This is a genomic window from Mycobacterium sp. 852002-40037_SCH5390672 (genome assembly GCF_001665875.1).
Taxonomy (GTDB): domain Bacteria; phylum Actinomycetota; class Actinomycetes; order Mycobacteriales; family Mycobacteriaceae; genus Mycobacterium.
The window spans coordinates 1-57,671 of sequence record NZ_LZTA01000069.1; the positions used below are offsets into that span (position 1 = coordinate 1).

50 protein-coding genes, 2 pseudogenes and 1 riboswitch (1 of these 53 running past the window's edge) are annotated in these 57,671 nt (G+C 66.5%); of the genes and pseudogenes, 33 read left to right on the forward strand and 19 right to left on the reverse strand.

The window, feature by feature from the left end:
* The 10 genes from A5782_RS10720 to A5782_RS10765 form a co-directional block, all read left to right on the forward strand.
* Positions 1 to 1,017: S8 family serine peptidase (locus tag A5782_RS10720; protein ID WP_156623880.1), on the forward strand; the 1,017-nt coding region annotated here is incomplete at its 5' end.
* Between the two features lie 19 nt (positions 1,018 to 1,036).
* On the forward strand, positions 1,037 to 2,236 hold the full coding sequence (gene eccE, locus A5782_RS10725; protein ID WP_067099207.1) for a type VII secretion protein EccE: 1,200 nt from the start codon (positions 1,037 to 1,039) through the stop codon (positions 2,234 to 2,236).
* Positions 2,233 to 4,065, forward strand: a complete 1,833-nt coding sequence (gene eccA5 / locus A5782_RS10730) for a type VII secretion system ESX-5 AAA family ATPase EccA5 (RefSeq protein ID WP_067099210.1) — start codon at positions 2,233 to 2,235, stop codon at positions 4,063 to 4,065. The genes eccE and eccA5 overlap by 4 nt, the downstream gene beginning before the upstream one ends.
* 1,329 nt (positions 4,066 to 5,394) lie before the next feature.
* Positions 5,395 to 6,657: a PPE family protein gene (locus A5782_RS10735; protein ID WP_067099676.1), complete on the forward strand. Its 1,263-nt coding sequence runs from the start codon at positions 5,395 to 5,397 to the stop codon at positions 6,655 to 6,657.
* A gap of 74 nt (positions 6,658 to 6,731) precedes the next feature.
* Positions 6,732 to 8,135, forward strand: a complete 1,404-nt coding sequence (locus A5782_RS10740; protein ID WP_067099212.1) for a PPE family protein — start codon at positions 6,732 to 6,734, stop codon at positions 8,133 to 8,135.
* A gap of 85 nt (positions 8,136 to 8,220) precedes the next feature.
* Entirely contained in the window at positions 8,221 to 8,547 is a 327-nt protein-coding gene (locus A5782_RS10745; RefSeq protein ID WP_082942891.1) for a DUF732 domain-containing protein, read from the forward strand.
* Positions 8,548 to 8,668: 121 nt separating this feature from the next.
* The gene (locus A5782_RS10750; RefSeq protein ID WP_067099217.1) at positions 8,669 to 8,992 is read left to right on the forward strand and encodes a DUF732 domain-containing protein; all 324 of its coding nucleotides are present in this window, start codon (positions 8,669 to 8,671) and stop codon (positions 8,990 to 8,992) included.
* A 238-nt stretch (positions 8,993 to 9,230) separates the two neighbouring features.
* Positions 9,231 to 9,947 carry an MgtC/SapB family protein gene (locus tag A5782_RS10755; RefSeq protein ID WP_067099220.1) on the forward strand — a complete coding sequence of 239 codons (717 nt, stop codon included), beginning with the start codon at positions 9,231 to 9,233 and terminating at the stop codon, positions 9,945 to 9,947.
* A 59-nt stretch (positions 9,948 to 10,006) separates the two neighbouring features.
* Positions 10,007 to 10,954 (forward strand): sterol desaturase family protein, encoded by a 948-nt coding sequence (locus A5782_RS10760; RefSeq protein ID WP_067099222.1) that lies wholly within the window; start codon positions 10,007 to 10,009, stop codon positions 10,952 to 10,954.
* Between the two features lie 94 nt (positions 10,955 to 11,048).
* On the forward strand, positions 11,049 to 11,726 hold the full coding sequence (locus A5782_RS10765; RefSeq protein WP_067099225.1) for a hypothetical protein: 678 nt from the start codon (positions 11,049 to 11,051) through the stop codon (positions 11,724 to 11,726).
* 6 nt (positions 11,727 to 11,732) lie between these two features.
* Here A5782_RS10765 and A5782_RS10770 read toward each other — a convergent pair whose 3' ends face one another.
* Positions 11,733 to 12,188 carry a nitroreductase/quinone reductase family protein gene (locus tag A5782_RS10770; RefSeq protein WP_067099227.1) on the reverse strand — a complete coding sequence of 152 codons (456 nt, stop codon included), beginning with the start codon at positions 12,186 to 12,188 and terminating at the stop codon, positions 11,733 to 11,735.
* 122 nt (positions 12,189 to 12,310) lie between these two features.
* Here A5782_RS10770 and A5782_RS10775 point away from each other — a divergent pair, with 122 nt between their 5' ends.
* The 3 genes and pseudogenes from A5782_RS10775 (at position 12,311) to A5782_RS10785 (ending at position 15,170) form a co-directional block, all read left to right on the forward strand.
* Complete coding sequence (locus A5782_RS10775) at positions 12,311 to 12,994, forward strand: TetR/AcrR family transcriptional regulator (RefSeq protein WP_197694191.1); 684 nt, start codon at positions 12,311 to 12,313, stop codon at positions 12,992 to 12,994.
* A 132-nt stretch (positions 12,995 to 13,126) separates the two neighbouring features.
* Positions 13,127 to 13,627: pseudogene (locus A5782_RS10780) on the forward strand (VOC family protein).
* 49 nt (positions 13,628 to 13,676) lie between these two features.
* Positions 13,677 to 15,170, forward strand: a complete 1,494-nt coding sequence (locus A5782_RS10785) for an FAD-binding protein (RefSeq protein ID WP_067099232.1) — start codon at positions 13,677 to 13,679, stop codon at positions 15,168 to 15,170.
* Between the two features lie 114 nt (positions 15,171 to 15,284).
* Here the strand turns inward: A5782_RS10785 and A5782_RS10790 are convergent, their stop codons facing one another.
* On the reverse strand, positions 15,285 to 17,204 hold the full coding sequence (locus A5782_RS10790) for an ABC transporter ATP-binding protein/permease (RefSeq protein ID WP_067099234.1): 1,920 nt from the start codon (positions 17,202 to 17,204) through the stop codon (positions 15,285 to 15,287).
* Positions 17,205 to 17,297: 93 nt separating this feature from the next.
* Here A5782_RS10790 and A5782_RS10795 point away from each other — a divergent pair, with 93 nt between their 5' ends.
* The 12 genes from A5782_RS10795 (at position 17,298) to gcvP (ending at position 31,092) form a co-directional block, all read left to right on the forward strand.
* Positions 17,298 to 18,941, forward strand: coding sequence for an acetolactate synthase (locus A5782_RS10795; RefSeq protein WP_067099237.1), 1,644 nt, complete (start codon positions 17,298 to 17,300; stop codon positions 18,939 to 18,941).
* A gap of 146 nt (positions 18,942 to 19,087) precedes the next feature.
* Positions 19,088 to 21,418, forward strand: a complete 2,331-nt coding sequence (gene secA2 / locus A5782_RS10800; protein WP_067099239.1) for an accessory Sec system translocase SecA2 — start codon at positions 19,088 to 19,090, stop codon at positions 21,416 to 21,418.
* Between the two features lie 59 nt (positions 21,419 to 21,477).
* Positions 21,478 to 22,107: a CDP-alcohol phosphatidyltransferase family protein gene (locus tag A5782_RS10805; RefSeq protein ID WP_067099242.1), complete on the forward strand. Its 630-nt coding sequence runs from the start codon at positions 21,478 to 21,480 to the stop codon at positions 22,105 to 22,107.
* Positions 22,100 to 23,026 (forward strand): DUF881 domain-containing protein, encoded by a 927-nt coding sequence (locus tag A5782_RS10810; RefSeq protein ID WP_067099244.1) that lies wholly within the window; start codon positions 22,100 to 22,102, stop codon positions 23,024 to 23,026. The genes A5782_RS10805 and A5782_RS10810 overlap by 8 nt, the downstream gene beginning before the upstream one ends.
* Before the next feature lie 55 nt (positions 23,027 to 23,081).
* Entirely contained in the window at positions 23,082 to 23,414 is a 333-nt protein-coding gene (locus tag A5782_RS10815; RefSeq protein ID WP_007170008.1) for a small basic family protein, read from the forward strand.
* Positions 23,415 to 23,611: 197 nt separating this feature from the next.
* Positions 23,612 to 24,376, forward strand: coding sequence for a DUF881 domain-containing protein (locus tag A5782_RS10820; RefSeq protein WP_067099678.1), 765 nt, complete (start codon positions 23,612 to 23,614; stop codon positions 24,374 to 24,376).
* Positions 24,377 to 24,404: 28 nt separating this feature from the next.
* Positions 24,405 to 24,803: a glycine cleavage system protein GcvH gene (gcvH, locus tag A5782_RS10825; RefSeq protein WP_067099247.1), complete on the forward strand. Its 399-nt coding sequence runs from the start codon at positions 24,405 to 24,407 to the stop codon at positions 24,801 to 24,803.
* Positions 24,804 to 25,109: 306 nt separating this feature from the next.
* Positions 25,110 to 25,583, forward strand: a complete 474-nt coding sequence (gene garA / locus A5782_RS10830; RefSeq protein WP_369815618.1) for a glycogen accumulation regulator GarA — start codon at positions 25,110 to 25,112, stop codon at positions 25,581 to 25,583.
* Positions 25,583 to 26,338, forward strand: a complete 756-nt coding sequence (locus tag A5782_RS10835; protein ID WP_067099251.1) for a MerR family transcriptional regulator — start codon at positions 25,583 to 25,585, stop codon at positions 26,336 to 26,338. Before garA ends, A5782_RS10835 begins: the two co-directional genes overlap by 1 nt.
* A 112-nt stretch (positions 26,339 to 26,450) precedes the next feature.
* The gene (locus A5782_RS10840; protein ID WP_067099253.1) at positions 26,451 to 26,945 is read left to right on the forward strand and encodes a bifunctional nuclease family protein; all 495 of its coding nucleotides are present in this window, start codon (positions 26,451 to 26,453) and stop codon (positions 26,943 to 26,945) included.
* 356 nt (positions 26,946 to 27,301) lie between these two features.
* Complete coding sequence (locus tag A5782_RS10845; RefSeq protein ID WP_007771372.1) at positions 27,302 to 27,931, forward strand: MerR family transcriptional regulator; 630 nt, start codon at positions 27,302 to 27,304, stop codon at positions 27,929 to 27,931.
* Between the two features lie 62 nt (positions 27,932 to 27,993).
* Positions 27,994 to 28,090: riboswitch (glycine riboswitch) on the forward strand.
* Positions 28,091 to 28,266: 176 nt separating this feature from the next.
* Positions 28,267 to 31,092 (forward strand): aminomethyl-transferring glycine dehydrogenase, encoded by a 2,826-nt coding sequence (gene gcvP, locus A5782_RS10850; RefSeq protein ID WP_067099255.1) that lies wholly within the window; start codon positions 28,267 to 28,269, stop codon positions 31,090 to 31,092.
* 19 nt (positions 31,093 to 31,111) lie between these two features.
* On the opposite strand, the gene A5782_RS10855 is transcribed toward gcvP, so the two are convergent.
* From A5782_RS10855 to A5782_RS10885, 7 genes are all read right to left on the reverse strand, one after another.
* Entirely contained in the window at positions 31,112 to 31,756 is a 645-nt protein-coding gene (locus A5782_RS10855; protein WP_067099258.1) for a TetR/AcrR family transcriptional regulator, read from the reverse strand.
* 111 nt (positions 31,757 to 31,867) lie between these two features.
* Entirely contained in the window at positions 31,868 to 32,836 is a 969-nt protein-coding gene (locus tag A5782_RS10860) for an oxygenase MpaB family protein (RefSeq protein WP_067099261.1), read from the reverse strand.
* 28 nt (positions 32,837 to 32,864) lie between these two features.
* The gene (locus A5782_RS10865) at positions 32,865 to 33,755 is read right to left on the reverse strand and encodes an oxygenase MpaB family protein (RefSeq protein WP_067099264.1); all 891 of its coding nucleotides are present in this window, start codon (positions 33,753 to 33,755) and stop codon (positions 32,865 to 32,867) included.
* A gap of 365 nt (positions 33,756 to 34,120) precedes the next feature.
* Positions 34,121 to 36,259, reverse strand: coding sequence for a substrate-binding domain-containing protein (locus tag A5782_RS10870; RefSeq protein WP_067099266.1), 2,139 nt, complete (start codon positions 36,257 to 36,259; stop codon positions 34,121 to 34,123).
* Positions 36,260 to 36,359: 100 nt separating this feature from the next.
* On the reverse strand, positions 36,360 to 38,564 hold the full coding sequence (locus tag A5782_RS10875; RefSeq protein WP_067099268.1) for a malate synthase G: 2,205 nt from the start codon (positions 38,562 to 38,564) through the stop codon (positions 36,360 to 36,362).
* A 283-nt stretch (positions 38,565 to 38,847) separates the two neighbouring features.
* Complete coding sequence (locus A5782_RS10880; protein ID WP_067099270.1) at positions 38,848 to 39,888, reverse strand: hemolysin family protein; 1,041 nt, start codon at positions 39,886 to 39,888, stop codon at positions 38,848 to 38,850.
* Positions 39,885 to 41,255: a hemolysin family protein gene (locus A5782_RS10885; RefSeq protein ID WP_067099272.1), complete on the reverse strand. Its 1,371-nt coding sequence runs from the start codon at positions 41,253 to 41,255 to the stop codon at positions 39,885 to 39,887. Before A5782_RS10885 ends, A5782_RS10880 begins: the two co-directional genes overlap by 4 nt.
* Before the next feature lie 314 nt (positions 41,256 to 41,569).
* Between A5782_RS10885 and A5782_RS10890 the strand changes: the two genes are divergently transcribed.
* Complete coding sequence (locus tag A5782_RS10890; RefSeq protein ID WP_067099274.1) at positions 41,570 to 42,187, forward strand: GNAT family N-acetyltransferase; 618 nt, start codon at positions 41,570 to 41,572, stop codon at positions 42,185 to 42,187.
* An 82-nt stretch (positions 42,188 to 42,269) separates the two neighbouring features.
* Here the strand turns inward: A5782_RS10890 and A5782_RS26105 are convergent.
* From A5782_RS26105 to A5782_RS10910, 5 genes and pseudogenes are all read right to left on the reverse strand, one after another.
* Positions 42,270 to 42,414 (reverse strand): annotated as a pseudogene (locus tag A5782_RS26105) (acyl carrier protein); the annotation flags it as partial.
* Positions 42,415 to 42,424: 10 nt separating this feature from the next.
* Positions 42,425 to 43,861, reverse strand: coding sequence for a GuaB1 family IMP dehydrogenase-related protein (locus A5782_RS10895; RefSeq protein ID WP_067099277.1), 1,437 nt, complete (start codon positions 43,859 to 43,861; stop codon positions 42,425 to 42,427).
* A 52-nt stretch (positions 43,862 to 43,913) separates the two neighbouring features.
* Positions 43,914 to 45,371, reverse strand: a complete 1,458-nt coding sequence (gene gndA, locus A5782_RS10900; protein WP_067099280.1) for an NADP-dependent phosphogluconate dehydrogenase — start codon at positions 45,369 to 45,371, stop codon at positions 43,914 to 43,916.
* Positions 45,372 to 45,472: 101 nt separating this feature from the next.
* The gene (locus A5782_RS10905) at positions 45,473 to 46,423 is read right to left on the reverse strand and encodes a M56 family metallopeptidase (RefSeq protein ID WP_067099282.1); all 951 of its coding nucleotides are present in this window, start codon (positions 46,421 to 46,423) and stop codon (positions 45,473 to 45,475) included.
* A gap of 14 nt (positions 46,424 to 46,437) precedes the next feature.
* Entirely contained in the window at positions 46,438 to 46,857 is a 420-nt protein-coding gene (locus A5782_RS10910; protein WP_067099284.1) for a BlaI/MecI/CopY family transcriptional regulator, read from the reverse strand.
* Positions 46,858 to 47,178: 321 nt separating this feature from the next.
* Here A5782_RS10910 and A5782_RS10915 point away from each other — a divergent pair, with 321 nt between their 5' ends.
* Positions 47,179 to 47,607 (forward strand): PaaI family thioesterase, encoded by a 429-nt coding sequence (locus tag A5782_RS10915; protein WP_369815616.1) that lies wholly within the window; start codon positions 47,179 to 47,181, stop codon positions 47,605 to 47,607.
* A gap of 93 nt (positions 47,608 to 47,700) precedes the next feature.
* On the opposite strand, the gene A5782_RS10920 is transcribed toward A5782_RS10915, so the two are convergent.
* From A5782_RS10920 to A5782_RS10930, 3 genes are all read right to left on the reverse strand, one after another.
* Positions 47,701 to 49,086, reverse strand: a complete 1,386-nt coding sequence (locus tag A5782_RS10920; protein WP_067099287.1) for an NAD(P)/FAD-dependent oxidoreductase — start codon at positions 49,084 to 49,086, stop codon at positions 47,701 to 47,703.
* Between the two features lie 186 nt (positions 49,087 to 49,272).
* The gene (locus A5782_RS10925; RefSeq protein ID WP_197694199.1) at positions 49,273 to 50,196 is read right to left on the reverse strand and encodes an LLM class F420-dependent oxidoreductase; all 924 of its coding nucleotides are present in this window, start codon (positions 50,194 to 50,196) and stop codon (positions 49,273 to 49,275) included.
* Between the two features lie 47 nt (positions 50,197 to 50,243).
* Complete coding sequence (locus A5782_RS10930) at positions 50,244 to 50,921, reverse strand: SDR family oxidoreductase (protein ID WP_067099293.1); 678 nt, start codon at positions 50,919 to 50,921, stop codon at positions 50,244 to 50,246.
* Between the two features lie 247 nt (positions 50,922 to 51,168).
* On the opposite strand from A5782_RS10930, the gene modA reads away from it, so the two are divergent.
* The 6 genes from modA (at position 51,169) to A5782_RS10960 (ending at position 56,593) form a co-directional block, all read left to right on the forward strand.
* Complete coding sequence (gene modA, locus A5782_RS10935) at positions 51,169 to 51,945, forward strand: molybdate ABC transporter substrate-binding protein (RefSeq protein ID WP_067099295.1); 777 nt, start codon at positions 51,169 to 51,171, stop codon at positions 51,943 to 51,945.
* A gap of 9 nt (positions 51,946 to 51,954) precedes the next feature.
* Positions 51,955 to 52,749: an ABC transporter permease gene (locus A5782_RS10940; RefSeq protein WP_067099297.1), complete on the forward strand. Its 795-nt coding sequence runs from the start codon at positions 51,955 to 51,957 to the stop codon at positions 52,747 to 52,749.
* 8 nt (positions 52,750 to 52,757) lie between these two features.
* A complete protein-coding gene (locus A5782_RS10945; RefSeq protein WP_067099299.1) occupies positions 52,758 to 53,864 on the forward strand; it encodes a sulfate/molybdate ABC transporter ATP-binding protein in 1,107 nt (368 codons plus the stop codon).
* A 122-nt stretch (positions 53,865 to 53,986) separates the two neighbouring features.
* Positions 53,987 to 55,072 carry an alanine and proline-rich secreted protein Apa gene (locus A5782_RS10950; RefSeq protein WP_067099301.1) on the forward strand — a complete coding sequence of 362 codons (1,086 nt, stop codon included), beginning with the start codon at positions 53,987 to 53,989 and terminating at the stop codon, positions 55,070 to 55,072.
* A 145-nt stretch (positions 55,073 to 55,217) separates the two neighbouring features.
* A complete protein-coding gene (locus tag A5782_RS10955) occupies positions 55,218 to 55,517 on the forward strand; it encodes a GlsB/YeaQ/YmgE family stress response membrane protein (protein ID WP_067099303.1) in 300 nt (99 codons plus the stop codon).
* 47 nt (positions 55,518 to 55,564) lie between these two features.
* On the forward strand, positions 55,565 to 56,593 hold the full coding sequence (locus tag A5782_RS10960; RefSeq protein WP_067099305.1) for a zinc-binding alcohol dehydrogenase family protein: 1,029 nt from the start codon (positions 55,565 to 55,567) through the stop codon (positions 56,591 to 56,593).
* 6 nt (positions 56,594 to 56,599) lie between these two features.
* Here the strand turns inward: A5782_RS10960 and A5782_RS10965 are convergent, their stop codons facing one another.
* Complete coding sequence (locus A5782_RS10965; RefSeq protein WP_067099307.1) at positions 56,600 to 57,361, reverse strand: CPBP family intramembrane glutamic endopeptidase; 762 nt, start codon at positions 57,359 to 57,361, stop codon at positions 56,600 to 56,602.
* A gap of 176 nt (positions 57,362 to 57,537) precedes the next feature.
* Positions 57,538 to 57,671: the 3' end of a phosphoketolase gene (locus A5782_RS10970; protein WP_067099309.1), read on the reverse strand. 2,272 nt of this gene lie beyond the right edge of the window; 134 of the gene's 2,406 nt are visible here — the last part of the coding sequence; its start codon lies beyond the right edge, outside the window; its stop codon occupies positions 57,538 to 57,540.

The following is a 57,671-nucleotide window of genomic DNA, read 5'->3' on the forward strand; positions in this document are numbered from 1 at the left end:
TATGCGATCGTCGGGCAGCGTCAGATGTGTATAAGAGACAGGTTCAGCGGGGTGGCCCCGGATGTCGACATCATCGCGATCCGGCAGTCGAGCCAGGCCTTCGGCCTCAAGGACGCCTACACCGGTGACGAGGATCCGCAGACCTCGGCGAAGATCGACAACGTTCAGACGATGGCGCGGGCGATCGTGCACGCAGCCAACATGGGCGCTCAGGTCATCAACATCTCCGACGTGACCTGCATGAGCGCACGCAACATCATCGACCAACGCTCGCTGGGCGCGGCGGTGCGCTACGCGGCGGTCGACAAGAACGCCGTCATCGTGGCCGCCGCCGGCGACACCAGCAAAAAGGACTGCAAGCAGAACCCGCCGCATGATCCGTTGCAGCCCAACGATCCTCGCAACTGGAACGCGGTCACCACGGTCGTGACGCCGTCCTGGTTCAGCGACTACGTCCTGACGGTGGGCGCGGTCGACACGGACGGCCGCCCGCTGAGCCAGGGCAACCAGGGCCAGGCGTCGACGAGCGTGGCCGGGCCGTGGGTCGGGATCGCCGCACCCGGAACGGACGTCATCGGACTGTCGCCCCGGGACGACGGTCTGATCAATGCGATCGACGGGCCGGATAACACGCTGCTGGTTCCCGCCGGCACCAGCTTCTCAGCGGCGATCGTCTCCGGGGTCGCTGCGCTGGTTCGGGCCAAGTTCCCGCAGCTCTCGGCCTATCAGGTCATCAACCGGCTGACCCGTACCGCCCGCGCGCCCGCACGCGGCGTGGATAACCAGGTCGGGCACGGTGTCGTCGACCCGGTCGCGGCGCTGACCTGGGATGTACCCGACGGTCCGGTGAAACCACCGCAGCAACTTTCGGCACCGCTGAACGTTCCGAAACCCGTCCCGCACCGGGATATGGTGCCAGTGTGGGTGGCGGCCGGCGGCTTGCTGGGCGCGCTACTCATCGGCGGTGGAGTGTTCGGTACGGCGATGCTGATGAAGCGATCGCGGAAACAGCAATAGGGGCGGAGCAGCAACACTCATGAAGGCTCAGCGCAGATTTGGGTTGTCTTTATCGTGGCCGCGGTTGACCACGGTGTTTTTGGTCGACGTGGTGATCATGGTGGTGGCCAGTCACTGCCCCGAGTCCTGGCAGGGCACGTATCGCATCGGGTTCTGGGTGGGTGTCGCTCTGGCCGTGCTGGTGACGCTGCTGTCGCTGGTCACCTACCACGGCCTCACGGTGACGTCGGGGTTGGCGACGTGGCTGTGGGATTGGTCCGCCGACCCGGGCTCCGCGCTGGCCGCCGGTTGCACCCCGGCCCTTGATTACCAGCGCAAATACGGGCGCGACACGGTCGGCGTGCGGCAGTACGAAGGCCAGCTGGTCGCGGTGATCGCCATCAACGGCGGGGACGACGAATCGGCCTCACGCCTTCGTCACCGGAACTCGCCCCCCACCTTGCTGGTGTCAGCGGTTGCTTCCGGCCTGCGCCAATTCGACATTCACCTCGACGACATCGACATCGTGTCGGTGAAAGTCCGCCGCGGCGGAAACGCCGCCGAGTTGTCCAAACTGGACGACTGGGGCCCCGAAGAGTGGGAGGTGGCCAACGATCAGCCCACCTCGTACATTCGCCGCACCTGGCTGGTATTGCGGATGAACCCGCAGCGCAACGTCGCCGCAGTGGCCGCCCGTGATTCGCTGGCGTCGACCTTGGTGGCAGCCACCGAGCGGCTCGCCCAGGATCTCGACGGGCTGACCTGTGCGGCCCGGCCGTTGACGGCCGAGGAGCTCGCCGAAGTCGACCGTGCGGTGCTGGCCGATCTGGAACCGACTTGGAGCCGTCCCGGATGGCGCCGCCTCAAGCACTTCAACGGATTTGTCACCAGCCTGTGGTTGTCGCCGTCCGACATCACCACCGACAAGCTGGATGAGCTGTGGGAGGACGAGACCTTCGCCACCGTGGTGACCATTCGGCTCACCTCGCGCGGCGGGCGGCCGCAGGTATCGGCTTGGGTGCGATACCACACCGAGAAGCGGTTGCGCAGAAACGTCTCCTCAGGCCTCAACCGTCTCACGGGCCGTCAGTTGGCCGCGGTACGAGCCAGCCTGCCGGCCCCGACGGCGCGCCCCCTGCTGGTCGTGCCGAGCCGTGCACTGCGCGCCGACGATGATGACCTTGCGCTATCGGTCGACCAGTTGCGAGGGAGCTCGGCGGGCGTACCTGTAGCGCAATGACGAGGCCGCAATCAACCGCTGAAAGCGCCCGTAACGCAATGGTTGCCGGCCTGTTGGCCTCCGGCGTCTCGGTCAATGGGCTTCAGCCCAGCCACAATCCGCAGGTTGCATCGCAGATGTTCACCACCGCGACCAACCTGGATCCGGGCATGTGCGACGCCTGGCTGGCGCGAATTCTGGCGGGGGAGCACAGCATTGACGTGCTTTCCGGTGCGTGGTCCTCGATCCGGACGTTCGGTTGGGAGACTCGCCGCCTCGGGGTCACCGAGTTGCAGTTCCGGCCGGAGGTTTCCGATGGGTTGTTCCTGCGGCTGGCGGTGACCAGCGTGGAGACATTGGCGTGCGCCTACGCCGCCGTTCTGGCCGAAGCGAAACGCTACGAGGAAGCCTCGAAACTGATCGACGGCGTCGAGCCCCGCCAGCCCGTCGACGAGGAACTGGTCAGCTATGTGCGTGGCGTGCTGTACTTCCGCACCGCCCGGTGGCCGGATGTGCTCAACGAGTTCGCCGAGGGGAAGACCTGGCGGCAGCCCGAGCTGAAGGCTGCGGGTGCAGCGATGGCCACCACGGCGCTGGCTTCACTGGGTGTGTTCGAGGAGGCCTTGCGCCGGGGCCAGGAGGCCATCGAAGGCGACCGGGTGCCGGGCGCGGCCAACATCGCCCTGTACACCCAGGGCATGTGCTTGCGGCACCTGGGCCGCGAGGACGAGGCCGTCGAGCTGTTGCGACGGGTGTACTCGCGGGATCCGAAGTTCACGCCGGCTCGGGAAGCGCTGGACAACCCCACCTATCGCCTGGTCTTGACCGACCCGGAAACGATCGAGGCCCGGACCGACCCGTGGGACCCGGCCAGCGCGCCGACGCGGGCCGAGACCGAGGCCGCTCGCCACGCCGAAGAGGCGGCGAAGTACCTGGCCGAAGGTGATGCCGAGCTCAACGCCATGCTGGGCATGGAACGCGCCAAGCGTGAAATCAAGCTGATCAAGTCGACGACCAAGGTGAACCTGGCGCGCGCCAAGATGGGCCTTCCGGTGCCCGTCACGTCGCGCCACACGTTGTTGCTCGGGCCTCCCGGCACCGGAAAGACCTCCGTGGCAAGGGCTTTCAGCAAACAGCTGTGCGGGTTGACCGTGCTGCGCAAGCCCGTGGTGGTGGAAACGAGCCGCACCAAGCTGCTGGGCCGATACATGGCCGATGCGGAGAAGAACACCGAGGAGATGCTCGAGGGCGCCTTGGGTGGCGCGGTCTTCTTCGATGAGATGCACACGCTGCACGAGAAGGGCTACCAGCAGGGTGACCCGTACGGCAACGCGATCATCAACACGTTGCTGTTGTACATGGAGAATCATCGGGACGAGTTGGTGGTTTTCGGCGCCGGCTACGCGAAGGCCATGGACAAGATGCTCGAAGTGAATCAGGGTCTGCGACGGCGTTTTTCGACCGTCATCGAGTTCTTCAGCTACACCCCGGACGAGCTGGTCGCACTGACCCGGTTGATGGGCCAGGAAAACGAAGACGTCATCACCGATGAGTCGGCGCAGGCGTTGCTGCCGTCGTACACGAAGTTCTACCTCGATGAAACTTATTCTGAGGACGGCGATCTCATCCGCGGTATCGATACGCTCGGCAACGCCGGCTTCGTGCGCAACGTGGTGGAAAAGGCCCGCGATCACCGCAGTTTCCGGCTGGACGACGAGGACCTGGATGCCGTGCTGTCCAGCGATGTGACCGAGTTCAGCGAACGTCAGCTGCTGCGGTTCAAGGAATTGACCGAGGAGGATCTCGCCGAGGGCCTCAGTGCGGCGGTTGCCGAGAAGAAGCCGGATTAGCCGGGTCCGCCCCTCCCGGTAGGCCGCCTACTGCGCTGGACCGTCGCCGATCCAGATGGCGCCCGCGGCAGCGCCCTGTGTGGCGTGGCTGAGTAGCCACCGCGACTCAGGCCGAACGGGCCGGCGTGCAGGCCAACGCGGGGCGCCCGGGTGTACCGCGGCGGGTTGGGTACGACGCCCATGGTCATGGAAGACACCGGCCCGGTCGGAATGCCGGGCACGCCGCTGGGAACCATGCCAGGCGCCCACGAGGATGAGTCCGCAGCTCCGCTGGATGAATTCCGGCCCCGACTGATAGCCCGCCCCTTGCCGGCGGTTAACACATGGGAGCAGTCAACTTAACGGCGGGCGAATGAATTCATGCACTCGTGATTGCCCAAAGTTTGCTGTCCCAGCAACGCCTTCAGCGCACTTTGTCGGTGGCTCACAGTGTCTCAAAAGCGCTTGTGAGCTCCACCAACCATGCCTCACAGGAAATTGCCAGTAGCTAATCAGTGCGACGGCAGAGTAGCCACGTCTACTCGTGTAGGTGAACGTGAGGAGAACGATGTGACGATCGACTACCGGTTCGGCGGTCTAAACGCCCGCGGTTCCGTGACCTGGGCCCGAGCGGTGGCCCTGGTCGCCGGGCGCTAGCTTCAGAGTCGTCTCCGAGCAGGTCAACCCCGACAGTGCAGTCGGGTCGGTTCGAATTAGTTGCATTTCGCAGCAATGACGCGAATGCCGTAGTGAAACCGTAGCAATCAGCGATATCGCGCGATTGCGCGAATGGTGTTCCGGCGGAACATAGGCACGGTATCGGTTTTTCACATTGGTGTAGGAGGCCGCCACGATTTGCAATCAGGATGCGATGAAGACAGTTTCTTGGTAATTGCAAGGTGGCGATAACGCCGGCCTCTGGATCTGATCCGCCCTATTGACGGATTCGCGGCGATAGTTATTTTGCAGCGGTCTTTGACGCTGCACACATGCGTTCCGCCACGTGATTTGCGCCACTGATGCCGCAGGTCCTCCCCATCGCCCTCACAGTGGTCGAGGCGCTGCGACATATATGTTTTACATAGATTTACCTGACAGGAACGCATTGTGAAATATGTCGTGGACACCATCGGCAATGCAAAAGCAGCGTGGCTTAACTAGTCGTTCGTCCGCCCTCAGGGCGCCGATTCTCAGCTAGGAAGAGTATGGCTTTGTTGTCTGCAACACATGGGATCTGCACATGTATTCGGGAACAGATTTGATGAATTCCCTTAGAGCTGCGACTTTGTCGATGCCGGGGCCGCAAAGCCGTGCTTACCATGGCCGCTACTCCACGGAATGGAGGTATTGATGCTGGATTTCGGGGCGCTTCCGCCGGAGGTCAACTCGGGGCGGATGTACGTCGGTGCGGGGTCGGGGCCACTGCTGGCCGCAGCGGCGGCGTGGGACGAGTTGGCCGCGGAGCTGCAGAGCACTGGTGTGTCGTACAACTCGACAATTGAGACGCTCGCAACTGGCCCGTGGACGGGCCCCTCGTCCATAGCTATGGCTGCCGCGGCTGCCCCGTACGTGGCGTGGATCCACGCCACCGGCGCGCAGGCCGAGCAGGCGGGCGTCCAGGCCAAGCTCGCCGCCGGCGCCTACGAGGCGGCATTCGCGGCGACGGTGCCGCCCCCGGTGATTGCCGCCAACCGCTCTCTGCTCGCGACCTTGATCGCTACCAACATCCTGGGCCAGAACACCCCGGCGATCGCCGCCACCGAAGCCCACTACATGGAGATGTGGGCGCAGGACGCCGCCGCGATGTATGGGTACGCGGCGTCATCGGCGACCGCCTCGCAGCTGACGTCGTTCACCGCGCCCCCGAAGACCACCAACGACTCCGCCGGTCCCACGCAAGCGGCCGCCGTCACTCAGAGCAGTGCGCAATCCGGCTCGAACACGGCCTCCCAGCTGTCCCAGCTGAGCACCACGATGCAGCCGGCGGCCCAGGCCGTGACGAACGCGAGTTCAACGCCGGCGGCGTCCGGTTCGTCACTTACCCTGCCGAGTGCCGTCACGAACTGGAACGAGTTCTGGTCGGTCGTCACCGGGCCGTACTCCCCGCAGTCGTGGACCAGCATCCCCGCTGGTCCGTTCCTGTCGTTCGGCCAGGCGTACGCCTGGGGCCAGAACGGACAGAGCGCCGCCGCCTATCTCGCCGGGCCGAAAGCTATCTCGGGGGCGTTGGCGCCGCTGACCAGTGGCGCCAGCGCCGTCAAGCCCATGCTCAGTTCCGCGGTCGGCGCGGGACAGGTGTCGGGTTCGATGGGCAAAGCGGCTCTGGTCGGCAGCATGTCGGTGCCGCAGGGTTGGACCGAAGCCGCTCCTGCGATCCGGACGGTCGCCCAGGTGTTCCCGACCAACATGGCCGCGGCGCCGGCGGCAATGGTCGGTGAGGAGGGCGTGTTCAGCCAGATGGGCCTGTCCAGCCTGGCCGGGCGCGCCGTCGCGGCCGCCGCGACCCGGCCGGCCGGGTCCGTCGCCTCGGCGGTGGGTTCACTGGGCGGCGCGGTGGCCGAAGCTGACCCGGCCGCGGCCACCATCATCGTGATCCCGTGCATCGAGGAATGACCGCGATGACCAAAACGTATGGCAGCCAATCGCTTTCCGCCTATGCACCCGCCACCAGGTAAGGGGTACGAGAAATGTTTTACGGAGCCTTCCCACCCGAGTTCAACTCGGGCCGGATGTACAGCGGTCCGGGCGCGGAGTCGTTGGTGGCCGCGGCGACCGCGTGGCAGGACCTGGCCACCGAATTGCAGTCCACCGCAACGTCGTATTCGTCGGTGCTCTCGAGCCTGACCGCCGGGCCCTGGGTGGGTCCGTCGTCAGTTGCCATGACATCCGCGGCCGCCCCCTACGTCGCCTGGATGCAGCAAACCGCCGCCCAGGCCGCGCAAACCGCGACCCAGGCCACCGAGGCGGCAACCGCCTACGAGGCGGCGTTCGCCGCGCACGTGCCGCCGGCGGTGATCGCGGAGAACCGGGCCCTGCTCGCACAACTGGTGGCAACCAATCTGTTCGGGCAGAACACGTCGGCGATCGCCGCGAATGAGGCCCAATACAGCGAGTTTTGGGCCCAAGACGCCACCGCGATGGACACCTACTTCGCCTCGTCTGCCACCGCCTCCAACAACTTGACTCAATTCAGCCCGGCGCCCAAGACCACCAACGAGGCAGCCGAGCCGATGCAAGCGGCCGCGGTGAGTTCGGCGGCCAGCACCCCCACCGCCAATGTCGCGACTACCGCGGCGTCGGCGGCGACCACTACGCTGCCCTACAGCGGACTATTCTCCGGCCCGGCGAACGCGGCCTACATGTACAACCAGTTCGTCACGGGTCTTTTGAACGGACTCCCAGGCGGGTCGAGCTTCTACACGGGCTTATACAACGCCATCAAGGTGCCGCTGGGCCTGACCACGCAATTCAACGCCACTGGGTTGCTGATCAACTTTCCGTTGTCGCAGTGGCTCAAGTTCGCCCCGCCCATCGCGTACGGTGCGTTGCCGAAAGACGCGCTGGGCGCCGGGCTGGGGGCGCTGGGCTTCGGCCGAGGCACGCTATTCAACGCGATCACCCCGCTGGGCAGCATGGGAAATGCCGGCACCCTGGTCGGGAAGCTGTCGGTCCCGCCGAGCTGGGCCACGGCCACTCCAGCCATCAGGACCGTCGCTGCCGCCCTGTCGGCCGCCGGAACCGAGGCCGTGCCCGCGGCCGCGCTGGGCCAGGGGAGTCTGTTCAGTTCGATGGGACTGGCCGGGATGCTGGGCAGCGCGCTGGGTTCCGGTGGGCCCACCGTGGCGCGTGCGGGTGTGCGTAACCGGATGACGCCGATCAAGGACCTCAAAGACAAGCAATCGCCGGAACAGCTGAAACGCCTTGTCACACAAATCTCGGAGAAGCCCGAAACCGTGCAGCACCACAACGTCGATCAAGAGAACCTCGACGCGCTTCTCGAGCAGCTGGCCAAGAAGCCGGGCATCCACGCGGTGCACCTGAAGAAGGGCGACAAGTCAAAAGTTTTGCCCGCGGATGCGCAGTTAGGTTGATGCACAAGGTCCTTCGGACGTTCGAAGACCCGGCAAGCCGCCAAACGACACAACAAACAATGAGCCCGCAACGGAAAGGGTGGCAGTGATGAAACGACTACTGGCGCTACTCGGTGTTTCCGCGATGATCGGCCTTGCCGCACCGGCACACGCCGCTCCGCCGCCTGTGCCGGACGGTGACGACGGAGGCTTCGTCGCCGCGCTGCAGCAAGCCGGCTTCAGCTTCAACAACCCGGGTTCGGCCGCTGCCGCCGGCAGGGCGGTGTGTTCGTGCCTGAACAACGGCGAGTCCGGGCTGGAGGTGGTGCACGATGTGAAAACCCACAATCCCGGGATGGACATGGAGATGGCATCGAATTTCGCACTGCTTTCCGCGAAGTTCTACTGCCCCCAGCAGCTCTCCAAGGCCTGATCCGCGGAATGCGGATGCTGACCGTGCCAGCCGCTGACGTCGAATGCGATGCGGCTCAACGTATCTGCGGCATACCGTCCGTCGCTGCGAACATCGCCGCGCCATGGAACAATCACGAGTCATGAGACTTCAGCTGGCGCTGAGCGTTGGCGTTTCGGCCGCGATCGGAATGGCCCCGCTCGCGCACGGCGACCCGGGGGCACCCGGCGGCGACGAGGCCGGTTTCCTTGCCTCGCTGCGGAGTGCCGGGGTCACCTACTCGACTCCCGACGGGGCGATCAAGTTCGCCAAAGCGGTGTGCGTGTCAATGGGGAACGGCGAGTTCGGCCCCCAAATGGTTGACGAACTGAAGAGTGAAAACCCCGGCCTCACCAACGATCACGCCACATCGTTCCTGGCGATCGCGGCGAAATACTATTGCCCGCAGCAACTTAACCGACGGTAGCCTTGGCAGGCCGGAGTCGCCCGGCCAACCCCTCATCCGGTGGCGGCCGCGCAACCGATTGACAGCCCGCAGGTTTCGTCGATGTGGCCGCCCCGCTCCGCATTTGGCTTGGATCCATCTGCCGTTCACCTCCACGTGTTTAGCTGCGCCGACCGGCACCACGCCGGGCTCACAACCGGAATCGTCCGGTGCAACCGGGGGATACTCAACAGCAACGCCCAGGGGAAGGAGTGAGTCGTTGGAGACGCTGAGCGCGCTCGATTTCGCACTCCGGCTGGGCGTCGGCGTAGGCTGCGGCGCCCTCATCGGTCTGGAACGGCAATGGCGGGCCCGTCGGGCCGGGCTGCGTACCAACGCACTGGTCGCCGGAGGGGCGACCCTGTTCGTCCTCTACGCAGCGGCCACCTCCGACACCAGCCCCACCCGGGTCGCTTCCTATGTCGTGTCCGGTATCGGGTTCCTGGGTGGTGGGGTGATCCTGCGGGAGGGCGTCAACGTCCGTGGCCTCAACACGGCCGCCACGCTGTGGTGCTCGGCAGCGGTCGGCGTGCTGGCCGCTTCCGGTCATCTGGTGTTCGCCCTGATCGGCACCGGCACCGTCATCGGCATTCATGTGCTGGGGCGTCCGCTCGGCCGGCTGATCGACCGCGACAACAGCGCCGAAGAAGACGAGAGCCTGTTGCCCTATCTCGTCCAGGTGGTCTGCCGTCCGAAGCACGAGAAGTACGCGCGGGCGCAGGTCATTCAGCACGCCGGCAGCAACGACATCACGCTTCGCGGGATCCATACCGGCAGCCCGGCCGACGACGAGGTCACCCTGACCGCCCACCTGCTCATGAACGGCGATGCCCCGGCCCGGCTGGAGCGGCTGGTGGCCGAACTGTCGCTGCTGCCGGGCGTCCGCGCGGTGCAGTGGTATGCCGGAGACGACGCGCAGGCCGACGATCGTCGCTGAGACGGACGTGCGGACCGCGGCGAGCCGAGTATCGCGGTGCTCGTCGTAGTCTTACCTGTGTGAGTGCCCTCTCAGGCTGGTTATCCGCGCTGCCTCCGCAGATGCGGGATCCGGTGTTGTTCGCTGTCCCGTTCTTCCTGCTGCTGTTGACCCTCGAATGGACCGCGGCCCGAAAGCTGGAACATCTCACAGCAGCCGAGGCCGGCGACGCAGCGCGGCCGGCGTCAGGGGCACACCTCACTCGCGACTCGTTGGCGAGCATCTCGATGGGCCTGGTCTCGGTGGCCACCACCGCCGGCTGGAAGACCCTGGCACTGCTCGGGTATGCCGCGATCTACGCCTACCTGGCGCCCTGGCACCTGTCGGCGACGCGTTGGTACACCTGGGTCATCGCGATTCTCGGAGTGGACCTGCTCTACTACGCCTATCACCGGATCGCGCACCGGGTGCGATTGATCTGGGCCACGCACCAGGCCCATCACTCCAGCGAGTACTACAACTTCGCCACCGCGCTGCGCCAGAAGTGGAACAACAGCGGCGAAATCCTGATGTGGATTCCGTTGCCGCTGTTGGGAATTCCACCGTGGATGGTGTTCTTCAGTTTCTCCCTGAACTTGATCTATCAGTTCTGGATCCACACCGAGCGGATCGACAAGCTGCCGCGGCCGTTCGAGTTCCTCTTCAACACACCGTCGCATCACCGGGTGCACCACGGCATGGACAAGGTGTATCTGGACAAGAACTATGGCGGGATCTTCATCGTGTGGGACCGCCTCTTCGGCACCTTCCAGCCCGAGCTGTTCCGGCCGCATTACGGCCTCACCAAGCGCGTGGACACGTTCAACATCTGGACGTTGCAGACCCGCGAATACGTCGCGATCGCCCGCGACTGTCGATCGGCGAAGCGGCTGCGTGATCGGTTGGGTTACGTGTTCGGCCCGCCCGGCTGGCTGCCGCACGCGGCCCGTCAAATTGACGCCGGCACCCCCCTCGTGACCTCGCTGTAACATTTGCGCGGGCCGGCGCGAAAAGCTGGGCGTGGAGGAGGGTTACGTCGTAACCTCACCCTCCCGTCGGTATCGGCCCGATGGATCGGAGTTCATGGTGCATCGCCTGGCAACGCGCGCATTCGCGGCGTCGACTACTGTCGCGGCGCTCGCCTCCTTACTGCCGGCCGCGCCGGCCAAAGCCGATGTCATGGTGTATCCGGGCATGGAAATACGCCAGGACAATCGGGTGTGCACGCTGGGCTACGTCGACCCCGCCCTGAAGATCGCGTTCACCGCCGGACACTGCCGGGGCGGGGCCGGAGTGGTGACGGACCGCGGCGGCGCCGTCATCGGCCGGATGGCGGCCTTCCGGGACAACACCCCCAGCGGGACGACCGTGTCCACCAGCCAGACGATCAGCGATTACGAAGCGATCGTGCTGGACAACGACGTCACGGCGAACAACATCCTGCCCGGCGGTCGTCCGCTGGTTTCTGACCCCGGCCTGGCGCTCGCGCCCGGGCAACCCGTCTGCCATTTCGGCGTGATCACTGGGGAAACGTGCGGGACGGTGGAGAGCGTGAACAACGGCTGGTTCACCATGTCGCACGGCGTGCAAAGCCACAACGGCGATTCGGGTGGACCGGTGTATCTGGCGCCCAACGGCGGCCCGGGACAGCTCGTGGGGATCTTCAACAGCGTGTGGGGTGATTTCCCGGCCGCGGTGTCCTGGGGGGCCATGTCGCAGGAGGTTCGCGAGGATCTCGGAGTGCGCGACAACGCGCACTAGGGACATTCAGCCCGCCGCACCCACCTTGGTTAGGGCGAACACCGGAATCGTCGATGCGACAGCGCGGAATTGCTCCTCGCTGCTGTCCGGGGTCAATCCGGCGACGTAGTCCTTGACCTGCCAATACCACCTGGCCAGATAACGCCTCAGCAGCTCGGGCTTGGCCGCGTCGTCGACCTCGTCGGCCCGAGCGCTTCGCCGGTGCCAGCGCGGACCGACCTCGACGACGGTCGCGGCCCGGACATTGCGGGCCCACTGGGTGTTCCCGCGCGGCGAGACCAGATAGTCCACGCCGTCGACGGTCAGCAGGTTGATCACCACGGCGCGTTGCCTCCCGGTCTTGCGGCCACGAACCCGCAACGCGCGGGTTCCGGCGATGCTGATACCCGACTCGGCCAGCCAGCGGATGACCACGTTGGCGGCCCTGGCGGCCCGGTTCGGTTGTTCGTATCGCGTGGACATAGTGCGGCCTCTCAGCGAATCGTGGTCAAAATTGAGAGAGCGGTGCTCTCTGATTTGACGATGCTGCCACGGTCGGTTACGGAAAGCAAGAGCAGTGTTCTCGGTTGTGTCAGACTGACGGCGTGGGCAAACGCCAGGATTCTCGGGCGCAGATCGAGGCACGCATCATCGAACTCGGTCGCCGCCAGCTGGTCGACCGCGGCGCGGCCGGATTGTCGGTGCGGGCGATAGCCCGCGACCTGGGCATGGTCTCCTCGGCGGTGTACCGCTACGTGTCCAGCCGCGACGAACTGCTGACCTTGCTGCTGGTCGACGCCTATTCCGACCTGGCCGACACCGTGGATCGCGCCCGCGAAACCGTTGGAGACCTGTGGAGCGACGATGTCATCGCCATCGCGCGGGCCACCCGCGGTTGGGCCATCGGGCACCCAGCCCGCTGGGCCCTGCTGTACGGCAGTCCCGTGCCCGGATATCACGCACCCCCCGAGCGCACGGTTGCGGTGGGCACCCGGGTGGTGGCGGCGCTGTTCGATGCGGTGGCGGCCGGAATCGCCACGGGTGATATTCGGCTGACGAATGATATTGCGCCGCAACCGATGTCATCCGATTTCGAACGGATTCGTCACGAATTCGGGTTTCCCGGCGATGACCAGGTGCTAACCAAATGCTTTGCGCTGTGGGCGGGCGTGCTGGGTGCCATCAGCCTCGAGGTGTTCGGGCAATACGGCGCCGATACGCTGACCGACCCGCAAGCCGTCTTCGAGGCCCAGCTGCGGCTGCTGGTCGACGTACTGACCCGGCATTGATCGCCCGCGCGTCCGTGGGCACCCAGAATTAGAACGTGTTCACCAGACGATTCGCCGACCGGACGGGCCCGTCATGGCAAAGTCGGTTGGCCCCTTTCTGGCGGCCCGGCGACTGGACTATTCTGCGAGACGATGACGCTTCCCCTTGAGTCGCCGACGCAGATTGCATGGGTTACCGCCGACCTGGATGCCACCGAAACGTCCCTCACCGGCCTGTTAGGAGTGCGGAAGTGGGTGCGCATACCCGATGTGCACTTTGCTCCGGATACGTGCAGCTACCGCGGCAAGCCCGCCGACTTCTTTGCCAGCATCTCGCTGAGCTACCTCGGGGATATGTAATTGGAGCTGATCCAGCCGGTCCGTGGCGAGAACATCTATAGTGACTTTCTGTCCGAGTGCGGGCCGGGTTTGCACCACATCTGCATGGAGGTGGAAAGTCCCGAACAACTCGAGGTAGCGGTGACCAAGGCCGCCGAGCGGGGCGCCGCGGTTGCGCAGCGAGGCGTGATGCCCGGCGGCATCCAATTCGTATACCTCTCAGCGCCGCAGGCGGGCGTGCCCTATGTGGAGCTTGCGTACGTTGCGCCCGAAATGAGGGCGTTTTACGACTACATCAAACAGGAGCAGCGGTGAGCCGCGCCGGCGACGATGCCGAGCGTAGCGATGAGGAGGAGTGGCGCCAGTGAGCACGGAGATACCGGCAACAGTCGGTGCGAATGACGTGACCGCGTGGTCGGATGACGTCGACGTCGTGGTGATCGGGTTTGGCATCGCCGGCGGCTGCGCCGCGGTCAGTGCGGCGGCCGCAGGCGCACGGGTGCTGGTCCTGGAACGCGCGGCCGCGGCGGGGGGCACCACTTCGCTTGCCGGAGGCCACTTTTACCTCGGCGGCGGGACCGCGGTGCAGCAGGCGACCGGTCAGGAAGATTCCGTCGAGGAGATGTACAAATACCTGGTCGAGGTCTCTCGTGAACCCGAACTCGACAAGATCCGCGCCTACTGCGACGGCAGCGTCGAGCATTTCAATTGGCTGGAAGACTTGGGCTTTCAGTTCGAGCGCAGCTACTACCCAGGCAAAGTCGTGGTCCCGCCGGGCACCGAGGGACTGAGCTACACCGGCAATGAAAAGGTGTGGCCCTTCTGCGAGCGGGCCAAGCCGGCGCCGCGCGGGCATTCGGTGCCGGTGCCCGGCGAATTGGGCGGCGCGAGCATGGTTGTCGACTTGCTGCTCAAACGCGCCGACGCCCTGGGCGTGCAGATACGCTACGAGACCTCGGTGACCAACCTGGTCACCGACGACGACGGCGCGGTGGTCGGGGTGGCGTGGAAACACTTCACCGAAACCGGTGCTATCAGGGCCAAGTCGGTCGTCATCGCGGCGGGCGGTTTCGCGATGAACCCGGAGATGGTCGCAGAGCATACGCCCGCGTTGGGCCAGGAGCGCCGCACCAAACACCATGGCCTGGTGGCGCCCTACATTTTGGGCAATCCCAACGACGACGGACTGGGCATCCGGATGGGCGTCTCGGCTGGCGGTGCGACCAAGAACATGGACGAACTGTTCATCACCGCGGCGGCCTATCCGCCGGAGGTTCTTCTGACCGGTGTGATCGTCAACAAGGAGGGCAAACGTTTCGTCACCGAGGACTCCTACCACTCGCGGACTTCGGCTTTCGTGTTGGAGCAGCCGGACCAAACGGCATACCTGATCGTCGACGAAGCGCACACCGAGATGCCCGCCATGCCGCTGATCCGCTTCCTCGACGGGTACGAAACGATCGCGGAAATGGAAGCCGCGCTTGGCATTCCGGCGGGCAACCTTGCCGCCACGCTGGACCGCTACAACAAGCACGCCGCCGCGGGCGAGGATCCCGATTTCCACAAGCAGCCGGAATTCCTTGCGCCACAAGACAACGGCCCCTGGGCGGTGTTCGACCTGTCGCTCGGGCGGGCGATGTACTCGGGATTCACCATCGGCGGCCTTGCGGTGACGGTTGACGGCGAGGTGCAGCGAGCCGACGGCACAGTCGTGCCCGGTCTATACGCCGCCGGCGCATGCGCCTCCAACCTCGCCCAGGACGGCAAGGGCTACGCGAGCGGAACGCAGTTGGGGGAAGGGTCGTTCTTCGGCCGCCGCGCCGGAGCGCACGCGGCCCACCGGGCCGGGGCAGCGTAGGCGCGCTACCACCGAGCGCCGGAGTGCACGCGGCCCACCGGGCCGGGGCAGCGTAGGCGCGCTACCACCGAGCGCCGGAGCGCACGCGGCCCACCGGGCAAAGGAGCCTGAGCGCTAGACCTGCGCGGGCTCCTTCTCGACCGGGCTCAACTGCCACGGGCCGCCGCCGAGCAGATGAAGCTGCTGCTCGTGATGCTGTTCGACGGTGGGCCGATGGCTGACGCTGACCATGACGCACTCGGGCAGCTCGGCCCGGACCAACTGGTACAGCGCGAATTCCAGGCCTTCGTCCAGCGCGGAGGTGGCCTCGTCGAGAAACACCGCCTTCGGCCTGGTGAGCAGGATGCGCGCGAAGGCGACCCGCTGCTGCTCGCCCGGGGACAGCACCTTGGCCCAATCGTGGTCTTCGTCCAGCCGGTTGACCAATGGTGCCAGGGCGACTTTGGTGAGCACGTCGCGCAGCTGTTCATCGGAGATGTCGTCCGGCGAATTCGGGTAGCAGACCACGGTGCGCAAACTGCCGAGCGGCACATACGGCAGCTGCGACAAGAACATTGTCGCGTTGTCGCCGTCCGGGCGGCACAGGGTCCCCGAGGCGTACGGCCACAGTTCGGCCAGGCTGCGCAGCAGCGTCGTCTTGCCCGCCCCGGACCGACCCGTGATCACCAGGGTGTCGCCGTGGTCGAGCTGGATGTCCAGTGAGTCGACCAGCTGGTCACCCTCCGGCGTGCGTACCTCGATGCCGCGAAGCTCGACGGCCGTCTCTTCACTCGGCTTGACCAGAATCGCTGGAAGCGCACGGCCCTTGCTGTTGGCGTCGACCAGCCCGTGCAATCGGATGATGGCGGCCCGGAAGGACGCGAACGCGTCATAGTTGTTGCGGAAGAACGACAGCGAATCGTGAATATTGCCGAATGCCGTCGCCGTCTGGCCCACATCGCCGAAATCGATCTTGCCGGCGAACAGCCGCGGCGCCTGAATCACCCACGGCAGCGGGACGATTGCCTGCGACACCGACCAGTTCCACCCGTTGAAAATGATGGTGCGTCGGACAAAATTGCGGTAGTTGCCAATGATCGGCGTGAAGCGCCCCCACAGCTGTGCCCGCTCGACCCGCTCGCCGCGGTAAAAGCCGACCGCCTCCGCGGCGTCCCGCAATCTCACCAGGGCGTACCGGAAGGCGGCGTTCAGCCTTTCGTTGTTGAAACTGAGCCAAATCAGCGGGCGTCCAAGCCAAACCGCGACGACAGTCGCGATCAGCACGTAGACCAGAACCGTCCAGAACATCGCGCGCGGTAGCACCACCCCAAAGAGATCCAGGTCCCCGGACAGGTTCCACAGGATCGCGGCGAAGGAGATCACCGAGGCCACCGCATTGACCGCCCCAAACAGCAACGTGCTTCCCGTCCCGTTGGACGGGATGTTGGGGGTTCCGCCGGCATTGGCGGTGAAGATGTCGATGTCCTGCTGGATGCGCTGGTCGGGGTTGTCGATGGTGTTGTCGATGAAAAGATCTCGGTAGTAGGCCCGGCCTTCCAGCCAGTCGTCGGTGAGGTGGGAGGTCAACCACATGCGCCAGGCGATGATGAACCGCTGCGTCAGATAGACGTCGGCCGCGAACCGGATGACGTAGATGGTTGCCAACACGCTGAAGACCGCAAGCGACATCCAAAAGCCATGTACCCCAGACTGTTTGACGCCTTCGTCACCGGCGGCCATGCCCTGGACCGCCTTCTGCACAGCGGTATACAGGTCGTTGCCCTGGTAGCTGAGCAGCACCACCAACCGCACCGACAGCAGCACCGACAACAGCAACACGGCGAGCATGACCCACACCCGGACGCTGTGTGCCCCGACGAAGTAGCCGCGGGTGATCCGCCAGAACTGCCGGCCCCAGGGAGTGAGGTAGCGGAAGGCGAGCAGCACCCCCACCAGACAGATAGCGCTGACCACCCACGCTATGGCGATCCATCGCAACGAATCCATGGGTGCCGCCGACCAGTTGATCGATGGCTTGAAGGGCTTCGGACCCATCGTCGACGTCTCCTTACGGTCGAGGTGGTCAAACACTCCTCAACTTCAAATCCTTCGGCGAAGGTACCCGACGGATCTGGTTAGGCTGCGGTCATGACTACCGACGCCATCCCCGCACAAACATTGCACGCCGGCCGACTTGTCGCGCGGCGCCTGCGGGCCAGCGGTGTCGACACCGTCTTCACGCTATCCGGCGGCCACCTGTTTTCCATCTACGACGGGTGCCGCGACGAGGGTATCCGGCTGATCGACACCCGCCATGAGCAAACCGCGACCTTCGCCGCCGAAGGCTGGTCGAAAGTGACGCGGTCTCCGGGAGTCGCCGCGTTGACCGCGGGGCCGGGCATCACCAACGGGATGAGCGCAATGGCGGCGGCGCAGCAAAACCAGTCGCCGCTGGTGGTGCTGGGCGGCCGGGCGCCCGCGCAGCGCTGGGGCATGGGTTCGCTGCAGGAGATCGACCATGTGCCGTTCGTGGCACCGCTGGCCCGCTTTGCGGCCACCGCACAGTCGGCGGACGACGCCGGCCGGCTTGTCGACGACGCGTTGCGTGCGGCGGTCGGTGCGCCGTCCGGGGTGGGTTTCGTCGACTTCCCGATGGACCACGTGTTTTCGATGTCCGACGATGATGGCCGGCCCGGGGCCCTCGTCGACCTGCCTCCGGGGCCCGCGCCCGACGGCGATTCCCTGGCCCGGGCCGCGGCCCTGCTCTCCGCGGCGAAGCGGCCGGTGATCATGGCGGGCACCAACGTGTGGTGGGGACGCGGTGAAGCGGCCCTGCTGCGCCTTGCCGAGGAACTCCACATTCCGGTGCTGATGAACGGCATGGCCCGCGGCGCGGTTCCCGCCGATCATCCGTTGGCGTTCTCCCGGGTTCGCGGAAAAGCCTTGGGAGAGGCCGATGTTGCGCTGATCGTCGGGGTGCCCATGGATTTCCGCCTCGGCTTCGGTGCCGTGTTCGGGGCACAAACCGAGCTCATCGTGGCGGACCGTGTCGAACCCGAGCGCCGCCATCCGCGGCCGGTGCATGCCGAGCTCTACGGCGACCTCTTGACGATCCTCGCGGCACTGGCCCCCGCCACCGGGACCGACCATCGGGACTGGATCGACGAACTGCGAACCGCCGAGACCGCGGCACGCGCCAAGGAGAAGGCCGAACTCGCCGACGACCGGATCCCGCTACATCCCATGCGGGTCTACGCCGAACTCGCACCCATGCTGGATCGCGACGCCATCGTCGTCATCGACGCCGGCGATTTCGGGTCGTATGCCGGACGGGTGATCGACAGCTATCAGCCGGGTTGCTGGCTGGACAGCGGCCCCTTCGGCTGCCTGGGTTCGGGTCCCGGTTACGCGCTGGCCGCCAAGCTGGCTCAGCCGGACCGCCAGGTGGTGCTGCTGCAGGGCGACGGCGCGTTCGGCTTCAGCGGCATGGAATGGGACACCCTGGTTCGGCACAACGTGCCGGTCGTGTCCGTGATCGGCAACAACGGAATATGGGCGCTGGAAAAGCATCCCATGGAAGCGTTGTACGGGTATTCGGTGGTCGCGGAGCTGCGCCCGGGGACGCGTTACGACGAGGTGGCACGCGCGCTGGGCGGCCACGGCGAACTGGTCGCCGCGCCCGGCGAGCTGCGGCCCGCGCTGGAACGCGCCTTCGCCAGCGGACTGCCCGCCGTCGTCAATGTGCTCACCGATCCCGACGTCGCGTATCCACGCCGCTCCAACCTCGCCTGATGAGTCGGCTCCTCCTCACGCCGCTGCGCGGCCCGCATCGTCACCGACTGGCCTGATGAGTCGGCTCCTCCTCACGCCGCTGCGCGGCCCGCATCGTCACCGACTGGCCTGGGTCTGCGCGGTGGGCCACCGCGTACCGTTGACCTGTGCCTAAGACGACCCGCGCTCAACCCGGCCGGCTGAGCAGCCGCTTTTGGAAGCTGCTCGGCGCCAGCACCGAAAAGGACCGCAGCCGCTCTCTCACCCAGGTCACCGACTCGTCGGAGTACGACGACGAGGCGGCCGGTCTGACCGACGAGCAGCTGCGCAAAGCGGCCGGGCTGCTCAACCTGGAGGACCTCGCGGACTCCGAGGACATCCCGCAGTTCCTCGCCATCGCCCGGGAGGCGGGCGAGCGGGCGACGACCCTGCGTCCATTTGATGTGCAGCTGCTCGGGGCGTTACGCATGCTGGCCGGCGACGTGATCGAGATGGCCACCGGTGAGGGCAAGACGCTCGCGGGCGCGATCGCGGCGGCCGGGTACGCGCTGGCCGGACGGCACGTACACGTGGTGACGATCAACGACTACCTGGCCCGTCGTGACGCGGAATGGATGGGGCCTGTCATCGAGGCGATGGGGCTGACCGTCGGCTGGATCACCGCCGAATCGACCAGCGAAGAACGCAGGACCGCATACGGTTGCGATGTCACCTACGCCTCGGTCAACGAGATCGGCTTCGACGTGCTGCGCGATCAGCTGGTGACCGACGTCGCCGACCTGGTATCGCCCAACCCCGACGTGGCCCTGATCGATGAAGCCGACTCGGTGCTGGTCGACGAGGCGCTGGTGCCACTGGTGCTGGCGGGAACCACCCACCGGGAGACGCCGCGGCTGGAGATCATCAAGCTGGCCGGCCAGCTGGAGGCCGGCACCGATTACGACACCGACGCCGACAGCCGCAACGTTCATCTGACCGAGGTAGGTGCCCGCAGGGTCGAGAAGGCGCTCGGCGGGATCGATCTGTACTCCGAGGAACACGTCGTCACCACCCTGACCGAAATCAACGTCGCGCTGCATGCGCACGTGCTGTTGCAGCGCGACGTGCATTACATCGTCCGCGACGACGCGGTGCACCTGATCAACGCCGCCCGCGGGCGCATCGCGCAGCTGCAGCGCTGGCCCGATGGCCTGCAGGCCGCGGTCGAGGCCAAGGAGGGCATCGAGACCACCGAAACCGGCGAGGTGCTGGACACCATCACCGTGCAGGCGCTGATCAACCGCTACGCGACGGTGTGCGGTATGACCGGCACCGCGCTGGCCGCCGGTGAGCAGCTGCGCCAGTTTTACAAGCTCGGTGTGTCACCGATTCCGCCGAATGAGCCCAATATTCGTGAAGACGAGTCCGACCGGGTATATATCACCGCTGCGGCCAAGAACGACGCGATCGTCGCCCACATCGCCGAGGTGAACGAAACCGGGCAGCCGGTGCTGGTCGGCACCCGCGACGTGGCCGAATCCGAGGACCTGCACGAGCGGCTGCTGCGCCGCGGGGTGCCCGCGGTGGTGCTGAACGCGAAGAACGACGCCGAGGAAGCCCAGGTGATCGCCGAGGCCGGCAAATTCGGCATCGTCACCGTCTCGACACAGATGGCCGGGCGCGGTACCGACATCCGCCTCGGCGGCTCCGACGAAGCCGACCACGACCGGGTCGCCGAGCTGGGCGGGCTGCACGTGGTCGGAACGGGGCGCCACCACACCCAGCGGCTGGATAACCAGCTGCGCGGGCGTGCCGGGCGGCAGGGCGATCCGGGGTCATCGGTGTTCTTCTCGAGTTGGGAAGACGACGTGGTGGCGGCCAATCTCGACCACAACAAGTTGCCGATGGAAACCGACGAGGACGGCCGCATCGTCAGCCCCAAGGCCGCGGGCATGCTCGACCACGCCCAACGTGTGGCCGAGGGCCGCATGCTGGACGTGCACGCGAACACCTGGCGCTACAACCAGTTGATCGCGCAGCAGCGCGCCATCATCGTCGATCGACGTAACACGTTGCTGCGCACGCCAACCGCGCGTGAGGAGCTCGCCGAGCTGGCACCGAAGCGCTACGAGGAGCTGGCCGAGACCGAGGGAATCTCCGAAGAGCGCCTGGAGACGATCTGCCGGCAGATCATGCTTTATCACCTCGATCGCGGCTGGGCCGACCATCTGGCGTATCTGGCCGACATCCGCGAAAGCATCCATCTGCGGGCGCTGGGCCGGCAAAACCCGCTGGACGAGTTTCACCGTCTGGCGGTCGACGCCTTCGCGTCGCTGGCCGCGGACGCCATCGAAGCGGCTCAGCAGACGTTCGAAACCGCGAACATCCTCGAAGAGGAGCCCGGACTGGACCTCTCCAAGCTGGCGCGGCCGACGTCGACGTGGACATACATGGTCAACGACAACCCGCTGTCGGACGACACGCTGTCGACCCTGAGCCTGCCCGGGGTTTTCCGCTGAGCTGAGTTGCGCAGTGTGCGGCCAGCCGCGTGTTCGGTGTTCGGCTAAGGTCACGGCTCATGGAGCCGGTGCTTCCGCCCAATCGGGTGCTGACGGTGCCCAACGTGCTCAGCGCTGTCCGCCTGGCGCTGATCCCGGTCTTCGTCTACGCCCTACTGGTCTCGCACGCCAACGGGTGGGCGGTCGCGATTCTGATGTTCAGCGGCGCTTCGGATTGGGCCGACGGCAAGATCGCCCGGCTGCTGAATCAGTCCTCGCGGCTCGGTGTGCTCCTCGACCCGGCGGTCGACCGCCTCTACATGGTGGCGGTGCCGATCGTGCTGGCGTTCAGCGGGATCGTGCCCTGGTGGTTCGTCGTGGTCCTGCTCGCGCGCGATGGTCTGCTCGCTGCGACGCTGCCGCTGCTGTGGAGTCGCGGGCTGTCGGCGCTGCCGGTGACCTACATCGGCAAGGCGGCGACGTTCGCCCTGATGTCCGGCTTTCCGCTGGTGCTGCTGGGCACGTGGGACGCGCTGTGGAGCCGCGTGATCGGGGCCTGCGGATGGGCCTTCCTGATCTGGGGCATGTATGCCTACCTGTGGGCGTTCGTGCAGTACGCGGTGCAGATGATTCTCGTGTTGCGACGCATGCCCAAGGTCGATCGCGGTTCTCGTCCGTCGGCCGCGGCGAAGGTGGCTGACCATGGCTGATACGGATCGACTGCTCGGCGGCTACGACCCCAATGCCGGCCACGGCGCGCATGTGGCATCGCGGCCGAAACGCATTCCGGTGCCCTCACTGTTGCGCGCCCTGCTGTCCGAGCATCTCGATCCCGGCTACGCGGCGGCGGCGGCCAGGCGTAGCGCCCCCGACGTACCGCGCAGCGGACGCCAACGTGTGTTCGGTTGGCTCTGGCAGGCGTTGGCGGCGCTGCTGATCGCAACGGTGTTCGCCGCCGCGGTCGCGCAGGCCCGCTCGGTGGCCCCCGGAGTGCGGACCGCCCAGCAGCTGCTGTTGGGCAATGTGCGGTCGGCCGAAGGCTCTGCGGGCAAGCTGAGTCAACGGCGCAGCGACCTGGCGACACGAGTCGACGATGTGCAGCGCCACGACCTGGCCGACAACGCCGAGGGACAGCGGCTGTTGAAACGCCTCGACGCGCTCAGCCTCGCCGCGGCCAGCACGGCGATCATCGGGCCCGGCTTGAAGGTGACCGTGACCGATCCCGGTGCCAGCCCGAATCTTTCCGACGTGTCCAAGCAGCGGGTCAGCGGGAGCAGACAGATCATCCTGGACCGCGATTTGCAGTTACTGGTCAACTCGTTGTGGGCGAGCGGTGCCGAGGCCATATCCGTCGGTGGCGTGCGGATCGGGCCGAACGTGACCATTCGGCAGGCCGGTGGCGCGATCCTGGTCGACAACAATCCGACCAGCAGCCCGTACACGGTCCTGGTGATCGGGCCGCCGCGGGCGATGCGCGACGTCTTCGACAACAGCCCCGGCATGCAGCGACTGCGGCTGCTGCAGATCTCCTACGGTGTCGTGGTTACGGTGGACGCCGCCGACGGACTGACGCTGCCTGCCGGATCGGTCCGGGACGTCAAGTTCGCCAAGCAGATTGGGCCACAGTGAGAAAAGTCCCGAACAGACAGGTTCCCCTGTGCGAGACGCGGGCGGGAAACCAAGCATGATCGGCATCGCAGCGCTGGCGATCGGTATCGTGCTCGGCCTGGTTTTCCACCCCGCGGTGCCAGAAGTGGTCCAGCCCTATCTACCGATCGCGGTGGTCGCGGCGCTGGACGCGGTATTCGGCGGGTTGCGTGCATATCTGGAACGGATCTTCGACCCGAAGGTCTTCGTGATTTCGTTCGTGTTCAACGTCTTCGTGGCCGCCCTGATCGTCTATGTCGGCGACCAATTGGGCGTGGGCACGCAGTTGTCCACGGCCATCATCGTCGTGCTGGGTATACGCATCTTCGGGAATGCCGCCGCGCTGCGCCGCAGGCTGTTCGGGGCGTGACCCGCGCGGGCGACGATGCAGAGCGAAGCGATGAGGAGCGGCGCCATGGCCCAATTGAGGTCAACGTGAGCGAGGGTCCGGAAGATCGCGCCGACGGTCAACGAGCCGCCGGCCAAAGTGGTGACGGCCCAACCGGGCCCGCTCACCCCGATGCCGATGCGACGCCCGAACAGGGTGCGCCGCGCGGCCGCCATGAATTGGCGGCGAAAGGCCCCCGTCCAGAAATCGGACCGGTGCACCGCACCGGGCTATCCGGGATGGTGCGCGGCGGTCGGTCCCGGATAACGTTCGGAACGCTGGCCGCCATGCTGTGCCTGCTGCTCGGGCTCGCCATCGTCACGCAAGTCCGCCAGACCGAGTCGGGTGACTCGCTGGAAACGGCCCGCCCCGCAGACCTGTTGGTGCTGCTGGATTCCTTGCGACAGCGCGAAGGCACGCTCAACACCGAGGTGAACGAGCTACAGAACACGCTGAATTCATTGCAGGCGTCGGGAAACAACGACCAGGCCGCGATCCAGTCCGCGCAATCTAGGCTGGCGGCCCTGTCCATCCTGGTCGGGGCGGTCGGCGCCACCGGCCCCGGCGTCACCGTCACGATCGATGACCCCGGACCCGGGGTTTCGCCCGAGGCGATGCTCGACGTGATCAACGAGTTGCGTGCCGCCGGCGCCGAGGCGATCGAAGTGAACGACGCACACCAATCGGTGCGAGTGGGTGTCGACACCTGGGTGGTGGGTATGCCTGGGTCGCTGATCATCGACTCCAAAACACTGTCGCCGTCGTATTCGATTCTGGCGATTGGCGATCCGCCCACTCTTGCCGCGGCCATGAACATTCCCGGCGGCGCTGAGGACGCCGTCAAGCGCGTCGGTGCACGAATGTCGGTCCAGCAGGCCGACCGAGTGGACGTGACCACCTTGCGGCAACCAAAACCGCACCAATACGCTCAGCCCGTCAAGTGAGCACGATCCGAACAGAACAGGAACACTCGTGAGTGATATCCCACCCGATCTGCGCTACACCGCCGAACATGAATGGGTTCGTCGAAGTGGGGATGACACCGTGCGAGTGGGCATCACCGATTTTGCGCAGTCGGCGTTGGGCGATGTGGTTTTCGTCCAGCTGCCCGACGTGGGCACCGAGCTGAACGCGGGCGAATCCTTCGGTGAAGTCGAATCCACGAAATCGGTGTCCGACTTGTATGCCCCGGTGTCGGGCAAAGTCTCAGCGGTCAACACCGATCTGGACGGCAGCCCGCAATTGGTGAACTCCGACCCATACGGGGCCGGTTGGTTGCTGGATGTGCAGGTATCCGAGGTCGACGATTTGGAGTCAGCCATTTCTTCGCTGCTCGACGCTGAGACCTACCGCGGAACGCTCACCGAATGACGATTGCTAGTGTCCCTGCAGCCCCGCACCGCCGGCGAGCGGTGGGGCCAGGGTACGGGGGAGTCGAAGTTTCGGGATCGTCAGGTGGTGGGCGCATTGCAGGCTGGTGCGCGGTACCGTCGACACATCGACCTTTGAACACCTTTGAAGACCTTCGAAGATCGCTGAAAGACACGTGACGGACATATTGAACGTACGAGAAGGCAGTAATCGGCATACCGGGCAAAGAAACCTGGTGCGAAAGCCGGCCGAGCGGCCCGGACAGACAACGCCACAGCAGCCAGTGAGGAGCAGCGCGTGACGGACATGGACTCAGGCAATCAGCAAGACCAGAATTCGGACGAAGTCACGGTAGAGACGACTTCCGTGTTCCGTGCCGATTTCCTCAACGAGCTGGACGCTCCCGCACAAGCGGGAACCGAGAGTGCGGTGTCCGGAGTCGAAGGACTCCCGGCCGGCTCGGCGTTGTTGGTCGTCAAACGGGGACCGAATGCGGGCTCGCGGTTTTTGCTGGATCAGGCCACCACGTCCGCCGGCCGGCACCCCGACAGCGACATTTTTCTCGACGACGTAACCGTCAGCCGTCGGCACGCCGAATTCAGGTTGGAAAACAACGAATTCAGCGTGGTCGACGTTGGTAGTCTCAACGGCACTTACGTCAACCGTGAGCCCGTGGACTCCGCGGTGCTTGCCAACGGTGACGAAGTGCAGATCGGTAAGTTCCGCTTGGTGTTCCTGACCGGACCCAAGCAGGGTGAGGATGGAGGATCTTCAGGCTAGTGAGCGCACCCGATAGCTCGGCACTGGCCGGGATGTCGATCGGGGCGGTCTTGGAATTGTTGAGGCCGGACTTCCCCGATGTCACCATCTCCAAGATCCGCTTCTTGGAGGCCGAGGGACTGGTGACGCCGCAGCGGGCCGCGTCGGGGTATCGAAGGTTCACCGCATATGACTGCGCGCGCTTGCGGTTCATCCTTACTGCGCAACGTGATCACTACCTGCCTCTGAAGGTCATCAGGGCCCAACTGGACGCCCAACCCGACGGCGAGTTGCCACCGGTCAAAACGTCCTACTCCGTCCCGCGGTTGGTGTCCGTGGCGGGAACCGGGGAAGCCGGCGCCGGGATGGACGCGGGCTCCGACACGTCGGCGGTGGCCCCCACCCACGTCCGGCTGAGCCGCGAAGAATTGCTGCAGCGCGCGGGCGTGGATGACGAGCTGCTGACTGCGCTACTCAGGGCCGGGGTCATCACGACCGGGCCCGGCGGTTTTTTCGACGAGCACGCCGTCGTCATCCTGCAATGCGCGCGAGCGCTGTCGGACTACGGTGTCGAGCCGCGGCATTTGCGCGCTTTCCGCTCGGCCGCCGACCGGCAATCGGATCTGATCGCCCAAATCGCCGGGCCGATAGTCAAAGCCGGCAAGGCCGGGGCGCGCGATCGCGCCGACGATTTGGCGCGCGAAGTCGCGGCGCTCGCCATCACGTTGCACACGTCGTTGATCAAAGCCGCCGTTCGCGACGTTCTGGATCGCTGAGGACTAGACTTCGGTCGACAGCTTGGTTTTCGGCGGTAGGACGGATTTTTGACCTCGCCGTCCCTGGCGAGCACCAATCCGACCGGCGCCATAATGCGGAGGGCAGACACAAATGGGTGAAGTTCGTGTTGTCGGCATTCGCGTAGAGCAGCCGCAGAACCAGCCGGTGTTGTTGCTGCGCGAAACCAACGGTGACCGTTACCTTCCGATCTGGATCGGCCAGTCCGAGGCTGCCGCCATCGCACTCGAGCAGCAAGGCGTCGAGCCTCCTCGCCCGTTGACGCACGACTTGATCAGGGATGTTATTGCCGCGCTTGGGCATTCGCTGAAAGAAGTGCGGATCGTCGATCTGCAAGAGGGCACTTTCTACGCTGACCTGGTGTTCGACCGCAACATCACGGTGTCGGCCCGTCCCTCGGACTCCGTGGCGATCGCGCTGCGCGTCGGCGTTCCCATCTACGTCGAGGAAGGCGTGCTCGCCCAGGCCGGCCTGCTGATCCCCGACGAGAGCGACGAGGAAGGCGGCAGCGTCGTCCGAGAGGACGAAGTGGAGAAGTTCAAAGAATTTCTCGACAGTGTGTCGCCGGACGACTTCAAGGCCACCTAGCCCGCCGACGATGCGGCCCGCGCAGCGGGGGGTTGAGGAGGCGGGCAATCCGGCCTAGCCCGCCGACGATGCGGCCCGCGCCCGGCTGCTACCAGCAATTGGGAACGGCGGGTCGGCGGCTGGTTTAGCCTGAAAGGCGACATCACGGATGCATCTCAAACAACACGTGATGTCGACACGCTGGCGGATAGCTCGCCCACTTGGCCCCGCGGCGGCCATACTTTGATCGCGACTACAGGCGCGGCGGCTATCAGAGGGCGTAAGCTCTACTAGCACTCGGGCTTGAGCAAACGTGGCTGCGATGCAGCCTTCAGATGCAGCTAACGACGAGAGCGCGATCGCGGAGAGGAACCACCGTGAGCGAGCAGCCACGCCAAGAGCAGCTCAACCTAGCTGACAGCGGTAGTCCGGCGGCCAGTGACCGAAGCGTCACCGTAGCCAGCGCACCCGTGCAGCCCGGCCTTTTTCCGGACGACTCCGTGCCCGACGAGCTTGTCGGTTACCGCGGCCCGAGTGCCTGCCAGATCGCCGGAATCACGTACCGACAGCTGGACTACTGGGCACGCACCTCACTGGTCGTCCCGTCGATCCGTAGCGCGGCGGGCTCCGGCAGCCAGCGGCTCTACTCGTTCAAGGACATCCTGGTCCTCAAGATCGTCAAGCGATTGTTGGACACCGGCATCTCGTTGCACAACATCCGCGTCGCGGTCGATCATCTGCGTCAGCGCGGGGTCCAGGACCTGGCCAACATCACCCTGTTCTCCGACGGCACCACCGTTTATGAGTGCACATCGGCCGAAGAGGTCGTCGACCTGCTGCAGGGCGGGCAGGGCGTCTTCGGCATCGCCGTGTCCGGCGCCATGCGCGAGCTGACCGGCGTCATCGCGGACTTCCCCGGCGAGCGGGCCGACGGCGGCGAATCTATCGCCGAGCCCGAGGACGAGCTGGCGTCCCGGCGCAAGCACCGCGACCGCAAGATCGGCTGACGGCGCGCCTTCACGACACGCGACGGCGCGCTTCACGCGCCCGAGTAAACTGGGCTGCGCATCGCATTCGTGCGGGAGAGTTCGTGGCTGCCAGTCACGGACGCCGAAGGAGCAACACCTCTCCGTCAACCTCTCAGGCACCCGGACCGCGCGACATCATGATGCCTCTGGAAAGCGGTGCGGACCCGTGGGGTCCGCGCCCGCCGATGGGGAAAGGCGCTCAGACAGCATCGGGCGCCGAATCTCTCAGGCGCCCGGCGAACGGGTGAAGACAGAGGGAGAGGGCCGTTAGTCCTCTGCCTTGATATGTCTTCGTCGCCTACTCAGGAGTTCCCGTGTCCGATCAATTCACTTTCGCAGCTCGGCACATCGGCCCGGACAGCCAGGCCGTCGCCGCCATGCTCGCCGTCATCGGTGTCGAGTCCTTAGACGAGCTGGCCGCCAAAGCGGTTCCGGCCGGCATTCTGGACCGGCTGACCGACGGAGGCGTCGCACCGGGTCTTGATCAGCTGCCGCCGTCGGCCAGCGAAACCGAGGCGCTGGCCGAGCTGCGGTCGTTGGCCGAGGTCAACACGGTAGCCGTGTCCATGATCGGGCAGGGCTATTACGACACGCTCACGCCTCCGGTATTGCTGCGCAACGTCTTGGAGAACCCGGCCTGGTACACCGCCTACACGCCGTACCAGCCGGAGATCAGCCAGGGCCGACTCGAGGCGCTGCTGAATTTCCAGACGATGGTCGCCGATCTCACGGGCCTCGAGGTGGCCAACGCCTCGATGCTCGACGAGGGCACCGCGGCGGCCGAGGCCATGACGTTGATGCATCGCGCGGCTCGTGGCAAGGCCCACCGCTTGGCGGTGGACGCCGACGTCTTCGCCCAGACCGCGGCCATCTTGGCCACCCGGGCCAAGCCGCTGGGCATCGAGATCGTCACCGCCGACCTGCGTGACGGACTGCCGGGCGGCGACTTCTTCGGCGTCATCGCCCAGCTGCCCGGGGCCGGTGGCCGGGTCACCGACTGGTCCGACCTGGTTAAGCAGGCGCACGACCGGGGCGCGCTCATCGCCATCGGCGCCGACCTGCTCGCCATGACGCTGATCACGCCTCCCGGTGAAATCGGCGCTGACGTCGCCTTCGGCAGCACCCAAAGATTCGGCGTGCCAATGGGATTCGGCGGGCCGCATGCCGGGTATCTGGCGGTACACGCCAACCATGCGCGCCAGCTCCCGGGCCGGCTGGTCGGTGTGTCGTTGGATGCCGACGGGTCGCCGGCCTACCGGCTGGCCTTGCAGACGCGCGAGCAGCACATCCGCCGCGACAAGGCGACCAGCAACATCTGCACCGCGCAGGTGCTGCTGGCGGTGATGGCCGCGATGTACGCCAGCTACCACGGCGCCGAGGGACTGACCGGGATCGCGCGCCGCGTCCACGCTCACGCCGAGTCGATCGCCGCCGCCCTCGGTGATGCACTGGTGCATGACAAGTACTTCGACACCGTGCTGGCGCGGGTGCCCGGGTGCGCCGCCGAGGTGATCGCCGCGGCGAAGGCCAAGGGCATCAACCTGTGGCGGGTCGACGACGACCACGTGTCGGTGGCCTGCGACGAGGCCACCACCGACGACCATGTCGCGGCGGTGCTCGAGGCCTTCGGATTAGCAGCCGCTCAGCCGGTGTGCGCCGGCATCATCACCCGCACGTCGGAGTTCCTCACCCATCCCGCGTTCACCCAGTACCGCACCGAGACGGCGATGATGCGCTACCTGCGCGCGCTGGCCGACAAAGATATCGCCTTGGACCGCAGCATGATTCCGCTCGGGTCCTGCACCATGAAGCTGAACGCCGCCGCGGAGATGGAACCGATCACCTGGCCCGAATTCGCCCGCCAGCATCCGTTCGCGCCGGCATCCGACACCCCCGGCCTGCGACGTCTCATCGCCGACCTGGAGAGCTGGCTGGTGCAGATCACCGGTTACGACGCCGTCTCGCTGCAACCCAATGCCGGGTCGCAGGGCGAGTACGCCGGCCTGCTGGCCATCCACGATTACCACGCCAGCCGTGGGGAACCGCACCGCGACATCTGCCTGATCCCGTCCAGTGCCCACGGCACCAACGCGGCATCGGCGGCCCTGGCCGGGATGCGGGTCGTCGTGGTGGCCTGCCACACCAACGGCGACGTGGATCTCGACGACCTGCGCGCCAAGGTCAGCGAACACCGCGACCGGCTCTCGACGCTGATGATCACCTATCCGTCCACCCACGGCGTCTACGAACACGACATCGCGGAGATCTGCGCGGCCACCCACGACGCCGGGGGCCAGGTTTACGTCGACTGCGCCAACCTCAACGCGCTGGTCGGGCTGGCGCGGCCGGGGAAATTCGGCGGCGACGTCAGCCACCTGAACCTGCACAAGACGTTCTGCATCCCGCACGGCGGCGGCGGGCCCGGCGTCGGGCCGGTGGCGGTGCGTTCGCACCTGGCGCCGTTCCTGCCGGGGCACCCACACGCCCCCGAACTGCCCCAGGGGCATCCGGTGTCGGCGGCGCCCTACGGGTCGGCCTCGATCCTGCCGATCAGCTGGGCCTACATCAGGATGATGGGCGCCGAGGGCCTGCGGGCGGCGTCGCTGACCGCGATCACCTCGGCCAACTACATCGCGCGGCGCCTCGACGAGTACTTCCCGGTGCTCTACACGGGCGAGAACGGCATGGTCGCTCACGAATGCATCCTGGACCTGCGCGGTATCACCAAGTCCACCGGAGTCACCGTCGACGATGTGGCAAAGCGGTTGGCGGACTATGGTTTTCACGCACCGACCATGAGCTTCCCGGTGGCCGGCACGCTGATGGTGGAGCCCACCGAGAGCGAGAGCCTGACCGAAATCGACGCGTTCTGCGACGCGATGATCTCGATCCGCGCCGAGATCGACCGGGTGGGCACGGGGGAGTGGTCGGTCGACGACAATCCGTTGCGGGGCGCACCGCACACGGCCGAGTGCCTGGTGGTCAGCGACTGGGACCACCCGTACACCCGGGAACAGGCGGCCTACCCGCTGGGCAAGGAGTTCCGGCCCAAGGTGTGGCCCCCGGTGCGTCGCATCGACGGTGCCTATGGCGATCGCAATCTGGTCTGCTCCTGCCCGCCGGTGGAGGCGTTCGCCTGACGGTCCGGGCCAAAGATCCTCAGCCGGGCGCCTTTACCGGGGTCTGCACCACCAGCGGCACCAGATACCGGCGGGCGAAATCGCGGGCGTGGTTCAGGTTGTAGATCGGAATAACCGACTTCGGCGTCTTGATCAGCGAAATGATCAACCGTCCGATCATCTCGGCGACGACCTCGGTGTCGAGATCGTCGGCCAGTTCGCCGCGTTCCTGCCATCGGCGAAGCCAGGTGGCGATGTAGCCACGGGTCATGGCGATCAGGTTCTCATCGGTCAGGTACGCGGATAGTTCTCCGGCGGCGGGTGATTCGCGGATGCTTCGGGTGAGCAGCTTCGGCGCGGAGGCCTCGTGAACGAAGGCCGCGAAGACTTCGGCGATCCCTTCTTGCGGTGTCGCCGCCCGGCCCGCGACCTCGGAGACCAGGGTGCTCAGGCGCAGTGATTCGTCCATGATGGTCAGCCGCACCAGGTTTCGCTTGTGCCGGAAGCGGCGGTAGACCGTGGCGACACCGACACCGGCGGTGTCGGCGATGTCCTGCATGGTGGTGTTCTGGAACCCGCGCTCGGTGAAACAGGTGCGCGCCGCGGTGACGATCGTGCGCGCGGTCGGATCGAGCGTGGCCAGACCGTCGGGCACCAAAGCGAGCAGCATCGCGGGGTCTACCATCTGGCCTCCAGCCGATCGGGTGTCACGTCGATTCTGCTCTATCAGCCGCCCGTCTCGAAGGCCGGCACCGCGCAGCGGCATGGGTTCGATTCGACGATCTGTTGCGCCGAATCAGGCACGGTTCGGCGCGGCGAAGGAATCGAGCAACACCGAGCGATAGCGGTCGCGCAGCCGCTCGTACTGGTAACGGTTGTAGGCCAATGGCTCCAAGGTGAGCCGGCGCGGCAACCATCGCCAGCCCAGCTGCAGGGCGGTTACGTAGACGGCGAACTCGACTTGCTCACGCGTGCCCCACCGCACGCCGAGCAGCCCGCGCATTGTGGGGTGGGCGACCGCGGCGGAACAGACGACCACCGGCCGGGACGCCAGTGTGGTCATCAACGGCCATGCCAGTCGCAGCAGTGGCCGTATTTGCCGGGATACCAACAGCTTCGGGATGGGCGGCGCGACGAAGCTGCGGTTGGCGAATCGCAGAAAGTCGTTGTCGGCCAGATCTTTTGCGGCGACGGCGTTGTAGTACTCGAGCATGTCATGCAGGGTCGCCGGCAGCCTCGCCTGCTTGCTGGGCAATTCCAGAAATTGCAGCTCGGTCCTCAGCGTCTGGTAGACGACCTCCTTCTCGGCCGGGGTGAGCCGACGACCGCATACCCGCAGATAGGCCTGATACAGCAGGTTGAGGCCGCTCACGGCCACCCAGATCCACACCTCGGGATTCAGTGCGCTGTAGCGGGTGTCGCTGAACGAGTCCTTGCCGGTGCCCTGCACGTCTCGATGCAATCGTTTGAGGTCGGCCCGCGACTTCCGCACGTCCGAACTGTCACCGAACGTCGAAAGGGCGGTGAACGCGAAGCTGCGGATGCCGCGGTCGGTGAAGTTGTCGGCGAACCGCCCGCTGCGGTCCACCGCCGCCGCGATTTCGCGGTGCGCCACCTGGTCGAGGGCCAGGCGACCGAATGCCGCGGCCAATGGCGACCCCGCGAACCATCGGACGTCGTCCGCCAATTCCCGATGCACCTCGTCTGGTTCGGACCGGATGCCGGATTCGTTGCCCCGTCGTCCGGTTCGCGCTGTCGTCGTCATGCCGCTCCTCCTGGGCGTGAGTTGGCCGTCATACCACGGTTGCCCCGGTGAGGTGACGCAAGCGCATGTCCCACACCACCGCCTGCACACCCAGGCGCACCAAGAACCGTGGTGTGAACAGGTCCAACACCCCGAAGGCACGTTGCCAGCGGTCGAATCGGCGTTGCTGCGCGTCCGACCAATCGAACCCGAGCTTGTCGCGCAGTTGCGGCGGCAAATATCCCAGCGTCATGAACAGGTTCCATCCGCCGAACAGTGCCGAAACGGGGGCGGGCAGGAAAGCCAGGCGCGCGATGCCGATCAGATAGCTGCGCATTCGTTCGTCGAAGTCCAGTCGATCGAGTTGCTGCTGCCAATAGAGGTCAGCGGCCGCGCGGTTGGCGGGCCACATTTCCGGCGGCACCTGCAGCGTGGTCGCGAATACCGACGCGGCCCGGTGGACGGTTTCGGGGTCGTGACGCGATCGGCCACCCCGCAGCTTGCGCGTGTCCTCGAAGACCGCGGCCATGCAGGAAGCCACCCAGAGCTGTAATTGGGGGTCGAATGCGTTGTAGCGCACCGGGCTTTGCGGACCGGAGCGCACCTGGGCGTGTGCGGCGTTGACGGCTTCGCGATACACCTCGCGATCCCGGGCATTTCCGGCGATCGCCACCGCAATATAGGTGAAGGTGGTCCGGGCCCGTTTGAAGGGATGTTTGTGCAGGTTGCCGCTGTCGACCGTGCTTTCCATCACGCCGTAGGCCACGCCCGAATTCGCCAGCTGCATCACGACATTCGCCGCACCATAGGCCGGGGACAACCAGGGCGATATCTCCTCGGCCAGAAACGACGTCTTGGCGTTATCGGTGTCCGCCCGCTGGGCACGCCTATCCAGCGGGACCGGTGCGCCCTCGGGATCCGCGGGTTGGGGATGGGCCATGGTGCGCCTTCCTGGATTGACCGGCAGCTCAACTAGATTCGGGCACGCCGGTTCGGCTTGTGTAGCGGACATTGTCGACTACGTCTCTCCAGGCTCCCGCACCTGATAGAAATCGAAGCGAATTCTATCGTGGAGTCTGGCACAGGCCGCCATCGTTTGGATAGAGACCGCGCGGGTCTTATTTCAAGATCAGCGCGGAAATCGGGCGCTGGACCGCTGCTCACCGCACATTCCTCGACGCCCGGGACCACCGCAAAGTCGCGTGCAGGTTGTGCAGACCGGTAGACAGAGGCGATCCGGCTATCACCGACCGCGCTCGGCCGCATGCAGCGCCGACCCACGTGAGGTGGCGCCGACTACCGCCTTCAGCTCAGAAAGGCGTTGACCGCCGAGGCGAGGTCGGGGGAAGCCGATGTCGTGAGGTTCTGATAGCCACCACCACTGAGCTGGGCGACGGCTTCCCAGGTCGCCCGGTCCGGGTCGGCACCGAAATCGATGACATTGACCGCGATGGGTTTGGCCGGATCGGCACTCTTGCGGATGAAATCTTGCAGCCCCGGCCCGTCCAAGCTCTGGTCGGTGTGTGGCCCGGCGGTGATCAACAGGATGGAATTGGTTTGTCCCGCATGATAATTGGTCTGCATATCCTGGTAGAGCATCCGCAGTGTGGTGAATGACACCGCACCACCACCCGACGAGTACTGCTTGTCCAGCGCGGTGGCCAGCGCGGCCGAACGGGGCTGTCCATTGACGGCGTCGGATAGCGGCCCGCCGGCCACCTCCGAGCGGCCTTCGTGGCCGTCGAACGTCCACAGGCCGACCAGCGCCGTGCCGGGCAGCGCTTTGATCTTGTCCTGCAGCGCCCCGATCACGTTGGCCAGCCGGGATTTTCCGCCTTCCTGGCCGGGCATCGACTGGTCGAGCATGATGGTCGTGGCCTGCCCGCTCGACGGGCTCGCCATGGCCTCGGCGAGGGTGGCCCGCATCGGGTCGTCACCCACCGACAGCGCGGCCGGCAGCGCCGGGAAATTCGTGACCGCACTGCTGGGCGGTTTGACCCCGTTGACGCGGAAGCCGGCCTTGGCCAGCTTGGTCAGTTGGTCGGACTTGTGCATGAAACGCGAGAACTCGCTGGCCGCCGAGGCCTGTTCGCGGCTAAGCCACGAACCGCTGAGCAGCACGGTGGGGTAGTCGGCAACCGCCGCAGACCCGGGTGGAAGCCAGAAAGCCAAGGTGCCCTTGGCGTCTGGCAACGATTGGCCGCGCTGGAAGAGTTGCTGTTCGGTGGTGACCACGGCGTGTACCGGGGCGGTTGCGGCGTCACCCGGCTTCAGCAGTGTGTTCATCGCCTCCGTCAGCGAGCTGTCGGCCAGTTTTGGTTGTGCGCTCAACAGGCTGCGCACGGCGCCGGTGCCCTGCGTCGCCGGGGCGCCGGGCGGTACCGACCCGGCCGCCACCGCCTCTCCGGCCAGAAACGCTGCGTCCCCGTTGCCGTTCATCGGCAGCGCCAATCGCAGCGAACCCCACGCCGGTAAGTTCAGCCCGGCCAACGCATTCGGGTTGGTTTGCAGCCCAGGCAGCGCCGCCCACGTCTGGTTGGACAGGGCCGGCGCAAGTTGGGGGCGGATGGCCAGCACCACGGGCGAGGTGACCAGCGAATGGCTCTCGGTGACGGTTTTTTGCGCCGTGGCCCCGGCGAGTCGCGCGGCGGCAATCGAACTGCCCGGAATCCACAACGCCGGCTGGCCGCCCAGTTCGGCCGGCCATTTGCCGATGAATCCGTTGAGCACAGCGTCGGAGTTGGCCGGCTTGACGCTCACCACCATGCAGTGGTCACCGACCGGCCCGGCGGATTTGTTGTAGCTTTCCGCGAATTGCTGAATGGAATCGGCGATCGACGGGTCGGCAACGACGGCCACCGTCTCCTGGCCTCCCACACAGCGGCTGGCCGCCTTGTGCGAACGGTTGGACAGCGCGTCACCGAAGAAGCTCCACAGGATGACCGATCCCACCACGACGACGACCGCGACCAGCGCCACGATCACGCCGATGCTGACACCGCGGCGTCCACCGTCGCTGCGATGACCACCCCGCCAATCGGCGAGCCCACGATGACCACCCCGGAAGAGTGACGATGCCGACGCCGGGGGCTCCGGGCTCGACGGGGCAGCCTGCCGCGACGGAAATTCCGGGTAATCGTCGGCGGTGCCGTCTACGAACGCATCCCCGGCGCCGTAGGGATCGTCCTCACCGGCCAGGTCCGCCTCATCCGCCCCGGACTCGTCGTCGGGATGGCGACGCCCGTCGGAGTAGTAACCGTGCTGTGAGTAGTCATCCCCGTCGGAATAGTCACGCTCATCCGAGTAGAGGTCGGCTTCCTCGTCGACGCCGGCATCCCGGGGGCGATCTCCTGCCTCTTCACCTCGAGACGGCTCGCCGACGACGTCGTCGCGAGATGGCTCGTCGAGGGAGTCGTCAGGGTCGGGTGCACTGTGCCTACCCATTGCAGTGCCCGCGGCCTTTCCGTCGATCCATCGATAACTCGGCGCCGATTGTAGTCATCAGCGGCACTATGACACGTTTGAACCCGATTTGAGCGCAGGCTCAATTCGACTGCGCGGCGTGCGCCTTAACCTCACGCCGACGGCGATGCAGGATCGGCTCGGTGTAACCGTTGGGTTGCTGCGTTCCGGTCAGGATCAGATCCTGGGCGGCGAGGAAGGCCACGCTGTCGTCGAAGTTGGGCGCCATCGGCAAATACGCCGCGTCCTTGGCGTTTTGTTCGTCGACCAGCGGGGCCATCCGCTCCAGGCTGGCCCGCACGTCCTCCTCGGTGATCACCCCGTGGCGCAGCCAGTTGGCCAGCAGCTGGCTCGAAATCCGCAGCGTGGCACGGTCTTCCATGAGCGCCACGTCGTGAATGTCGGGCACCTTGGAGCAGCCGACGCCCTGCGCGACCCAGCGCACCACGTAGCCCAGGATGGACTGGCAATTGTTGTCGACCTCCTCGCGGATCTCCTCGGGAGCCCAGGCCAGCTCCTTGGCCAGCGGGATGGTCAGCAACTCTTCGATCTTGGTGCGCTTCTTGCCGGCGAGTTCCTCCTGCACGGCGCCCACGTCGACGTAGTGGTAGTGCATCGCGTGCAGGGTGGCCGCCGTCGGCGAGGGCACCCACGCGGTGGTCGCGCCCGCCTTCGGTTGGCCGATCTTCTGTTCGACCATGTCGGCCATCAGCTCGGTCATCGCCCACATGCCCTTACCGATCTGGGCCTTGCCCTTGAAGCCGGCCGCCAGGCCGATGTCGACGTTGGCGTCCTCGTAGGCCTTGATCCAGGTGCTGTTCTTCATCGCACCCTTGCGGATCATCGGGCCGGCTTCCATCGAGGTGTGGATCTCGTCGCCGGTGCGGTCCAGGAAGCCGGTGTTGATGAACACCACCCGGTCGGCCGCGGCCTTGATGCAGGCCTTGAGGTTGACGGTGGTGCGTCGTTCCTCGTCCATGATGCCGACCTTGAGGGTGCCCTGGGGCAGGCCGAGGACGTCTTCGACGCGGCTGAACAGCTCGCAGGTGTAGGCGACCTCGTCGGGTCCGTGCATCTTGGGCTTGACGATGTAGATGGAACCGGTGCGGCTGTTGGCCAGCGGACCGTTGGCGTCCCCGGTCTTGAGGCCGTGGATCGCGGTCAGGCCGGTGAACAGCGCATCCATGATGCCCTCGAACACCTCTTTTTCTTCGTCGCCTTCGCTCCACACGATCGCGTCGTTGGTCATCAAATGGCCCACGTTGCGCACGAACAGCAGGCTGCGGCCGGGCAGGGTCAGCTCGCCCTCGCCGTCGGGTGTGCGGTAGGTGCGGTCCTCGTTGAGCACCCGGGTAAAGCTCTTGCCGTCCTTGCGGACCTCTTCGGACAGATCGCCCTTGTTCAGCCCGAGCCAGTTGCGGTAGCCGAGCACCTTGTCGTCGGCGTCGACGGCGGCCACCGAGTCCTCGAAGTCCATGATCGTGGTGATGGCCGATTCCAGGACCACGTCCTTGATGCCCGCGGTGTCGGTCTTGCCGACCGGTGATTCCGGATCGATCAGGATCTCGATGTGCAGGCCGTGATTGGCCAGTAACACCGACCAATTCGGGGCGCCGAGCTCGCCGGCGTAGCCGGCGAACTTCTCCGGGCTGGCCAGCCCGACGGATCCATCGGAGGTCGCGACCTTGAGCTGGCCGTCCTCGACACTGAGCCCCGTCGCTTCGGCCCACGACCCGGATTCCAGCGGCACCGCTTCATCGAGGAACTTGCGCGCGTAGGCGATCACCTTGTCGCCGCGCACCTTGTTGTAGCTCGTGCCCTTTTCGGCGCCGGCGTCTTCAGGGATGACATCCGTGCCGTACAGGGCGTCGTAGAGCGAGCCCCACCGGGCGTTGGCGGCGTTCAGCGCGAACCGCGCGTTGAGCACCGGCACCACCAGCTGCGGGCCGGCGGTCGTGGTGATTTCGTCGTCGACGCCGGAGGTCGTGATGGTGAAGTCCGCGGGTTCGGGTAGCAGATATCCGATTTCGGTGAGGAACTTGCGGTACGCCTCGATGTCGAGCGGCTCGATGACGCGCTGGCGGTGCCACTTGTCGATCTGGGCCTGCAGTTCATCACGCCGGCGCAGTAAATCCTGGTTCTTGGGGGTGAGGTCGGTGATCACCTTGTCAACGCCCGCCCAGAAACTGTCCGGGTCGATGTCGGTGCCGGGCAAGGCCTCGTTGTTCACGAAGTCGTAGAGCACTCTGGCGACGCGCAAGTTCCCCGCCGACACGCGATCAGTCATGATTCTCCTCAGTCAATAAGCCGCGCTGGACCATCGTCGGGCCAGATCGGCAATGTCATAAGCCTACCGAGCGCGACCTCGCGAGCGTTATTCGCCCGACCCGGCAGGCGCAGGTCAGGCCGCGCTGGCAGTACCAAGAATGACGCTGCGGCGAGCACCGGGATCTGTTTCCAGCAACGCATGTTCCGCGCGCCTTCGGTCCTTCGCCGTCCAGCACTTTCTTAACTGGTAGCCGGGGAAGATCATACGGGCTGCGCGCGGTGACATCGGCCGGCCAGTGTCGCTACGCGTCGCGCATGGTCCCGACGAGGTCTTCAACCAGGTCTTCCATCGCCACCATGGCCACCACGGCGCCGCTTTCGTCGGTCACCAGCGCCAGATGACTGTTGCTGCGGCGCATTCGCGAGAGGGCATCGGCCAGCGGCAGTGACCGGGACAGCCGCGGGAGCGGCCGCACCTTCGCCAGATCGATCACCGTCTGTGGATCGTCGTCGAGCGTCAGCACGTCCTTGATGTGCAGATATCCGACGAAGGCGCCGCTGACGCTGGCCACCGGGAACCGGGAGTAACCGGTCTGGGCCAGGGCTTGCTCGACCGCGCCGACGGTCGGGCCCGAGCCCGCCGCGGCCACCGGCACCGCGTGCACAGCGGCGAGGGGGACTGCCACGTCTCCGACGACGCGGTGGCGGATTTGCAGCGCCCGGGTGAGCCGGGTCCGTTCCTCCCGGTCCAGCAAGCCCTCGGACTCGGATTCGGCGATCATCTCGCTGAGCTCCACGGGGGAGACTGTGATCTCCAGCTCGTCCTTGGGCTCGACCCCGAATGCACGCACCACCACGTTGGCGCATTTGTTGTAGAACACGATGAATGGTCGGACGGCCCGCACGTAGGCCAGATACGGCGGGACGAGCAGCATCGCGGTGCGCTCGGGGCCGGCCAGTGCGATGTTCTTCGGCACCATCTCGCCCAGCAGCACATGCAGCGTCACCACGATCGCCAGCGCGATCGCGAACGACAACGTGTGCAGCAGCGTCGGGTGAATTCCGGTGAGCCCCAGCGCCGTCCGCAGCAGATTGGATACCGCCGACTCGCCGATCCGCCCAAGCAGCAGGGAGGCGGCCGTGATGCCCAACTGGGCACCGGCCAGCATGGACGGCAGTTGCTCCCCGGCGCGGATCACCGTGACCGCGGCCGCTTTGCCCTGTTCGGCCAGCGCCTCGAGGCGGTCGCGCCGTGCCGAGATCAGCGAGAACTCCGCCCCGACGAAGAATGCGTTCACCCCGATCAGCACGCAGGCCAGCAGCAGGCCCATGGTGTCGCTCATCGGTGCCCCCTGGTTGCCGGGACCTCGCCGTGATTGCTCAGTTCGATCAATTCGAGCAGGTCGATCCGGCGTCCATCCATCCGGATAACCGTTGCCTGCCAGCATGTCACGGCATCCGGCAAGCCATCGGGGTCCAACGCGGGCAACTTCACGGTGTCACCGGCCACCGGAATGTGACCGATCTCGCGCAGCACCAGGCCGCCGATGGTCTCGTAGGGGCCTTCCGGTGCCCGAAAGCCAATGGCGGTGGCCACCTCATCGATGCGCAGCAGGCCCGATACCCGCCAGCCGCTGCCGGCGGGCACGACGTCCGGCGTCGCGTCGTCGTGCTCGTCGCGGACATCGCCGACGATTTCTTCGATCAGGTCCTCGCCGGTCACCATGCCGGCGGTGCCGCCGTATTCGTCGACGACCAGAGCGGTCTGCAGGCTGTTGGCCCGGATCTCGGCCATCACCGCGTCGCCGTCCAGGGTTGACGGCACCTTCGGAACTGGCTGGGCCACCGTGGTCAGCCGCGTGCGGGCGCGTTCGGCCCGCGGGATGGCGAACACCTGCTTGACGTGCACGATGCCGACCGTCTCGTCGAGGTCACCGTCGACGATGGGGAAGCGGGAGAATCCGGATTCGGCGGCCGCGGTCACCAGGTCGGCGACCGTATCGTCGGTCTGCAGCGCCACGATTTTGGACCGCGGCGTCATCAGCTCTTCGGCGCTCAGGGTGCCGAACTGCAGCGATCGGCGCACCAGGGCCGCCGTGGCGGCGTCCAGGGCGCCGCTGCGCGCCGACGACCGCACCAGCGACAACAGCTCTTGCGGTGACCGGGCCGACCGCAACTCTTCGGCCGGTTCGACGCCGAGTCGGCGCACGATCCAGTTGGCCGCGCCGTTGGTCAGTCGGATCGCCGGGGTGAGCAGCAGCGAGAACAACAGCTGAGCACTCACGACGGCGCGGGCCGTCGACAGGGGCCGGGCCACCGCCAGGTATTTGGGGACGAGCTCGCCGAACACCATTGAGACCGACGTGACGATCACCAGCACCAGGAAGGCCATGATCGCATCGCCGACCTTGTCGGGGATGCCGATGGCATCCAGCCACGGATGCGGCAAGTCGGCGACCATCGGATCGGTCAGATATCCGGCCGCCAGCGTGGTGGCCGAGATGCCCAGCTGGGCGCCCGACAGTTGAAACGACAGCCGGTGGTGCGCGCGGCGGATCCAGCGGTCGCGGCGCCCACCGCCGCGGGCGTTGGACTCCACGGCGCTGCGGTCCAAGGTGGTCAGCGAGAACTCCGCGGCGACGAAGACGGCGTTGCCGAAGATGAGCACCGCGATCGCCACAACGCTGATCACGGTGACGGTGATGTTCATGAAGTATGCCGCCCCGATGGGGAAGGTTTGGTCAGCAGAAAAGGCACCGGGGGAGGCTCCGCGTCGGGCGGTTCGTCTGACGGCCCGTGCGCCCGCAAGCCGATGGCCTGCACGGGTGCCTGCGGCACGTCGATCCTTTCGCTGCCTGGTGGCCGAGCGGTCGCGGTTGCTTCCGTCTTTGCTGTCTTATGCTAGCCGGGGCGCGGGCGCACGGCGCCGCCCAATCCCGGCGACGCCGGTTTCGCCGCTCTCATGCTGCCCCAGCCCCCGGTTGACTATGGGTTGCCTAACCTTACTAGTAGGCTTGGCGCACTATGTCCGACGCTCAGACGCCGTCCATTCATGTGCTCCCGCGCGAACGCTTCGACATCCCCGATGAGGTAGCACGCATTGCCCGCCCACCGGTTCCCGCACTGGATCCACCCTTCGGCATGCGCGTGGCGCAGCTCGAGGACGTGGACATGGTGACCGAGTGGATGAACCGCCCGCATCTGGCGCAGGCTTGGGAATACGACTGGCCGGCGCCGCGCTGGCGGCAGCACCTGAGCGCCCAGCTGGACGGGACGTATTCCCTGCCGTTACTTGGCAGCATCCGCGGCACAGATTGCGCCTACCTCGAACTATATTGGGGTGCAAAGGATTTGATTTCTCGCCACTACGACGCCGAGCCGTACGACCTGGGCCTACACGCCGCCATCGCGGACCCGAAACTGGTGCACCGCGGCCTGGGCCCGATGCTGTTGCCCCGGATCGTGGTCAGTGTCTTCTCGGCGGTGCCCCGGTGTCGCCGGGTCATGTTCGACCCCGATCACCGCAACACCACCGCGCGCAGGCTATGCGAGTACGTCGGATGCAAGTTCCTCGGTGAGCACGACACGACGAACCGGCGCATGGCGCTCTATGCGCTGGAAGCCCCGACCACGAACTCGTAGCCGCGGTAATCGGGCACCCGGCAACGTTCTCGGCCAACCCCTGCGCTCCCGGCCAGGGATGGTGGCCAACGCCGCGGCCAGTTCACGCATCGCCAGGTTTCGCCGCGATCGCGGCCTGCAAGTCGCCGACCCCTGTCGCAGCTCAAGAGTTCCTCTTCGGACAGCGACACACCCAGCCGCTCTTCGATCGCCACCATGCCCACGGCGAAGGCCACCGAATCCAGTCCCTAGCAGGTGTCACCACCCCTGCGGTAGCGGATGCCCCTCGGCGAAGCCCGCCGTCGACTGCACGCCGACCACGACCCGGTCATACAGCTGCGCCAGATTCGCGGCGCCGACGTAGGTGCACGTGCTGCGCACGCCCGAGGTGATGTGATCGAGCAAATCCTCGACACCGCCGCGGGCCGGGTCCAGCCCCATCCGGGACGTCGAAATGCCTTCCTCGAACAGCGCTTTGCGGGCCCGATCGAACGCGGTGTCCGCCCCCCGCCGCGCGACCACCGCCCGTTTGGAGGCCATGCCGTAGCTCTCCTTGTACGGCTGGTCGTCGCGGTCGCGCATCAGATCGCCGGGCGACTCGTAGGTTCCGGCGAACCACGACCCGATCATCACGTTGGACGCCCCCGCCGCCAGCGCCAGCGCCACGTCCCTCGGGTGCCGAATGCCGCCGTCGGCCCATACATGTCCGCCCAGTTGCCTTGCCGCGGAAGAACATTCGACAACGGCGGAGAATTGCGGGCGGCCGACACCGGTCATCATCCGGGTGGTGCACATCGCGCCCGGTCCGACACCGACCTTCACGATGTTCGCCCCGGCGCCCAGCAGATCGCGGGTGCCCTCCGCCGAGACGACGTTGCCCGCCGCCAGCGGCACACCCAGTTGCAGCGCCGCGACCGTCCGGATCGCCTCGATCGTCTTGACCTGGTGTCCATGCGCCGTGTCGATGACCAGCACGTCGATACCGGCCTCGACCAGCGACCGCGCCTTGGCTCCGACGTCGCCGTTGATGCCGACGGCCGCGCCCACCCGCAGTCGGCCCCGCGCGTCGACGGCCGGGGTATACAGGCCCGCACGGATCGCGCCGGTGCGGGTCAGCACACCGGCCAGCGTGCCGTCGGCGCTCGTGACGACCGCGACACCGATGGGTGACTGCTCCAGCAGATCGAAGACCTTGCGCGGCTCGGTCCCCACCGGGGCGCTGACGAAATCGGTCATCGCGATGTCGCGCACCCGGGCGAAGCGATCCACGCCCACGCACGACGATTCGCTCACCAGACCGAGGGGACGGCCCTCGAAGGCCACCACGGCGACACCGTGCGCACGCTTGTGGATCAGCGCCATCGCATCGGACACCGAGTCGTCGGGCCCGAGCACCACCGGGGTGTCGAGCACCAGGTCGCGGCTCTTGACGAATTCCACCGTCTGCTGCACCGCGGTGATCGGGAGGTCCTGCGGCAAGATGACGAGGCCGCCGCGCCGCGCCACCGTCTCGGCCATCCGCCGCCCCGCCACCGCGGTCATGTTGGCGACGACGACCGGAATCGTGGTGCCCGAGCCGTCGCCGGTGGACAGGTCGACGTCGAAGCGGGACGCGACCTCCGAGCGGTTCGGCATCACGAAGACGTCGTTGTAGGTCAAGTCGTATGCGGGTCTGTGCCCGTCGAGAAACCTCATCGCAGTCGCCCCACCAATTCGAGCCCCCTTCACGCCTTCTGGTGCCGCCCGGCTACGCGGGCACCTCGGTGCGATCTCCGCTCCACAGGGTGTGGAAGCGCTTGTCCGGGTCGTCATCGACGCGGCCGTAGGTGTGAGCGCCGAAGAAGTCGCGCAACCCCTGGGTGAGTGCGGCCGGCAGCCGCTCTGTGCGCAGTGCGTCGTAGTAGGACAGCGCCGAGGAGAAACCGGGGATCGGGATGCCGAGTTCGGTGGCCTTCACCACGACTCGGCGCCAGCTGTCGATCGATTCCTCGATGGCGCTGCGGAAGTAGGGCGCGACGATCAGCGACGGTAGGTCGGCGTCGGCGTCGAACGCCTCCTTGATGCGGTTGAGGAACTTCGCCCGGATGATGCAGCCGCCGCGCCAGATGGTCGCCATGTCACCGGGGGTGATGTCCCAGTCGTACTCGGCGCTGCCCGCCTGGATCTGGTTGAAGCCCTGTGCGTAGGCGATGATCTTCGACGCATACAGCGCCTTGCTCACGTCGTCGATGAATTGGGCTGCGTCGCTTGGCTTCTCGCCCAGCCGACCGGAGGCCAGGCCGGTGGTGGCCTTGCGTTGGGCGACCGAGCCGGACAGGGCGCGGGCGAACACCGCCTCGGCGATGCCGGTCACGGGCACACCGAGATCGAGCGCGGACTTCACGGTCCAGCGGCCGGTGCCCTTCTGTTCGGCCTCGTCGAGGATGAGGTCCACCAGCGGCTTGCCGGTCTTGGCGTCGGTTTGGCGCAGCACCTGCGCGGTGATCTCGATCAGGAAGCTGTCCAGGTCGCCCTTGTTCCATTCGGCGAACACGTCGGCGATCTCGGGCGCGGTCTTGCCGAGCCCGTCGCGCAACAACTGGTAGGCCTCACCGATCAGCTGCATGTCGGAGTACTCGATGCCGTTGTGCACCATCTTGACGAAGTGCCCGGCGCCATCGGGTCCGATGTGGGTGCAGCACGGCACGCCGTCGACGTGTGCGGAGATCTCCTCGAGCAGCGGGCCCAACGACGTGTACGACTCGGCCGGGCCGCCCGGCATGATCGACGGGCCGTTGAGCGCGCCCTCTTCACCACCGGAGATGCCGGCCCCGACGAAGTGCAGACCGCGCTCGCGGATCGCCTTCTCCCGGCGGATGGTGTCGGTATAGAGGGCATTGCCGCCGTCGATGATGATGTCGCCTTCTTCCATGGCGTCGGCGAGCTCGTTGATGACGGCGTCGGTGGCCTCGCCGGCCTTGACCATGATCAGCACCCGGCGCGGCTTCTCCAGCGCATCCAGGAATTCGGCGATCGTTTCCGAGCGCACGAACTCGCCCTCATCGCCGTGCTCCTTGAGCAGCGCATCGGTTTTGGCGACCGAGCGGTTGTGCAGCGCCACCGTGTAGCCGTGCCGGGCGAAGTTGCGGGCGATGTTGGAACCCATCACGGCCAGGCCCGTGACGCCGATCTGCGCGGTGCCGGTCTTCGCGTCCGACGAACTCATGTTTTCGCCTCTCAATTTGGAGAACCATTCGGCAAAAGCCTTCGGTGACACTGTGGCACAGCGAACAGTCAGGCGCCCGGGGTGATCAGCTCTCGGCTGCGTCAGAGGTTGAAGAGGCGTTCCAGCTCGGTGAGCCACGGGACGGCAAGCGCGACCGTGGGCACCACGAAAACGGCCGCCGCGCCCAGGTATGCGGCCGCCGACAGCAGCGGACTGTTGCCGCGTCCGCCCAGCCGGCGCACTCTGAGCACCGTGCTGGGGCCGCTGGCCGCGAGCGCGCCCGACGGGGCCCGCCCCGAGGCGCACGCGACCAGCGCCCGGGCCAGGGGAGCGCGTCCGGCGGCGCGGACCGCCGCGTCGTCGGCGAGCAGCTCAACCAGAAGCTGAACCGCGCCGAGTGCATTGGCGCTGCGCACCAGCCGGGGGAAGGCCGCGTGCACGGCGGTGAAGGCCTCCAGCACCAGGTCGTGGCGCGCCCGCAGATGTGCGCGCTCGTGGGTGAGGATCGCCTGCACTTCGGCGTCGGCGAGCGTGGTCAGCGTTCCTTCGCTGACCACCACCCGGCTGCGCACGCCGGGCAGGCAGTAGGCGAGCGGTTGCGGGACGCCCAAGACGCGAAGATCGCGGGTGCGGGCGCAGGGCTGGGAGAGTGCCGCGCCGTGGCCGACTCCGACCAGGTCGACCACCATGCGGTGGTGAGCCCGCCGTTTCCGGTTGGCGATGGCCACCCGCATCACGGCGACCACCAGCCTGGCGCCGACCAGCACGGTCAAGGCGAAAACGCTGATGTATACCGTCCACAGCGGCCAGCCGAGGCGGTCGGCGGCGCCGACGATGCTGGTCGTGGGCCGCCCGTCGCGGCCGGGCATCAGCAGTCGGGTCGCGATCGCGATGCCCGCGCTGAACGCCGACAGGACCGCGGCCAGCGCGACGGCTTGCCAGAGCACCATTGCGGCGCGGGGAGCGCGCAGCGGCCAGCGCGCGCGTGCCAACATTGCCGGCACCGGGCCGGTCAGCAGCACCGCGAGAATGATGAAAGCCAGCGCGGACACACTGTAAGTGTCCCTCAGCCCTCCGGTGCAGCGCCAGCAGATGGCGAGTTATTGCGTTGATTGGCTTCCAGTTCTGCGAGTGCGCGCCGAAGCGCCTCGGCCTCGTCGGCGCCGACGCGTTCGACGAAGTGCACCAGCGCGGCCTGCCTGCCCCCGGAATCTTCGGCCTGGGACAGCGCATCCACCATGAGTCCGGCGACCAGTTCGTCGCGGCCGTGCACCGGTGCGTACCGATGTGCCCGGTCGTCGCGGATCTGGGAGACCAGGTTCTTCTTGGCCAGCCGTTGCAGCACGGTCATGATCGTGGTGTAGGCGAGGTCGCGCTGTGCCGACAACGCCTCATGGACCTGGCGAACGGTCTGAGGCTCGGGCGTGGACCACAGATGGTCCATGACGGCCCGTTCTAGATCCCCCAGCCGGGTCAATTTGGCCATAGTTCGTTCATCTCCTGAGCGTCGAAACTAGCGTACTCCGGCTTACTACCGACGGTCGTACGGAAAGCTGACAAATAACTGTGTCGGCCGCCGTGCCCGCCCCGAACGCGAACAAGAAGAACACTACCTCTTGCAAAGTTAGGGCAGCCTTGCCTATGCTAATCGGGTCGAGCGATAACGGACCGTGTGAGAGTCCTGAGGGCTGCAGCGACCCCCGGTCTACTCGATCGGCGAGCCCCGTGCCTTCATGGCACGGGGCTCAGCCGTTTTCAAGGGCAGCATCCCGCTTTGAGCGTGCTTGCGGGGCCATGGTGTAGACACATGGACGTGCCAGAGCCGCAGAAAACGATCCTTCCGCCGGACTTCTCCGCACCCTTCGACCGCGAGATCGGGCTGCAATTCACCGAACTCAGCCCCGACGGTGCGCGCGCCCAGCTCGAGGTCACACCCAAGCTCTTGCAGCCGATGGGTTTGGTGCACGGCGGCGTTTACTGCTCGATGGTCGAAAGCATGGCGAGCGTGGCCGCCTATACCTGGCTGGCCACTCGCGGCGGCGGAAATGTGGTGGGCGTCAACAACAACACCGATTTCCTGCGCTCCATCGGCTCGGGGACGGTGTACGGCACGGTCGAACCAATCCATCGCGGCCGCAGCCAGCAGTTGTGGTTGGTCACCATCACCGACAGCGACGAGCGCGTCATCGCCCGCGGTCAGGTGCGACTGCAGAATCTCGAAGTGCGTGAAGGCTGATCGGGCGACTCGCCACGCGGCCGTCCGGCAGTCTATGAATCCCGCTGTCCGGCAGACTCATTCGGGCACCGCGGGGCCTCAGGCCATAGCCGGCTAGCTGGCCCGCCTTGCCGCCGGCCGTTTGGTCTCGGCAGCCACCACCGCCAACTGTTCGAGCCGGGTCCGGGCGAACGCCTGCTGCTCGGTGATGGTGAGCTGACCGCGCCGGGTGCTCAGGAACGTCACCGTCCAGGACAGCAGCGTGCTGATCTTCGTCTTGAACCCGACCAGGTACACCAGGTGCAGAACCAGCCACGCGAACCAGGCGAACAGGCCGCTGAACTCGACCGGCCCGATCTTGGCGACCGCGGAGAACCGCGAGACCGTGGCCATGGAGCCCTTGTCGAAGTACTGGAACGGCTCTCGCTCTGCCGGGTTGGCGCCGCCGAGCTCGGCCTTGATGGCGCTGGCGACGTACTTGGCGCCCTGGATAGCACCCTGCGCCACCCCGGGCACGCCTTCGACGGCGGCCAGGTCGCCGATGACGAACACATTCGGGTGGCCGGGGACCGACAGGTCGGGCAGCACCTTCACGCGGCCGGCACGGTCCAGCTCGACGGACGACTGGTCGGCGAGGTCGCGGCCCAGCGGGCTGGCCGACACTCCGGCGGACCACACCTTGCATGCCGATTCGATGCGCCGGATGGTGCCGTCGGAATCCTTGACCGTGATGCCGTTGCGGTCGACGTCGGTGACCATCGCACCCAACTGGATCTCCACGCCCATCTTTTCCAGCCGGGCAGCCGCGCGCTCGCCCAGCTTGTCGCCGAAGGGCGGCAGCACGGCGGGCGCGGCATCGAGCAGGATCACCCTTGCCTTCGTCGAGTCGATGTGTCGGAAGGAGCCCTTCAACGTGTACTTCGCCAATTCCGCTATCTGCCCGGCCATTTCGACGCCGGTGGGACCGGCCCCGATCACGGTGAACGTGAGCAGCTTGGCCCGTCGTTCCGGATCGCGGGACCGCTCGGCCTGTTCGAACGCGCTCAGGATCCGGCCCCGCACCTCGAGCGCGTCGTCGATCGACTTCATGCCCGGTGCGAACTCCGCGAAATGGTCGTTGCCGAAATAGGATTGGCCAGCGCCGGCGGCGACGATCAAGCTGTCGTAGGGGGTGTCGTAGGTGTGCCCGAGCAAGTCGGACACCACGAACTTGCCCTCCAGATCGATGTGGGTGACGTCACCGAGCAGCACCTGAACGTTGCGCTGCCGGCGCAGCACGACCCGGGTGGGCGGTGCGATATCCCCTTCGGACACAATGCCTGTCGCCACCTGGTACAGCAACGGCTGGAAAAGGTGATGCGTGGTACGGGCGATCAGTTTGATGTCGACGTTGGCGTGCTTGAGCTTCTTTGCCGCGTTCAATCCACCGAAACCGGAGCCGATGATGACGACCTGGTGACGGCGCTCCGGTCCAGCTGTGGTACCTGGCTGGGGGCTCATGACTCCGCTGCTCCTGACGAGGGCTTCTGGACGCGCGACTGCAACTAGCCACCACGCTAGTCAGGCGGATACCCCCAAACCTAGCTGGCAACATGTGTAATCAAACACATCGTCAGTATCACGGCTGGTCGGCCGACGTGATACTCGTCATGTTGTGCCGTCGGGTGCGCTGAGCGGCGGAAAGACCTACAGGCCCACGAGCGGACGCAGTGCTTCGCCGGCCGCCTGGATAACGCCGGGCGTGTAGAAGGGCAGGTTGATGATCACGCCTTTTATGCCCGCGTCGATCACCTTGGTCTTGATCTGATCGGCGACCGAATCCGGCGTGCCGACCACCATGCGCTGCGTCATCTCGGCGGGAATCTGGTCGAGGTTCGCGTTTTCGTCGATCAGCACCGTGGTCAGCGTGCTGGTTTCCAGGGTGGAGGGGTCGCGGCCGACCTCCTCGCAGGCTCGGCGCACGGCATCCAGTTTGCGCGGCAGCTCGTCGAAACCCGCGATCACGTTGAGGTGGTCGAAATGCCGTGCGGCAAGCGGGATCGTCTTCTTCTCGCCGCTGCCGCCGATCATCAACGGAATGCGGTCCCGGAAACGGGGATTGGCGAACGCCTCGTTGGCCTGGTACCACTTGCCCGAGAAGGTGGCCCGCTCGCCCTTGATCATCGGCAAGATGATCTCCAGGGCCTCGTCGAGCCGGTTGAATCTGTCGGTGAACGTGCCGAATTCGAAGCCCAACTGATCGTGCTCGAGCTGGAACCATCCGGTACCGATCCCCAGAATGGCTCGGCCCTGGCTCACCACGTCCAGCGTGGTGATGGTCTTCGCGAGCAGCGTCGGGTTTCGATACGTATTGCCGGTCACCAACGTGCCCAGCTGTACCCGCTCGGTGGCGGTGGCCAGTGCCCCCAGGGCGGTGTAGGCCTCCAGCATCGGCTGATCGGGCGAGCCCAGCATCGGCAGTTGATAGAAGTGGTCCATCACGAAAACCGAGTCGAATCCAGCGGATTCGGCCTCGCGGGCTTGCGCGATGACGGTGGGGAAGAGTTGCTCAACCCCGGTGCCGTAGGAAAAGTTGGGAATCTGCAGACCGAGTCGAATAGCCACGAGAATTACCGTAGCGATAGGCCCGGCCCTGCGCGACCGGCGCGCGTTACGCCTCAGGCGAAACGAGCCAGCGCGCCGTGGCTCACGTGCAACGTCTGGCCGGTGATGTGGCGAGCCGCCGAGGTGGTCAAGAACAACGCCAACCGGGCGGCCTCCGCGGCCACCGGCGCTTGTGTGCGGGACAGTCCGTCGTAGCCGGCCTCGGCGCTGCGTCCACTGGCCACGACGTTGACCGTGATTCCGCGGGTGCCGAAAATGCTTGCCTGGCCCGCGGTCCAGTTCGACAGGGCGGCTTTGATCGCCGCGTCGGCGCTGCCCGCCGGTGGGTTCTCGGGCACCACACTGATGATGGAGCCGCCCGAACGCAGGTGATCACCCACGGCCTGCACGGTCAACACCGCCGAGAGCACCGTCGCGTCAAGGGCATTGCGCCAGGCGTTGGCGGTATCGGCCATCGAATAGGTGCGCGGGTCGCCGGCGTCCCAGGTGGGCGCCGGCACGTTGACGATGGTGTCCAGATGATGCGGGAACAGGGGACGGGCCTCTTCGAGGCTGGCGGGGTCGGTGGTGTCGCAGACGATCGCCTCGACTTCCAGCTCCTTGGCGGCGATCTCCACGTCACTCTTGCGTGCGCCCACCAGGGTCACTTTGTGGCCGTCATCGCGGAAGCCCTCGGCTACCGCGCGCCCCAGCTCCGTGTCTCCGCCGGTAACCAGCACCTCCACCGCCATGACCTCCTCGCGTTCAACGCTGAACCCAGGGCAGTTCCGGGTGGCGAACACCGCAGGACCGCGAACATCTGCCTGGATCTCAGCGCGTTATGGCATCAATCCCCAGATATGTTACTGGACAGTAGCTAGTCGGCGAAACTTTCGCCGGCGCGACGCGCGGATCATTTGAGTAACTATTCGGCCGTCACTTTCTTGCGGCGATTCAACCCCCGGGCGGACCGCATCATCGGCGGGCTAGGGTTCACCCATGCGTCGGATCGGGATCCTGGCCGCGGTGGTTTCGGCGGTGCTGATGGCGGGTCTGATCGGGTGCAGTGCGAAGTCGCCCTCCTCGCCGTCGTCGGCGACATCCGGCAAGGTCATGGTGTTCGCCGCCGCGTCGCTCAAGCCGGCCTTCACCCAGATCAGCCAACAATTCAAGTCCCAAAATCCGGGTATCGGCGTCGAATTCGAGTTCGCCGGCTCCTCTGACCTGGCGACCCAGTTGACGCAGGGCGCGACGGCCGACGTCTTCGCCTCGGCCGACACCGCCCAGATGGACACGGTCAACAAGGCCGGCTTGCTGAGCGGCAACCCGACGAACTTCGCGTCCAACACATTGGTCATCGTCACCGCGCCGGGCAACCCGAAAAAGGTCGGGTCCTTCGCGGATCTGTCCAAGCCGGGGCTCAACGTGGTGATCTGCCAGCAACCGGTGCCGTGCGGGGCGGCGACCCAGCGCGTCGAAGACAGCACTGGTGTGCGTCTCAACCCGGTCAGCGAGGAACTCAGCGTGACGGATGCCCTCAACAAGGTCACCAGCGGCCAGGCCGACGCCGCGCTGGTGTATGTCACCGACGCCAAATCCGCCGGCAGCAAGGTCGCGACCGTGAACTTTCCGGCGGCCGCCACCGCGGTGAACGTCTATCCCATCGGCGTGCTGAGGAAGGCGCCGCTCGCCGCTCAGGCCCAGAAGTTCGTCGACCTGGTGACCTCACCGACCGGGCAGCAGATCCTGGCCCGGGCCGGCTTCGCGAAACCCTGATCGCCGCCCATGCACCGGCCGACGGACCTGCCTCGCTGGGTGTATTTCCCCGCGGCGGCGGGGACCGTCTTCGTGGTGCTGCCGTTGGTGGCCATCGCGGTCAAGGTCGACTGGCCGCATTTCTGGTCGCTGATCACCAGCGCATCGTCGAGGGCGGCATTGCTGCTGAGCCTGAAGACCGCGGCGGCCAGCACGGTGTTGTGCGTGGTGGTCGGGGTGCCGATGGCGCTGGTGCTGGCGCGCGGCACGGCGCGCGTGATCCGGTTGCTCCGGCCGCTGATCCTGCTACCCCTGGTGCTGCCGCCGGTGGTGGGCGGCATCGCGTTGCTGTACGCGTTCGGCCGGCTCGGATTGCTGGGCCGGTATCTGGAGGCTGCGGGCGTCAGCATCGCGTTCAGCACCACCGCGGTGGTGCTGGCACAGGCCTTCGTTTCGTTGCCGTTCCTGGTGATCTCCCTCGAGGGCGCCGCGCGTACCGCGGGCGCCGATTTCGAGGTGGTGGCGGCGACGTTGGGTGCGCGCCCGAGTGTCATCTGGTGGCGCGTCACCCTGCCGCTGGTGTTGCCGGGCGTGGTGTCGGGGGCGGTGCTGGCCTTCGCCCGCTCGCTGGGCGAGTTCGGTGCGACGCTGACATTCGCCGGATCCCGGCAGGGGGTCACCCGCACGCTGCCGCTGGAGATCTACCTGCAACGGGTGACCGACGCCGATGCCGCTGTGGCGCTGTCGATCCTGCTGGTGGTAGTGGCGGCCCTGGTGGTGCTGGGCCTGGGCACTCGCGGGCTGACCGGGACTGACACCAGGTAAGCGGAGCCATGAGCGAATTGCAGCTGCGCGCGGTCGTCGCCGACCGCCAGGTGGACGTGGAGTTCTGCGTGGCCGCGGGAGAGGTGCTCGCCGTGCTCGGCCCCAACGGCGCCGGCAAATCGACTGTCCTGCATGTCATCGCGGGACTACTTCGTCCCGACCACGGGGTGGTGCGGCTGGGGGACCGGATCCTGACCGACACCGCGGCCGGGGTAAGCGTCGCGACGCACGACCGCCGGGTCGGGCTGCTGCTACAGGACGCACTGCTGTTCCCGCACATGAGTGTTGCCGCCAATGTCGCGTTCGGCCCGCACAGTCGGCGGCGCGCGGCGTTGCGCTCGGGTCGCGGCACGGCGACAGCGACTGCGCTGCGCTGGTTGCGCGAAGTGGATGCCGAGCGCTTCGCCGACCGGAAACCGCGACAGCTCTCCGGCGGACAAGCCCAGCGGGTAGCAATCGCCCGGGCACTGGCGGCCGAACCCGACGTGTTGCTTCTCGATGAACCGCTGGCCGGCCTCGACGTCGCCGCGGCCGCCGCGATCCGGGCGGTGCTGCGCAGGGTCATCGCCCGCATCGGCTGCGCGGCGGTCCTGGTGACCCACGATCTGCTCGACGTGTTCACCCTGGCTGACCGCGTCCTGGTGCTGGAGTCCGGCAAGATTGCCGAAATCGGCTCGGTGCCCGATGTTCTCACCGCACCGCGCAGTCATTTTGCGGCCCGCATAGCGGGCATCAACCTGGTTAATGGAACCGTTGGCCGCGACGGCTCGCTGCACACGGACTCCGGCGACCACTGGTATGCGGCCCCACCGGCGAGCGGCGAACCGCTCGCACCGGAACAGCACGCGATCGCGGTGTTCCCGCCCACGGCGGTGGCCGTCTATCGCGAGCAGCCGCACGGCAGCCCCCGCAACACCGTCGAGATCACCGTGGCGGAGATGGATGTCCGCGGTCCGGCGGTGTTGGTGCGCGGCGCGCAGCAACCCGACGGCGCCCCGGGCCTGGCCGCGGAGATCACCGTCGACGCCGCTTCGGAGCTGCAATTGGTGCCTGGTGATCGGGTGTGGTTCTCGGTCAAGGCCCATGAGGTGGCGCTGCATCCCGCCGCTCGGTGAGTCGTTGCGAAGAGCCGCGCCGCCCCGACGAAGATTGCACATTGGCAACATCGGTAGATCCACACCGCATTAGTCCGCAATGCATCCTTGCGTCACAGCGGTAACACGGTAGGTTCGTCGCCATGGAGCAGGTGGATCCGACCTCGACCCGTCGCAAAGGACTGTGGACGACGCTGGCAATCACCGCGGTGACCGGCGCCAGCGCAGTCGCCATCGCGTTGCCGGCAACCTCGAACGCCGATCCCGAGGTGCCGACCCCGGTCCCACCAACGACGGCCGCGGCCCCGCCCGGTGCGCCGGCGACCAACGCGCCGCCGGCCGCCCAGGCGCCGAACGGGCAACCGGTACCGGGTGATCCCAACGCCGTCCCGCCACCGCCGCTCAACCCGAACGGCGCGCCGCCACCACCCGTCGACCCGAACGCGCCGCCACCACCGCCGGTTGACCCGAACGCCGGGCGGATCACCAACGCGGTCGGCGGATTCAGCTACGTCCTGCCCGGCGGCTGGGTGGAGTCGGACGCTTCGCACCTCGACTACGGCTCGGCGCTGCTGAGCAAGGTCACCGGCCCGCCGCCGATGCCCGACCAGCCACCGCCGGTTGCCAACGACACTCGCATCGTGATGGGCCGCCTGGATCAAAAGCTCTACGCCAGCGCGGAAGCCGACAACGCCAAGGCCGCGGTGCGGCTGGGGTCGGACATGGGCGAGTTCTTCATGCCCTATCCCGGCACTCGCATCAACCAGGACAGCACCCCGCTCAACGGAAGCAACGGAAGCACCGGCAGCGCGTCGTATTACGAAGTCAAGTTCAGCGATGCGTCCAAGCCGAACGGCCAGATCTGGACCGGCGTCATCGGTTCGGCCAACGGCGGGACCGCCCAACGCTGGTTTGTGGTGTGGCTCGGAACCTCGAACGACCCGGTGGACAGGGGCGCGGCCAAGGCGCTCACCGAGTCGATCCAGGCCTGGACGCCGCCGGCGGCACCGCCATCGGCTCCTGGGGCTCCGGCAGCGCCCGCACCGGCTCCTGGAGCTCCGGCAGCGCCTGCGGCTCCGGGAGCCCCCGCACCGGCACCTGCTGCACCTGCGGCCCCGGGAGCGCCCGCGCCGGCTCCCGCGGCTCCCGTCGCGCCGGGAGCGCCCGCGCCGGCCTCCGAGGTCAGCCCGACACCCACACCCACACCGCAGCAGACGTTCTCGACCTGACCGCAGCGATCGGCCGGCGCGGTCGTAACGGAAACCGACTGGTCAACCGTCTCCAATCGGCGCTCATTTCGTGACCCAAACTGGGTATACCGAGAGACGGCCCAGCAAATAGCTGGGCTTTGCCAGCGATTACAAGGAGACCTTTATGACCGTCTTGGCAGCTACCGAGTTTCTTGCCCGCTCCAGCACTCTGACCAGCGTCGGCTGGATCGGCTACATCATCATCGGCGGCCTGGCCGGAGCCCTCGCCAGCAGGATCATCCGGGGCAGCGGAGCCGGCATCTTGATGGACATCGTGATCGGCATCGTCGGCGCGCTGATCGGTGGCTTCATCCTGAGCTTCTTCGTCAACACCGCGGGCGGCGGAATCATCTTCACCTTCTTCACCGCCCTGCTCGGCGCCGTGCTCTTGCTCTGGGTCGTCGGCATGGTGCGCAGGACGTAATCGGCTTAAGCCGTTGCGGCCGTGGTGGTTAGCGGCATGATGGGTTGATGCCTCCACCGGTGACCACCACGGCAATGCGCGCCTGGCGCGTACGTCGACCCGGGCCGATGAACACCGGCCCGTTGGAGCGAGTCACCGCCGAGGTGCCACGACCAGGGCCTTCCGAACTGCTGGTGGCCGTGCGCGCGTGCGGCGTCTGCCGCACCGACCTGCACGTCGCCGAAGGCGATCTGCCCGTCCACCGCGACGGGGTTACTCCCGGTCATGAGGTGGTCGGGGAAGTCATCAAAATGGGCTCCGAGGCCGGCGCCGAATTCCGGGTGGGGGACCGGGTAGGTATCGCCTGGCTGCGTCACACCTGCGGCGTATGCACGTACTGCCGTCGCGGCGACGAGAACCTATGCCCAAACTCCCGCTACACCGGCTGGGACGCTGACGGCGGCTACGCCGAATTCGCTACCGTCCCGGCCGCTTTCGCGCACCCACTGCCGGGCGGGTACAGCGACAGCGAGCTGGCGCCCCTGTTGTGCGCGGGCATCATCGGCTACCGCTCGCTGCTGTGCGCGGAGCTGCCGCCCGGTGGGCGCCTGGGCCTCTACGGCTTCGGCGGCAGCGCCCACATCACCGCGCAGGTAGCGCTGGCGCAAGGCGCTGAGGTACACGTGATGACCCGCGGGTCCCGGGCGCAGGAACTGGCGTTGGAGCTCGGCGCCGCATCGGCGCAAGGCGCGACCGATCGGCCGCCGGTGCCGCTGGACGCCGCGATCCTGTTTGCCCCGGTTGGGGATCTGGTGCTGCCCGCGCTCGAAGCGCTGGACCGCGGCGGCACCTTGGCGATCGCCGGGATCCACCTGTCCGATATCCCGGCCCTGAACTACCAGCGTCACCTGTTCCAGGAACGCCAGGTCCGATCGGTCACATCCAACACCCGGGCCGACGCGCGGGCCTTCCTCGACTTCGCGGGTGAGCACCACATCGAGGTGACGACGCCGGAATATCCGCTCGGGCAAGCCGATCGGGCGCTGGCGGACCTGAGCGCCGGGCGCATCGCCGGTGCGGCGGTGCTGCTGGTGTGATCTGGGTCAGGTGGACAGGTGCCACACCAGGGCGGCGGCCAGCGCGCCGAGCCCGTTCAATGACCAGTGCAGCGCGATCGGCGCGATCAGGCTGCCGCTGCGCCGGCGCAGCCAGCTGAAGACGAATCCGGCGGCCCCGGTGGCCAGCACCGCGCCGGTCACCCCCGCCATCATGCCGACCATCCCCGCGCCGAACAGCCGGGTGAAGCCCACGTTGCTGCTGGTCAGCCCGAACGACGTGGCGACGTGCCACAGCCCGAACAACAGCGAGCCCGCCAGCGCGACGCCGCGAAAGCCCCAGGCCCGGTTGAGCGCGCCGTGCAGGACGCCCCGAAAGGCCAGTTCCTCGGGGATGACCGTCTGCAGCGGGATGACGACCATCGACGCGATCATCGCCCCGGAGATCGTGGCGTAGCGGTGGTTCATGAACATGGGCCGGGTCGCCGGTAGCAGTACGCCCAGCGCGATCACCGATGCCACGACGACGACGGCGGCCACCGCGTAACCCAGGCCGGGCTTCCAGTGCTCGCGGCCCAGGCCAAGGTCCGCCCAGCCCAGCCCGCGGCACCGCATCAGGATGACCAACCCGACCGCGGCGGCCGGGACGGTGGCGACGCTCGCCCATGGCGTGGTGAAGTGGGCGATCAGGTTGCTCAGCACCAGCACCACCACGACGACCGCGATGTCGAGGTTGATCCGGAATCTGTGCAGCGCCGAGAGCTGGGACACCACGGGATGAATGTCGGCTGTGCCGGTGGCGTCAAGCATCCGACCAGTTTACCGGCGGACCGCGGACCCGACCGTTCAACGAGATTGCCGCCCCGGTCGTGCTCGGCCCCGAAGCACAGCCGTCACGGCAATCTCGGCGTCAGATCACTCAGTCGCCCAGGTCCGATGGGTCGCCTCGCTCGCATCACTCACTACGCTCGTTCTGCTCGCTCGCATCACTCACTACGCTCGTTCTGCTCGCTCGTCGTCCAGGTCCAGCCGGCGATCTGCGGGTCGTCCTCGCCGTGCTCGCGGGTGTACATCCGCGCGGCGAGGCGGGCGTCGACCATGCGCTGGCGCAGCATGGCGG

Excerpts from the sequence above, each read along its gene's own strand:
- eccE (WP_067099207.1), top strand. The coding sequence starts at position 1,037 with ATGAAGGCTCAGCGCAGATTTGGGTTGTCTTTATCGTGGCCGCGGTTG.
- eccA5 (WP_067099210.1), top strand. The coding sequence starts at position 2,233 with ATGACGAGGCCGCAATCAACCGCTGAAAGCGCCCGTAACGCAATGGTT.
- A5782_RS10735 (WP_067099676.1), top strand. The coding sequence starts at position 5,395 with ATGCTGGATTTCGGGGCGCTTCCGCCGGAGGTCAACTCGGGGCGGATG.
- A5782_RS10740 (WP_067099212.1), top strand. The coding sequence starts at position 6,732 with ATGTTTTACGGAGCCTTCCCACCCGAGTTCAACTCGGGCCGGATGTAC.
- A5782_RS10750 (WP_067099217.1), top strand. The coding sequence starts at position 8,669 with ATGAGACTTCAGCTGGCGCTGAGCGTTGGCGTTTCGGCCGCGATCGGA.
- A5782_RS10765 (WP_067099225.1), top strand. The coding sequence starts at position 11,049 with ATGGTGCATCGCCTGGCAACGCGCGCATTCGCGGCGTCGACTACTGTC.
- A5782_RS10770 (WP_067099227.1), bottom strand. The coding sequence starts at position 12,188 with ATGTCCACGCGATACGAACAACCGAACCGGGCCGCCAGGGCCGCCAAC.
- A5782_RS10790 (WP_067099234.1), bottom strand. The coding sequence starts at position 17,204 with ATGGGTCCGAAGCCCTTCAAGCCATCGATCAACTGGTCGGCGGCACCC.
- A5782_RS10795 (WP_067099237.1), top strand. The coding sequence starts at position 17,298 with ATGACTACCGACGCCATCCCCGCACAAACATTGCACGCCGGCCGACTT.
- A5782_RS10805 (WP_067099242.1), top strand. The coding sequence starts at position 21,478 with ATGGAGCCGGTGCTTCCGCCCAATCGGGTGCTGACGGTGCCCAACGTG.
- A5782_RS10810 (WP_067099244.1), top strand. The coding sequence starts at position 22,100 with ATGGCTGATACGGATCGACTGCTCGGCGGCTACGACCCCAATGCCGGC.
- A5782_RS10815 (WP_007170008.1), top strand. The coding sequence starts at position 23,082 with ATGATCGGCATCGCAGCGCTGGCGATCGGTATCGTGCTCGGCCTGGTT.
- garA (WP_369815618.1), top strand. The coding sequence starts at position 25,110 with ATGGACTCAGGCAATCAGCAAGACCAGAATTCGGACGAAGTCACGGTA.
- A5782_RS10840 (WP_067099253.1), top strand. The coding sequence starts at position 26,451 with ATGGGTGAAGTTCGTGTTGTCGGCATTCGCGTAGAGCAGCCGCAGAAC.
- A5782_RS10855 (WP_067099258.1), bottom strand. The coding sequence starts at position 31,756 with ATGGTAGACCCCGCGATGCTGCTCGCTTTGGTGCCCGACGGTCTGGCC.
- A5782_RS10860 (WP_067099261.1), bottom strand. The coding sequence starts at position 32,836 with ATGACGACGACAGCGCGAACCGGACGACGGGGCAACGAATCCGGCATC.
- A5782_RS10865 (WP_067099264.1), bottom strand. The coding sequence starts at position 33,755 with ATGGCCCATCCCCAACCCGCGGATCCCGAGGGCGCACCGGTCCCGCTG.
- A5782_RS10870 (WP_067099266.1), bottom strand. The coding sequence starts at position 36,259 with ATGGGTAGGCACAGTGCACCCGACCCTGACGACTCCCTCGACGAGCCA.
- A5782_RS10875 (WP_067099268.1), bottom strand. The coding sequence starts at position 38,564 with ATGACTGATCGCGTGTCGGCGGGGAACTTGCGCGTCGCCAGAGTGCTC.
- A5782_RS10880 (WP_067099270.1), bottom strand. The coding sequence starts at position 39,888 with ATGAGCGACACCATGGGCCTGCTGCTGGCCTGCGTGCTGATCGGGGTG.
- A5782_RS10885 (WP_067099272.1), bottom strand. The coding sequence starts at position 41,255 with ATGAACATCACCGTCACCGTGATCAGCGTTGTGGCGATCGCGGTGCTC.
- A5782_RS10890 (WP_067099274.1), top strand. The coding sequence starts at position 41,570 with ATGTCCGACGCTCAGACGCCGTCCATTCATGTGCTCCCGCGCGAACGC.
- A5782_RS10895 (WP_067099277.1), bottom strand. The coding sequence starts at position 43,861 with ATGAGGTTTCTCGACGGGCACAGACCCGCATACGACTTGACCTACAAC.
- gndA (WP_067099280.1), bottom strand. The coding sequence starts at position 45,371 with ATGAGTTCGTCGGACGCGAAGACCGGCACCGCGCAGATCGGCGTCACG.
- A5782_RS10910 (WP_067099284.1), bottom strand. The coding sequence starts at position 46,857 with ATGGCCAAATTGACCCGGCTGGGGGATCTAGAACGGGCCGTCATGGAC.
- A5782_RS10915 (WP_369815616.1), top strand. The coding sequence starts at position 47,179 with ATGGACGTGCCAGAGCCGCAGAAAACGATCCTTCCGCCGGACTTCTCC.
- A5782_RS10920 (WP_067099287.1), bottom strand. The coding sequence starts at position 49,086 with ATGAGCCCCCAGCCAGGTACCACAGCTGGACCGGAGCGCCGTCACCAG.
- A5782_RS10930 (WP_067099293.1), bottom strand. The coding sequence starts at position 50,921 with ATGGCGGTGGAGGTGCTGGTTACCGGCGGAGACACGGAGCTGGGGCGC.
- modA (WP_067099295.1), top strand. The coding sequence starts at position 51,169 with ATGCGTCGGATCGGGATCCTGGCCGCGGTGGTTTCGGCGGTGCTGATG.
- A5782_RS10940 (WP_067099297.1), top strand. The coding sequence starts at position 51,955 with ATGCACCGGCCGACGGACCTGCCTCGCTGGGTGTATTTCCCCGCGGCG.
- A5782_RS10945 (WP_067099299.1), top strand. The coding sequence starts at position 52,758 with ATGAGCGAATTGCAGCTGCGCGCGGTCGTCGCCGACCGCCAGGTGGAC.
- A5782_RS10950 (WP_067099301.1), top strand. The coding sequence starts at position 53,987 with ATGGAGCAGGTGGATCCGACCTCGACCCGTCGCAAAGGACTGTGGACG.
- A5782_RS10955 (WP_067099303.1), top strand. The coding sequence starts at position 55,218 with ATGACCGTCTTGGCAGCTACCGAGTTTCTTGCCCGCTCCAGCACTCTG.
- A5782_RS10960 (WP_067099305.1), top strand. The coding sequence starts at position 55,565 with ATGCCTCCACCGGTGACCACCACGGCAATGCGCGCCTGGCGCGTACGT.
- A5782_RS10965 (WP_067099307.1), bottom strand. The coding sequence starts at position 57,361 with ATGCTTGACGCCACCGGCACAGCCGACATTCATCCCGTGGTGTCCCAG.